This is a genomic window from Gelidibacter japonicus (genome assembly GCF_010725055.1).
Taxonomy (GTDB): Bacteria; Bacteroidota; Bacteroidia; order Flavobacteriales; family Flavobacteriaceae; genus Gelidibacter; species Gelidibacter japonicus.
Genome location: NZ_BJKB01000004.1, coordinates 1 through 57,671, shown reverse-complemented (window position 1 = coordinate 57,671; position 57,671 = coordinate 1). Strand labels below are relative to the sequence as shown.

At 38.8% G+C, this 57,671-nt stretch carries 41 protein-coding genes and 1 tRNA gene (1 of these 42 running past the window's edge); 13 read left to right on the top strand and 29 right to left on the bottom strand.

What is annotated here, in order from left to right; translation table 11 throughout:
- Positions 1-496: the final stretch of an outer membrane beta-barrel family protein gene (locus G6N06_RS05685; protein WP_163515106.1), read on the top strand. It extends 1,931 nt beyond the left edge of the window; only the last 496 of its 2,427 coding nucleotides appear in the window; its start codon lies off the left edge, out of view; it ends in the stop codon at positions 494-496.
- A gap of 82 nt (positions 497-578) precedes the next feature.
- Here the strand turns inward: G6N06_RS05685 and G6N06_RS05680 are convergent, their stop codons facing one another.
- The gene (locus G6N06_RS05680; protein WP_163515105.1) at positions 579-1,682 is read right to left on the bottom strand and encodes a TolB family protein; all 1,104 of its coding nucleotides are present in this window, start codon (positions 1,680-1,682) and stop codon (positions 579-581) included.
- Between the two features lie 168 nt (positions 1,683-1,850).
- On the opposite strand from G6N06_RS05680, the gene G6N06_RS05675 reads away from it, so the two are divergent.
- A complete protein-coding gene (locus tag G6N06_RS05675) occupies positions 1,851-3,077 on the top strand; it encodes a M20/M25/M40 family metallo-hydrolase (RefSeq protein WP_163515104.1) in 1,227 nt (408 codons plus the stop codon).
- A 339-nt stretch (positions 3,078-3,416) separates the two neighbouring features.
- Here G6N06_RS05675 and G6N06_RS05670 read toward each other — a convergent pair whose 3' ends face one another.
- The 3 genes from G6N06_RS05670 to G6N06_RS05660 all read right to left on the bottom strand — a co-directional run bounded on the left by G6N06_RS05670 (position 3,417) and on the right by G6N06_RS05660 (position 6,258).
- Entirely contained in the window at positions 3,417-4,811 is a 1,395-nt protein-coding gene (locus tag G6N06_RS05670) for a radical SAM protein (protein ID WP_163515103.1), read from the bottom strand.
- Positions 4,801-5,544: a prolipoprotein diacylglyceryl transferase gene (locus G6N06_RS05665; protein ID WP_163515102.1), complete on the bottom strand. Its 744-nt coding sequence runs from the start codon at positions 5,542-5,544 to the stop codon at positions 4,801-4,803. The genes G6N06_RS05670 and G6N06_RS05665 overlap by 11 nt, the downstream gene beginning before the upstream one ends.
- A gap of 471 nt (positions 5,545-6,015) precedes the next feature.
- Positions 6,016-6,258, bottom strand: coding sequence for a hypothetical protein (locus G6N06_RS05660; RefSeq protein WP_163515101.1), 243 nt, complete (start codon positions 6,256-6,258; stop codon positions 6,016-6,018).
- Between the two features lie 162 nt (positions 6,259-6,420).
- Here G6N06_RS05660 and dusB point away from each other — a divergent pair, with 162 nt between their 5' ends.
- Complete coding sequence (gene dusB, locus G6N06_RS05655; RefSeq protein ID WP_163515100.1) at positions 6,421-7,413, top strand: tRNA dihydrouridine synthase DusB; 993 nt, start codon at positions 6,421-6,423, stop codon at positions 7,411-7,413.
- A gap of 318 nt (positions 7,414-7,731) precedes the next feature.
- Here dusB and G6N06_RS05650 read toward each other — a convergent pair whose 3' ends face one another.
- Both G6N06_RS05650 and rbfA read right to left on the bottom strand, forming a co-directional pair.
- Positions 7,732-8,934, bottom strand: a complete 1,203-nt coding sequence (locus tag G6N06_RS05650; protein ID WP_163515099.1) for an ABC transporter permease — start codon at positions 8,932-8,934, stop codon at positions 7,732-7,734.
- Positions 8,935-9,330, bottom strand: coding sequence for a 30S ribosome-binding factor RbfA (gene rbfA / locus G6N06_RS05645; RefSeq protein WP_163515098.1), 396 nt, complete (start codon positions 9,328-9,330; stop codon positions 8,935-8,937). It lies immediately after the preceding gene.
- A gap of 303 nt (positions 9,331-9,633) precedes the next feature.
- On the opposite strand from rbfA, the gene mce reads away from it, so the two are divergent.
- The 6 genes from mce to G6N06_RS05615 all read left to right on the top strand — a co-directional run bounded on the left by mce (position 9,634) and on the right by G6N06_RS05615 (position 15,538).
- Positions 9,634-10,038 carry a methylmalonyl-CoA epimerase gene (gene mce / locus G6N06_RS05640; protein WP_163515097.1) on the top strand — a complete coding sequence of 135 codons (405 nt, stop codon included), beginning with the start codon at positions 9,634-9,636 and terminating at the stop codon, positions 10,036-10,038.
- A 49-nt stretch (positions 10,039-10,087) separates the two neighbouring features.
- Positions 10,088-10,161, top strand: a tRNA-Ile gene (locus tag G6N06_RS05635).
- A gap of 192 nt (positions 10,162-10,353) precedes the next feature.
- Positions 10,354-11,031: an SH3 domain-containing protein gene (locus tag G6N06_RS05630; protein WP_163515096.1), complete on the top strand. Its 678-nt coding sequence runs from the start codon at positions 10,354-10,356 to the stop codon at positions 11,029-11,031.
- 365 nt (positions 11,032-11,396) lie between these two features.
- Entirely contained in the window at positions 11,397-12,719 is a 1,323-nt protein-coding gene (locus G6N06_RS05625) for an exo-beta-N-acetylmuramidase NamZ family protein (RefSeq protein WP_163515095.1), read from the top strand.
- A gap of 75 nt (positions 12,720-12,794) precedes the next feature.
- Positions 12,795-14,081, top strand: coding sequence for an exo-beta-N-acetylmuramidase NamZ family protein (locus G6N06_RS05620; protein WP_163515094.1), 1,287 nt, complete (start codon positions 12,795-12,797; stop codon positions 14,079-14,081).
- Positions 14,082-14,269: 188 nt separating this feature from the next.
- Entirely contained in the window at positions 14,270-15,538 is a 1,269-nt protein-coding gene (locus G6N06_RS05615) for an exo-beta-N-acetylmuramidase NamZ family protein (RefSeq protein WP_163515093.1), read from the top strand.
- 47 nt (positions 15,539-15,585) lie between these two features.
- Here the strand turns inward: G6N06_RS05615 and G6N06_RS05610 are convergent, their stop codons facing one another.
- Positions 15,586-16,488: a phospholipase A gene (locus tag G6N06_RS05610; protein WP_163515092.1), complete on the bottom strand. Its 903-nt coding sequence runs from the start codon at positions 16,486-16,488 to the stop codon at positions 15,586-15,588.
- 32 nt (positions 16,489-16,520) lie between these two features.
- Positions 16,521-18,068: a hypothetical protein gene (locus G6N06_RS05605; RefSeq protein WP_163515091.1), complete on the bottom strand. Its 1,548-nt coding sequence runs from the start codon at positions 18,066-18,068 to the stop codon at positions 16,521-16,523.
- A gap of 147 nt (positions 18,069-18,215) precedes the next feature.
- On the opposite strand from G6N06_RS05605, the gene G6N06_RS05600 reads away from it, so the two are divergent.
- The 4 genes from G6N06_RS05600 to leuB all read left to right on the top strand — a co-directional run bounded on the left by G6N06_RS05600 (position 18,216) and on the right by leuB (position 22,765).
- On the top strand, positions 18,216-19,391 hold the full coding sequence (locus tag G6N06_RS05600; RefSeq protein ID WP_163515090.1) for a 2-isopropylmalate synthase: 1,176 nt from the start codon (positions 18,216-18,218) through the stop codon (positions 19,389-19,391).
- Between the two features lies 1 nt (position 19,392).
- Complete coding sequence (gene leuC / locus G6N06_RS05595; RefSeq protein WP_163515089.1) at positions 19,393-20,775, top strand: 3-isopropylmalate dehydratase large subunit; 1,383 nt, start codon at positions 19,393-19,395, stop codon at positions 20,773-20,775.
- A gap of 104 nt (positions 20,776-20,879) precedes the next feature.
- Positions 20,880-21,473, top strand: coding sequence for a 3-isopropylmalate dehydratase small subunit (leuD, locus tag G6N06_RS05590; protein WP_163515088.1), 594 nt, complete (start codon positions 20,880-20,882; stop codon positions 21,471-21,473).
- A 173-nt stretch (positions 21,474-21,646) separates the two neighbouring features.
- A complete protein-coding gene (gene leuB, locus G6N06_RS05585; RefSeq protein ID WP_163515087.1) occupies positions 21,647-22,765 on the top strand; it encodes a 3-isopropylmalate dehydrogenase in 1,119 nt (372 codons plus the stop codon).
- A gap of 53 nt (positions 22,766-22,818) precedes the next feature.
- On the opposite strand, the gene argH is transcribed toward leuB, so the two are convergent.
- The 21 genes from argH to G6N06_RS05480 all read right to left on the bottom strand — a co-directional run bounded on the left by argH (position 22,819) and on the right by G6N06_RS05480 (position 57,543).
- On the bottom strand, positions 22,819-24,108 hold the full coding sequence (argH, locus tag G6N06_RS05580) for an argininosuccinate lyase (RefSeq protein WP_163515274.1): 1,290 nt from the start codon (positions 24,106-24,108) through the stop codon (positions 22,819-22,821).
- A gap of 259 nt (positions 24,109-24,367) precedes the next feature.
- Entirely contained in the window at positions 24,368-25,429 is a 1,062-nt protein-coding gene (locus tag G6N06_RS05575; RefSeq protein WP_163515086.1) for a M20 family metallo-hydrolase, read from the bottom strand.
- Positions 25,426-26,202, bottom strand: a complete 777-nt coding sequence (argB, locus tag G6N06_RS05570) for an acetylglutamate kinase (protein ID WP_163515085.1) — start codon at positions 26,200-26,202, stop codon at positions 25,426-25,428. The genes G6N06_RS05575 and argB overlap by 4 nt, the downstream gene beginning before the upstream one ends.
- Positions 26,203-26,302: 100 nt before the next feature.
- On the bottom strand, positions 26,303-27,238 hold the full coding sequence (locus G6N06_RS05565; protein ID WP_163515084.1) for an N-acetylornithine carbamoyltransferase: 936 nt from the start codon (positions 27,236-27,238) through the stop codon (positions 26,303-26,305).
- Positions 27,239-27,575: 337 nt separating this feature from the next.
- Complete coding sequence (locus G6N06_RS05560) at positions 27,576-28,718, bottom strand: aspartate aminotransferase family protein (protein ID WP_163515083.1); 1,143 nt, start codon at positions 28,716-28,718, stop codon at positions 27,576-27,578.
- On the bottom strand, positions 28,715-29,515 hold the full coding sequence (gene proC, locus G6N06_RS05555; RefSeq protein ID WP_163515082.1) for a pyrroline-5-carboxylate reductase: 801 nt from the start codon (positions 29,513-29,515) through the stop codon (positions 28,715-28,717). Before proC ends, G6N06_RS05560 begins: the two co-directional genes overlap by 4 nt.
- A 109-nt stretch (positions 29,516-29,624) precedes the next feature.
- Complete coding sequence (gene argC, locus G6N06_RS05550; RefSeq protein ID WP_163515081.1) at positions 29,625-30,602, bottom strand: N-acetyl-gamma-glutamyl-phosphate reductase; 978 nt, start codon at positions 30,600-30,602, stop codon at positions 29,625-29,627.
- On the bottom strand, positions 30,599-31,789 hold the full coding sequence (locus G6N06_RS05545; protein ID WP_163515080.1) for an argininosuccinate synthase: 1,191 nt from the start codon (positions 31,787-31,789) through the stop codon (positions 30,599-30,601). The genes argC and G6N06_RS05545 overlap by 4 nt, the downstream gene beginning before the upstream one ends.
- A complete protein-coding gene (locus G6N06_RS05540) occupies positions 31,789-32,403 on the bottom strand; it encodes a GNAT family N-acetyltransferase (protein WP_163515079.1) in 615 nt (204 codons plus the stop codon). The genes G6N06_RS05545 and G6N06_RS05540 overlap by 1 nt, the downstream gene beginning before the upstream one ends.
- A gap of 346 nt (positions 32,404-32,749) precedes the next feature.
- Positions 32,750-34,330: an NADP-dependent glyceraldehyde-3-phosphate dehydrogenase gene (locus tag G6N06_RS05535; RefSeq protein WP_163515078.1), complete on the bottom strand. Its 1,581-nt coding sequence runs from the start codon at positions 34,328-34,330 to the stop codon at positions 32,750-32,752.
- An 8-nt stretch (positions 34,331-34,338) separates the two neighbouring features.
- On the bottom strand, positions 34,339-35,604 hold the full coding sequence (gene ilvA / locus G6N06_RS05530; protein ID WP_163515077.1) for a threonine ammonia-lyase: 1,266 nt from the start codon (positions 35,602-35,604) through the stop codon (positions 34,339-34,341).
- Positions 35,605-35,677: 73 nt separating this feature from the next.
- Positions 35,678-37,180, bottom strand: coding sequence for a ketol-acid reductoisomerase (ilvC, locus tag G6N06_RS05525; protein ID WP_163515076.1), 1,503 nt, complete (start codon positions 37,178-37,180; stop codon positions 35,678-35,680).
- Positions 37,181-37,193: 13 nt separating this feature from the next.
- A complete protein-coding gene (gene ilvN / locus G6N06_RS05520; protein ID WP_163515075.1) occupies positions 37,194-37,724 on the bottom strand; it encodes an acetolactate synthase small subunit in 531 nt (176 codons plus the stop codon).
- Between the two features lie 135 nt (positions 37,725-37,859).
- Positions 37,860-39,596: a biosynthetic-type acetolactate synthase large subunit gene (ilvB, locus tag G6N06_RS05515; protein WP_163515074.1), complete on the bottom strand. Its 1,737-nt coding sequence runs from the start codon at positions 39,594-39,596 to the stop codon at positions 37,860-37,862.
- Positions 39,597-39,658: 62 nt separating this feature from the next.
- Positions 39,659-41,344, bottom strand: a complete 1,686-nt coding sequence (gene ilvD, locus G6N06_RS05510; protein ID WP_163515073.1) for a dihydroxy-acid dehydratase — start codon at positions 41,342-41,344, stop codon at positions 39,659-39,661.
- Complete coding sequence (locus tag G6N06_RS05505; protein ID WP_163515072.1) at positions 41,341-42,240, bottom strand: branched-chain amino acid transaminase; 900 nt, start codon at positions 42,238-42,240, stop codon at positions 41,341-41,343. The genes ilvD and G6N06_RS05505 overlap by 4 nt, the downstream gene beginning before the upstream one ends.
- Positions 42,241-42,709: 469 nt before the next feature.
- A complete protein-coding gene (locus G6N06_RS05500) occupies positions 42,710-44,176 on the bottom strand; it encodes a glutamate synthase subunit beta (protein WP_163515071.1) in 1,467 nt (488 codons plus the stop codon).
- A gap of 34 nt (positions 44,177-44,210) precedes the next feature.
- Positions 44,211-48,716 carry a glutamate synthase large subunit gene (gene gltB / locus G6N06_RS05495; RefSeq protein ID WP_163515070.1) on the bottom strand — a complete coding sequence of 1,502 codons (4,506 nt, stop codon included), beginning with the start codon at positions 48,714-48,716 and terminating at the stop codon, positions 44,211-44,213.
- Positions 48,717-49,267: 551 nt separating this feature from the next.
- Positions 49,268-51,847 carry a phosphoenolpyruvate carboxylase gene (locus tag G6N06_RS05490; protein WP_163515069.1) on the bottom strand — a complete coding sequence of 860 codons (2,580 nt, stop codon included), beginning with the start codon at positions 51,845-51,847 and terminating at the stop codon, positions 49,268-49,270.
- A 139-nt stretch (positions 51,848-51,986) separates the two neighbouring features.
- Positions 51,987-53,810, bottom strand: a complete 1,824-nt coding sequence (locus G6N06_RS05485; RefSeq protein ID WP_163515068.1) for an SLC13 family permease — start codon at positions 53,808-53,810, stop codon at positions 51,987-51,989.
- A gap of 25 nt (positions 53,811-53,835) precedes the next feature.
- The gene (locus tag G6N06_RS05480; RefSeq protein ID WP_163515067.1) at positions 53,836-57,543 is read right to left on the bottom strand and encodes a ShlB/FhaC/HecB family hemolysin secretion/activation protein; all 3,708 of its coding nucleotides are present in this window, start codon (positions 57,541-57,543) and stop codon (positions 53,836-53,838) included.
- Between the last annotated feature and the right edge of the window lie 128 nt (positions 57,544-57,671).

Genomic DNA, 57,671 nt, shown 5'->3' with positions numbered 1-57,671 from the left:
TTTTATTACCTATTTCAATATTGTTGATCCCTGGTCGGTCTATTTTGTAACCTCATTCTATAACGCCGAAGATCAAGGTGTAATTGATGGTTCTGAGTTTAAAAAGAACCAATGGTCAAATTACAGTGTCTTGAGCAACGATGTTACGTTTTTAAAAGACCGCAGTTTGAATGCCAATTTCACTTTAGTTTATTTGAGCAAGAGTATTAGTGGCTTTAGGGAAGTCAAAGATGTGTTAATGTCAAATTTATCCATTTCGAAAAGGATTTTAAAGGATAAGGCCACTATATCATTAGTAGCTACAGATCTTTTCAATACACAGGATTTTAATATCAGTTCACGTTATCTGAACCAAAACAATTCGACCTTTTTTGATCAAGATACACGGACCATCAAGTTAGGGTTTCGATATAAATTTGGTAATACCAACTTAGAGACCAACCAACGTCGGGTAATTGAATCCGAAACGGAACGTTTGGAGAAAAAGGAGAATTGATCCTATCCATTTCTTTAATCCTGCCATTCTGCACCAAATAGATTTGTATCTCGAAGAGTGCTGTTTCAGAATGTCAATCCTTTCAGTCTTGCCATTCTGCAACAAACAGATTTGTATCCCTAGTTCCCCCATTGTGTCTATTGGAAGAGAACATGAGTTTTTTGCCATCGTTTGAAAACACTGGGAAGGCATCAAAGGTATCACTGTGGGTCACACGTTCCAATCCTTTGCCATCAATTCCGATGATGTATAAATTAAAAGGGAAACCACGTTCTGCCTCAAAATTCGAAGAGAAGATAACACGTTCACCATCAGGGAGAAAAAACGGACTCCAATTGGCATTTCCAAGGTTGGTCAACTGTCTTAAATCGCTGCCATCCGCATTACAGATATACAGTTCCATCTCGGTAGGCTGTACCAGACCTTCTTTGAGCAAGCTTTTGTATTCTGCAATTTCTTCATCAGTTTTTGGACGTGACGAACGGAAGATAAGTTTTGTGCCATCAGGCGAGAAGAACGCGCCACCGTCATAGCCCAACTCGAAAGTAATCTGTTTGACATCTGAGCCATCGATATTCATGGTATAGAGATCGAGATCGCCATTTCTAGTGGACGTGAACACAATTTTATCGCCTTGTGGAGAGACCGTAGCTTCGGCATCATAACCGGGTTCATTGGTCAATTGTGCTGTGATATTCCCTTCTAAATCGGCAACAAAAATATCATAGGAATCATAGATGGGCCAAATATATTTTCCGTCCTTTTTTAAAGGTGCATCCGGACATTCTTCATCACCTAAATGTGTAGAGGCGTAAACAATATGTTTATTGTCAGGTAGGAAATAAGCACAGGTTGTTCTGCCTTTTCCAGTACTGATCATAGGTGGCATTTTATCCTCAAAAGTATCGTCAGCGTTCATTAAAAACATCTGGTCACAATTGACGTTCCAGTTGGAGTTATTGGATTGGAATACCAATTGCTTATCGTCAAAACTCCAATACGCTTCAGCATTATCACCTCCAAAAGTGATTTGTTTTAAGGATTTGAAATGCTTTTCATCAGGAAAAATCAGCGAGTCTGTATCTGATCTTTCAATATTTTCAACAACTGGAGCACTGGATTTCTTTTCGTCTTTACAAGATGTAACGACGATGGATAGGAATAGAACAATAAATAAGCGATTCATAAAATGATTGTTTAAATCTGTGGTTTGAGTGTGATAAATTAAATATCCCGCCAAATATCGGGGCTGTCTGAACCATCAAAACCTAAAATGTTTCATTTTTACAATTTAGGTTTCGATAATAAAACGACAAATAATGTCTAATTTTGTATAAAATTAACATATATAATCATGAAATCCATAATAGCATTAATTTTTTTAGTTTTAATTACATCTTGCAAACAAGATACCGTCAAAGAAATAAGCATCAAGGATGATATCGCAGTTTTGGCTTCAGATGCCTATGAAGGCAGAGAAACCGGTACAAAAGGTGAGCAGGAAGCGGCCAAGTATATCTCAGAGCGTTTCAAAGCTTTGGGGTTGCAGCCCAAGGGAACTGATGGCTATTTCCAAGTCTTTAGTTTTAAACCTAAATCTGATCCGCATGCGGAAGTCATTTTTGAAAGCCAAGCCACCGACAGCATGATTACGGGTACCAATGTCTTGGGATATATTGATAATAATGCAAAAAATACAATTATTATTGGCGCCCATTATGATCATTTGGGATATGGTGGTGAAGGGTCATTATACCGCGAAAAGGATAAAGCCATCCACAATGGCGCTGACGATAATGCCAGTGGCGTTGCTGTTCTTCTAAATTTAGCCGCAAAACTAAAAAAAACGAACACGAATAATAATTACCTATTTATGGCCTTTTCGGGAGAAGAGATGGGACTGTTGGGGAGTAATTATTTTGTGAAACATCCCACTTTTGATATCAATACGGCAAACTATATGATCAACATGGATATGGTTGGACGGTTAAAAGCCGATAGTACTTTGGCAGTATATGGTACTGGTACGTCTCCACGCTTCAAACAAGTCTTGCATGCGGTCAACAAGAGCTTCAAATTGGTTGAAGATGAATCTGGCGTAGGCCCCTCTGACCATACCTCATTTTATTTAAACGATATCCCAGTGCTTCACTTCTTTACTGGACAACATGAAGATTACCACAAACCGAGTGATGATGCCGATAAATTGAATTATGAAGGCATGGAACTCATTTCAGATTATATTTTTGATGTGATTGCAGAGCTTGACAATAGCGGAAAATTAGCCTTTAGAAAAACAAAGGACGACAGCGGGGAAATGGCGCGATTTAAAGTAGGCTTAGGCGTGGTACCAGATTATTTGTTTGATGGAAAAGGCATGCGGATTGATGGGCTGAGGGAAGACACGCCTGCCTCCAGAGCGGGATTGTTAAAAGGTGACGTGGTCATTAAATTGGGCGATAGCACCATTACCGACATTTATGGCTATATGCGTGCACTTTCTGTTTTTGAGGAAGGTGATCGGACCAAAGTGGTAGTGGATAGAAATGGCGAAAAAATTGAAGCGGATTTGGAGTTTTAGAAAACTACCATATCTCCTGGAGAAAGATGCGAAGAGCCTACTGGTAATTTATATGCGATGTCCTTGGCCAGAACTCATTTGGTTCCCGTCGTCACATTAACGGCGAAAGTATATAGGTTTAGTTATCAAAAAATTAGATTGGTTAAGACGATATTAGAACCCCACATATCCCCAAACTGATGACGAGATAAATTACGGCCAAAATAAAAAAAACCTTTGCGGCTTTTCTCTTTTGATTGTAATAAAGAATGCTACCTATAATCGCCAATACAATTGAAGGCCCTACCATTATTATAATAAGAGCGGTCAACAAACCATCAAAATTTGGTTCTATAAATATCATAAGGCTTGAACTTTTAAAATTTCTAAATAGTCTTTTTTGTCATCTCTGTAAAACAAGTTCATGGTTTCAAAAGGAATGATCTTATAATCTTTGTTCACAATATGCACACACGACTTTTTTATGGCACGCACATCAAAATTATAGGCATCAATAAATTGCATGATGATCACCCTAAACAAGTTATCATAACCTAAATTGGGTGCTTCAATATTGGGGAGGCAGCACATAATCGATTTTAGATTTTCTTCGGCAACTTCAACGGAATTCCCCGTACTGAACAACTCGATCATCTTGCCGTGCAGCATTTCATCTTGTTCATAAACTATAGTATTCTTACTATTGTCCAATAAATCATTCGGATTGATATAGCGGGTCAAAGGAAAGACTTCGTCACCTAATTTTAAGGCATAACCCATAACCAAAGCATCAGGATTGCAAGGCACGGGTAATAAATCATCACCATTGAAAACCTCTGTTTGCTCTAAAATTTTACGTCGCACTTCCGTTAAAGTCATCCGATCAGTTTCTGGATTAAAATGTTCTAGTCGGCCAGCAATTTGCGTGGGTTGAAGCGTTACGCCCCTCACGCATTTTTGTTTTAGGGCAAAATCTATAATTTTTCCTATTTCATGATCATTTAAACCTTTCTGAAGGGTAACGACCAAGGTTGTCGAGAGATTCAGTTCATTCAAATTATCCAATGCCTGCTGACGAATGGCTGCCAAATCTGCGCCTCTCAGTTCGCGCAAGACGCTGTCCTCAAAAGAATCGAACTGTAAATAAATTTCGAAGTCTGGCGCATAGGTTTTTAATCGGGCCGCAAACGCCTTGTCTTTCGCAATTTTTATTCCATTGGTATTGAGCATCAAATGTCGGATGGGAAGTGTTTTGGCATAATCTAAAATCTCAAAGAATTGTGGATGGATGGTGGGTTCACCTCCTGAAATTTGAACCACATCAGGCTCTTTCTCGTTTTTTACAATGACATCAAGCATTTTCTTGATTTCTTCCAAGGTCCGATGACGGCCGTAAGTAGGGGAAGAACCGGCATAACAGGTAGGGCAGGTGAGGTTGCACCGATCCGTCACTTCTACAATACTCAAACAGGAATGTTGCTCATGATCGGGACACAAGCCGCAGTCGTAAGGACAGCCATAATGCGTTTTGGTGTTGAAAATATAAGGCGTTTCAGAGGGTTTGTTGTAGTTGCGAATATTCTTGTAATATTCAATGTCATCGGCTATTAACACTTTACTGTTACCATGTTCATTGCAGCGTTTTAGCATAAACACATTGCCGTTTTCAAAGACGATCTTGGCATCCACACGTTTCAAGCACACATGACAAAGACTCAAGGTGAAATCGTAATAAGTATATTTTCTAACGGGCATATTGGAACAGATTTATGATGGTTTTGTGGTAATAAAGCAAACAAATTAGACAAAGAATTTGAATACTGCTCAATCCAATTACAAAAAAGATATTAGGTTTTATAAATTCGATGAAAAATCGAAAGCTGAAATAGCTGATCATAAAATATTGGAAGAGCATGCCACTTTCTAAATTTTTATGTTTTTGGAGCTGTTTTAGGAAGAGGAACAACAGTATTAAAAACATCAGTTCATATAAGGCAATGGGATGTCGTTTTAAGCCATCACCTAAATCCATTCCCATAAAGAATGAAGTCACTTTACCATAAGTGAACTCATTGATTCCAGATAAAAAACAGCCAATCCGACCAATAAATAAGCCAGCAATAATTGGAAACGTAAACAAATCGCCAGAAGAGCTGGTTTCGCCAATGATTTTTTTTGCCAACTCAACACCCAATAAGCCGCCAAAGAGTCCACCCATAATGGTTTTGGTATTTAGAAGCTGAATGAGGTTGACCATAGTAAATTCAAATATCGGGTTTTCTAAAAACCCAACCAATCGAGATCCTATCAAGGCACCAATGACTGCACCCAAAATGATGGATAAGCGATTCATGGAAGAAATGGAGTCTTCAGTCCCTTTTCGCAAATACAAATAATATCGGAAGCCGATAAAAAACGCCAAATATTCTAAGATCAAATGGATATTGATTTGGTAACCAAATAGCAAAGGCTCAAAAGGGATGGTCAAAATAGCAATGTTTAGAACTTTGAAATTTAGGATAAATTTTGAAAACCACATTGAATTCATCTAGTTCATTCGAGATCAATCCATTCCTTCTTAATGGAGATTTCATGATAAAAAGTATCAAAAATTAATTGTGATTTTTAAGGGGAAATAGCTTTAATCCCTGAAAAGGAATTAAAGACGGAAAGGTTAGAACACATGGTCACGTTTATTAAAAATAAGCATTACAATTTCAATGGAATTTTCATTTTTTAAACGGTATATTAAGGAAATATGCTTATTGACAACGCACTTATGTAAATCTTTGAATATCGATTTTGGACATATATGATTATGGAAAGATAGGTTATGAAGCAAAAGATTGACCTGATTTTCAAATCTTTCAATAATGGTTAAATTCCATGTATCAAATAGTTGCTCAATAATATTTAAGTAAGAATTTTTGGCAGCAATAGACCAAGTTATTTGCATCAATTACTTTTTGAGTTGCTCAATTTTCTGTCTTGCCGCCAGCATGACTTCATCGTGTGTAATGGTTCTGCCATTATCTAAATCGTCCAGACCTTTTTGAATTTGCTTTTTTTGAACCTTGGAAAGTTGCTCATACCAATCAGAATTGCTATCATTTTTGATGGCATATAATTGGGCGATGATGGCATCATCTTGCAATGATGTCAGCCAACTTATTAAATCTAATTTTTTAGCTTCTAAAGTCATAATATCAAATTTACGAAATATTATTATAAGGAAAAGAATTAAACATGAAAGGGTTAAAAAGTAGAATCTATTACTATAGACCAAACAGGTTTCCAAAACCTGTTTGGTCTTAAATAACTGCATTTGCAGAAAAAAAGCTAATTTTGCACTAAAATTTATACAGTGATAAAAATAGGCGACATACAACTTCCAAATTTTCCATTGCTTTTGGCACCTATGGAAGACGTTAGTGACCCACCATTCAGAGCCTTGTGCAAAGAGAATGGTGCCGATGTGGTGTATACCGAGTTTATCTCCAGTGAGGGATTGATTCGTGATGCCGCAAAAAGCATTATGAAATTGGATATCTACGAAAAAGAGCGCCCAGTTGGCATTCAGATTTTTGGAGCCAACTTGGACAGCATGTTGAAAACTATTGATATTGTCCAAAAATCCAATCCTGATATTATTGACATCAATTTTGGTTGTCCCGTAAAAAAAGTTGTGAGCAAAGGCGCTGGTGCGGGCATTTTGAAAGATGTGTGCCTGATGGAGAAACTTACGGAAGAAATGGTTAAACGTACCAATTTGCCCATCACCGTAAAAACCCGTTTAGGTTGGGATCATGATTCGATTAGAATTGTTGAGGTTGCTGAGCGTTTGCAGGATGTGGGTTGCAAGGCTATTTCCATCCATGGACGCACGCGCGCGCAAATGTATAAAGGCAATGCCGATTGGGGACCAATCGCTGAGGTGAAAAATAACCCGCGCATGCATATCCCTGTCTTTGGCAATGGCGATGTAGACACTCCTGAAAAAGCCATGGAAATGCGTGATGTTTACGGATTGGATGGGTGTATGATTGGCCGAGCCAGTATCGGGAATCCTTGGTTCTTTAAACAAGTCAAACATTTCTTCAATACGGGTGAACATTTGGATCCAGTTTCGTTGGAAGAACGCGTGGATGCCGCAAGAAGACATCTTCAAATGGCTATCGATTGGAAAGGTGAAAAATTAGGAGTTTTTGAAACCCGACGACATTATACCAACTATTTCAAAGGCATTCCAAACTTTAAGGAATATCGTACTAAAATGGTGACGAGTGACGACGCGTCAGATGTATTTGCAGCGTTTGATGAGGTGCTGGGAGCTTTTGCTGGCTATGAGTTTGTGTAAATAGCTGGAAGCTGGGAGCACGAAGCACGAAGTTTGAAGAGGGTAGATGGTAGTGGGTAGTAGAGTACATTTGAACCTATAAATATTGATGACGATTGATGTTTTGGAAGATTTAATCGTAAAAAAAACAGTATCAAAAGGATTTCACCTTCCATACAGTTGAAAAGTAAATGGTAAGTTTTTCAGTGCCAAGTCACGCTCGAGTCGATAAAATTTATCTTGAATCTTGAATCTTGAATCTTGAATCCTGAATCCTGAATCCTGAATCTTGAATCTTGAACCCTGAATCTTGAAACTCGGAACCCCGAACCCCGAACCCTAATTCCTAATCAACTTTTCATTGATCCGTTCGGAAGCAATCTTGGAAGCGATCAATCCTAAAACCGCAATGGTTACCAAAACCAATAGAATATTCACGATTTGAATTTTAACGGGATATGGGAGCGAAGGTGTGATCATTACCCATGCGAATTGCTGTTGCAGCACCACAAGGATAAGACCGATCAAAACACCGGCAAATCCACCTAAAATAGTCATTAAACTCCCCTGAAGGAAGAACACACGTCGGATATCTTTGGTTGTTGCACCAATATTATAAAGGGTATGCAAGGAACCTTTTTTATCCAATATCATCATGATCAAAGCGCCAATCACATTAAATAAGGCGATGATGATCACCAAAGTAAAAATGAGATAGACCACCAAATTTTCAGTATTTAACATCTTGTAGAGTGAATCGTTCAGTTGTGCTCTATTCTTGATAATGACATCGGTATCGAAATGATGTAAAATAGCTTTTCTAACTGTTCTTTCATCAACATTTGGCTGAAGTTTTATTTCAATGCTGGTCACTTGATTGTTGGCGTAATCCATCAAGTAGCGTGCGTTTACGATATCGGTATAAACATAAGTACCGTTGAGATCTTCATTCACATCAAAAACGCCAATATTGACCATGTTCAAGGAATTAAAAGCCCCTTTTATTGAAGTGATCTGCCCAACTCCCGGCTTAGGAACGTAGATGTTGAGCGCTTTTCCATAATCCAACACCCCAAAAGATAGTTTGTGTGCAATGCCCCAGCCGGAAACCAATTGGCCACTGCCTTTTTCAAACCATTGGCCTTGGATGATCATGGAATCAATGCTGGTCACCTCCAAATAATGTTCATCCACCCCTTTTAAGGAAGCCAATAAATTCTTATTATCGAATTCTATAATGATCCGTTCCTCAATGATTCTCGAATAGGATGCAATTCCCTCGATTTTTGATAATGTAGTGGAGTCTTTTTCCGTAAGTAAAAATGATTTTCCTTGAGCAGGAAGAATTTTGAGGTCAGGATCTACAAAAGAAGAAAATTCAAGGCTAAAATCCTTTAAGCCTGCGAATCCTGAAAGAACAATAAACAAAGCCGCAGCGGCAACCACCACACCAGAAGCAGCAATAATGGTCATGATATTGATGGCATTATTACTGCTTTTGGTAAAGAGGTATCGCTTAGCGATGTAAAGCGAAAAATTCAATTACTTTTTTTTACGTTTGTCCAGTAAATCAGCGTCCCTGATTGGGTTCTCTTCGCCTCTTAAAGATTTATCAATACGCTCAATATATTCGAGGGAATCATCAATAAAAAACTCCAAGTTGGGCATTCTACGGAGTTGATGTCTCGTGCGTTGTGCCAATTCATGACGAATCAACGCCGTGTTGGAACGGATCCCGACCAGCAAATCTGCAGCTGCCTTATTAGGAAAAATACTTAAATATACTTTGGCCAATGATAAATCGGCCGTTACATTCACCTTACTTACTGAAATGATGATGCCGCGCATACCACCTTTAGTGGCTGCACCTTGAAGCACGTCTACCAAGTCTACCTGCAAAATGCCTCCTATTTTTTTCTGTCTATGACTTTCTTCCATGATTCGTTTTTATAAAAAAGAGCATCAACTCTTGAATTAAATTATTAAATTAAAGCCAATTAGGGCTTATCACCTGCAAAAATAGAGCATATTTAAGGAATATCGTATTTTTGAAAGCATAAAGTTGGATTGGAAGCGTCTTACCAAGGAGCTAATTCAGCTTTGGATTAATTAAAAAGAGATTCCCTCTGGAGTTTATCTTGAGCGGAATCGAAAAACAGGAAAATGGATAAGAAGAGATTCCTGCCTTCGCAGGAATAAATCCCGCCTTCGCGGGAATGACAAGCCTTCGGGGGCATAAGTATGAAAAAAATAGAACATATAGGCATAGCGGTAAAAGACTTAGATGTCTCAAACGACCTATTCGCCGCACTTCTTGGAAAACCACACTACAAAATTGAGGCCGTGGAAAGCGAAGGCGTTCGCACATCATTTTTTGAGGCAGGTCCGAATAAGATTGAATTGCTGGAAGCAACTTCAGCCGACAGCCCAATTGCTAAATTCATAGAAAAGAAAGGGGAGGGCATCCATCATATCGCCTTTTCTGTTGATGATATCGAGGCAGAAATTGAACGGCTTTCAAAAGAAGGATTTACTGTATTAAATAAAACGCCCAAGAAAGGCGCCGACAACAAGTTGGTGACTTTCTTACACCCAAAAAGCACCAATGGTGTTTTGATTGAATTGTGCCAAGAGATAAAACCTTAAATTTGTTGTAAGATTTTAAAATAAGTAGTAATATTGCATCCTCTTAACTGGTCCTATAGCTCAGCTGGTTAGAGCACTTGACTCATAATCAAGTGGTCCCTGGTTCGAGCCCAGGTGGGACCACAAAGAACCCTTCACGTCGAAGGGTTTTTTTGTTCATACTAAATCGCAATCTATCTTCCTATAATTGCCGAATCCTCAATTTCCCTTCAAATACTAATTCATTCCTGACGAATACTAAAACACCACCAACTCAAGCAAAACATCATACTACTTTAGAGGTAAATAAAATATAAATCTTTAAAATATAACAGTATGAAAACCTTAAAAAACAGTATGTTCATCGGGTTGCTGCTCTTGGCAACGTCCGTAATTTCACAAAACAAAGAAGTAGAATTTGACATTTACACCACGTCAGCCTCCAAGGCTTCCCGTTATCTTTTAGCAGATCACGTGGCACTTAGAGATTGCCCTGCAACTCAGTGCCAACAATTGACCACCATTGCCATAGGAACCAATGTGCGATTATTGGCAAAGAGCGAAAGCCCACAAACCATTGATGGCGTTACCAGCAGATGGTACAAAGTAAAAATGGGACCACAGATAGGGTGGATTTGGGGTGGTTTAATTTCCCAAAAAACAATGGTCAGTAACACGAATCCTGAAATTAGATTCGTTTTTGGTGAAGCAGGATTGGACAGTAATGCGCAACAACAATTCCAAATTAGAGCCATCAAGAATGGCGTTGAATTGGATAAAATTTTGCTCAAATCAAATACCTTAACGTATTCTGGAATAGAACTCCTTAAAAATCAAGATCAGGACATCATCAGTTTGAGCTCAAATGAAGAAGGCAATTTTAATGTGAATGACAGCCCAATGTTCGTGGTTTTTAAAGATAACAGATTACAAAAAATGACCTCTTTAACGAGTTCAACGGAAGTACAAAACGATGTTTTTCAATATGCTTACTCATCAGAATGTGAGAATTAAAATCAATTGGCCTATGGCAAAAAAGTGCTGTTTCAAAAATGAAACAGCACTTTTTTATTAGTTATAGATTGGAATTTTTATTTTAGGAAACAAAAAAGAACAAGTAATAAATGATTTATTGATTTGAAATGGAATGTTCAGAAAATCAAAATAATCAAGTCTATGTATTTCAGATTATGATTGTTAAGAGTATAAATCTTCTACTAAAAAGGCATATATTTAATTTATAATTAAAATGGATTTAGAACGAATGCTATTTTATAGGATTTTATGACCCTCTAATAATGTTATAAAACCCTTGCGATATCTCAGTGACTTAATTGAAAATTGTACTCAAAATTATAAAAACTAAAAACCGTGATTTTATGAATGATACCGGAAAAAACCAAAGGAAATCATATTTTTTCAAAACCGCCCTGTCTCTATTTCTTTCATGTATGGCGATAAGCGTTCTTCATCTTCAGGCCCATGAATCATTAAAAAACGGTTTCAATGATAAAACTATAACTCCGAAAGTTACTGTTGGTGCAGATCGACTTTTTTCGGAATACGACTATTTGATAAAAGGAAAAAATATAGCCTTGGTTTCAAATCATACCGGACTATTGTCGAACGGAACCCATTTGGCCGATGCCCTATTCGGTTATAAAGATGCCAATTTGAAGGTTTTGTTTGGTATGCATTTCAATATTCGAAGTAATGATTACTCCCTACCTAAAGACAAAGAAGATGATATAGACCCCCAAACAGGTCTTCCTAAATATTCGTTATACGGTGAACGGCATAAACCATCTGATAAGGCGCTGAAAGATGTTGATGTAATAATTATTGATATTCAGGAAGTCGGAGCTCGATTCTATGAGCACATCAACATTTTAGGTTTTGTAATGGAAGCGGCTTCTGAGAACAATATTGAAGTTGTTGTGTTAGATAGACCCAATCCAATCACAGGACTAAAAACAGATGGTTTTATAACTGATGATGAATTCTTATTTAGTTTTGGAGCCTTTGGAAAATTGCCTGTAATTCATGGCATGACCATGGGTGAAATTGCTCAAATGTACAATGGGGAAAAAATGCTGAGAGGAGGTAAGGAAGCAAAACTTCATGTTGTAGAAATGTTGGGCTGGCAACGCGATATGTGGTTTGATGAAACTGGTCTTAAATGGATTAAGCCATCTCCTAATTTGCCCGATTTAAATTCGATGATCACCTATACCGGGACTTGTCTTTTTGAAGGCATCAATGTTTCGGCAGGTAGAGGAACAGAAAAACCATTTCAGTATATAGGTGCACCGTGGATAGATAATTTGACCGTTGTCCATACCCTAAATACGCTTGAACTTCCGGGAGTACAATTTGAAAGTATTCAGTTTACACCTAAGAAGATGCCCTTCCATAGTCGTGATCCTTATTTAGCGGGTGAGGTTTGCAATGGTATTTATGTGAATATAACAGACCGTAATCTTTTTGATAGCTACAGGGTTGGTATTTCGATGCTTTGGGCAATTCATAAAACCCATCCAAAAATCATGAAATGGGATCAAGAAACCATGAATAGGCTGGTATCAACAACTCGACTTGAAAACATGATTTATGAGGATAAAACCCCATCAGAAATTTTTGCTTCATGGGAAAATGAACTCAAAGCATTCAATGAGACTAAAACGAAATATCTATTATATTGAAGCTCCTCAGTTAGCGTTTTTCTGATTTGGAAAACTTTAAATTTAAACAGCCATTAATTGATAAAACCATAAGCTATGATTTCGAAACTCTCTCAAAGTATATTCTTGGTCTTAATTCTTACCTTTTTTTCTTGTGGAAATCGAAGCGAAAAGCAGAAGGGCCTGGATACAGTTCATAATTCCATGACCATGTCAACAGATGATGCTCCTATTGTATTGGGTTCAAACCGCACTGCGATTTACCTTCCTTTGTTAATAAACAAGAAAGTGGGAATTGTAGGCAATAATACGACCGTGATATACAAACAGGAAGAGTCTTCAGGTTCAGAGACAAAAAATAATTATACACACCTTGTGGATTCTTTGATTTCATTGGGCGTGGAGGTTGTCAAAGTATTCGCTCCTGAACATGGATTTAGAGGCGAAGAGCCCAATGGTGCCATTATTCCGGATGGTATCGACCCAAAGACGGGGTTGCCTTCAATTTCTTTGTATAAGCCAAAGGCGTCACGAACTTCCGATGGCGATAATACCAAACCGACGCCTGAGCATTTAGAGGGTGTTGATGTGTTGATATTTGATATTCAGGATGTAGGAACTCGATTTTACACCTATATCTCCACCTTGCATTATGTCATGGAGGCTGCCGCCGAACAGGACATCCCGGTCATTGTACTGGACCGACCAAATCCAACAGGACATTATATTGATGGTCCTATTCTTGAACCAGAACATAAAAGCTTTGTGGGCATGGATCCAATCCCAGTCGTTCATGGGTTAACCATCGGCGAATATGCTAAAATGTTGAATGGAGAGAAGTTATTGGCAAATGGAATTCAGGCTGATCTGACCGTAATCGAAATGGAGAACTATGACCACAATAAGCGCTATGATCCGCCGTTGCCACCGTCACCAAATCTTCCCAATGCAACATCTATTAATTTATATCCCAGCCTATGCTTTTTTGAAGGCACAAATGTCAACGAAGGAAGAGGCACTTCAAACCAATTCCAAGTATTTGGATCCCCATTCCTCGACCCAGAGGTATTTCCCTATTCTTACGTGCCTGAACCAAATTCAGCTTCCAAAACACCTAAGCATAATGGTGAAACTTGTTATGGAAGGGATTTGTCAGAAAACCCGAGAATTGACGAGATCAACCTGGATTGGCTTATAGAAGCTTATGAAAACACATCAGATAAAACCAAATTTTTCAACGAAAGTAAATTCACTAGATTGGCAGGAACAACAAAACTTCAGGAACAGGTTGAATCAGGGATGTCATCTGATGAAATCAAGGAGACATGGAAAGACGGATTGGAAAAGTATGCGGCTATAAGAGAAAAATATTTGCTCTATTAAACATCGGGTGTAAATTATTCCCAATCCGTACTTTTTATCAATAGTTATTCAACAATGACTTAAAAAACTACTGATGTGATGGTCAATTTAAAATAAGTACTTTAAAAGTATTAGAATAAAGAGTGGCCATTCGATTTACTTACGTAAGAATAAAATTATCATTTATCTTAACTGTTATAAACACGTTTATGAAATCTTCAATACATCTTTATTTTCTTCTCATAATTCCCATATTCTTTTCAGGTCATCAGATCAAAAAAGATCAAAAGAGCAGCTTAGACAAACGGACTGAAATCTCACGTGTTATAGTTGGAGCGGAACAATTGCTCTCACCGGAATTCTTTTCCAAAATTCAGAATAAACGAATAGGCTTAATTACAAATCACACTGGCTTGTTGCCCGACGGTCAACATCTCATAGATGTCCTTTATAAGCATCCAGAAGTTGAACTGACTTTACTCTTTGGGCCTGAACATGGACTACGAGGGGAAGAAGACAATCACGTTGAGAATGGAATGGACTCTAAGACAGGTTTAAAGATTATTTCACTTTACGGCAAAACACGTAAACCTACCGCTGAGATGTTAGCCCAAGTAGATGTTCTGATTTTTGACATACAAGACATAGGTGCAAGATATTACACTTATATAAAAACCATGTTGTGGGCCCAAGAGGCAGCGGCAGAACAAAAAGTACCATTCATTGTGTTGGATCGTCCAAACCCTATTGGTGGAGATTATGTAGATGGCCCTGTTGAGCCAATTGCCGAAAACGGATCGATTCCAATTACCCATGGCATGACCATTGGGGAACTTGCCCTAATGTTCAATGGAAATCGGAAGAACAATGGACTTGCAGAAGCGGACTTAACAGTCATTCCCATGAAAAACTACGACAGACAGCAATGGTATGACGACACTGGGCTGCCTTGGATAAAACCTTCCCCAAATATGCTTACTCTTAAAACCGCAACGATGTATCCGGCCACCTGCTTAATTGAAGGCACCAATGTATCGGATGGTCGGGGAACGATGCGTCCATTTGAACAGATAGGTGCGCCTTGGATAAACGGTACTAAGTTGGCAGAACATTTAAATAGTTACCAATTGAGTGGTATAGAATTTAAACCAATCCGTTTTGTACCGGATAGTATTGTGGATGGCATTAAAATTTACCCTCCAAAATTTCTGGGTGAAGAAGTGGACGGGATTGAAATGATAGTAACGGATAGGAATACATTCAAATCGGCCCAAGCGGGCATCTATATCTTAGACGCGTTAAGAACATTATATCAAGAGCGACTTGAACTAAGGCAGCGAAGGTTAGATGGTTTGCTCGGTACTCCGGAAGTTCGTTTGAAATTAGAGGCTGGCGAATCCCCAAAAACAATAATAGAGGATTGGGCAATCGAAGTCGATAGTTTTAAACAAAAAAGAAAGCGTTACCTACTTTATTAGCTATTTGATATTTTATTATGGATGATGGCTTCATGCATCGAAGTATTTTACCATTCAACAAAAGAAATCCCCAGACCCACGGTAGTTTGATAGTGGTTATAATCGATCAGATTTTCGCCATAACCGCTAAATATCTGTAAATGGCCTCTCAGGTTATTTCTGATCGGGTACATATAATTAAATTGAATGCTCCCATGATTGTCCTTAAACGACAATGAGTTACGTAACAAAAGATTCAGGCTATGGCCGTTTTTTCGATAGATCACATTCGCTTCGGCGCGCCCAAGATAATCTTCAATCTCTGGGTTGTCATCATCTTCTGAGCCCTCTTTAACCCTAATCCATGGCTTTAAATAGATTTGGAAATTATCGTGTTCCATCGCAAAATGAAAGATTATTCTATTCCAGCTCCTTGAAATAGGATCAGGTCGGCCATTCGATTGATGGTTGAAAGCAAAGCCAGCCATTTTAGCTTCAAAGCCTAAAAAATTGAAATTGAGAGGATAGTTGAAAATCAGCTCAGGTTCGTAATTGAGTTCCCTAAAAGGTCGTGAAAGCTGTTTGTTGTAAACCTGCCAATGGGCTATTTGTGTATAGCCTACCCAAATATCTCCTTTACCAAATAAAAACGATTGGATCAACTTGGTTTTAAAACTGATCTGAAACTTAACTTCGGTGGAGTGAAGTCGGAGCGGTTCATTAAAAGCCGGTTCCTGTCCCACGCTTTGAGGCACTGTATTAATGCGATTGGTCCAATGTACGGGCAATACATAAAAAGGTTGGTAGGAATTCAACCTGAACGTGCCGTTTCTATCCTTGCGATCAAGTTCCCATGCTTGGGACAGCGTCTGGGTGACAATGGAGTCTTTTTTTCTGAATAAGCCTTGGGCGTGTAAATTACTTGTGAATATTAGTAACAGAATGAAAAAAGAAAATCTTATAAATGGCATAAAATAGTAGTGTTGTTTACGCTATTGAAGCGTTATTTTGCAATCTCTGCCAAATATTTATCTCTAATTATTTGTCCAACAGGTTTATTCTGAATTTTGCTTTCCAACCATGAAATGATGTCTAAATACAAAAATGCGCGGCGCTCATAAGGATGATCCTCATAAGTTTTTAAAGTTTTGTGAAGTTCAATAAAAGCGTTTTTCAAATCATGCGGATAAATATCCTGCAAGCCTTTGATAAACTTTATCATTTCCTTTTGAACTTCGTACAGATCGTTAATTTTTATAAGGAACTTATAGGTGCTTTTCAGAAGACTATCCATATGATAATCCACTCCAGCCTCATAATGTGCCACCAAATTCAAAACACGTGCAAAAGTCTGCAAATCTTCACGCATGGACAGTGACTTGTTTGAAATAATCTTATCTAAATAATAAATACAAGCTTTGTTATTCCCTGCCCCAAATTGCAAGCTCGCAAATTTATAGTAAAAAATCATCTTATGGTGTTCATCAAGACGATTGTTGTATTTTTTTAATTTATTTTCAATTCTTGGGATGAGATTCAAGCCTTCCTCAAAACTTCCGTCAATAAAATGCTGATTGATTCTGTGAAAATTCAAATATAAAAAGACCAATGCATCCACGTTTTCGTCCTTTGGGAAGGTTTGATCTTCCAATTGATTTTCTAAAACTTGTAGCTGTTTTAAAAATCTTGGCTTATTTCTGATAAAAAACAGGGCTTCCAAAAGATAATTATTTCCTTTTAAAAAGAAGACGGGATTCAAGCTAATCATGTGCGGATTGTCATAAAACAGATTTACCCATTTTGAAGCGTATTTATAACAGTTTAAAAAATCTTGCAGTAAAAAACTGTACCACAAATAGGAGTTATAAAGCCATAACTTTTCTCTAAAACCAACCTCTGAAATTTTAAATTTTGGTAAGCGATCATTAAAATAGGTCTTTATTTTTTGACCTTCCTCTGCATTTTTTACATAGCCCGTTTTTAAGATAATACTGTACAATTGCAGCGATAAATTGGAAAGTTTACTTGTGATCACATTCAATTCACTCAATTCTTTGGCCTGGAGGGTGAGCTCATCGGCACGTGTACTGATACTTCGTGTTATATACTGTGACTCGATAATTTTTTCGAGTTCTACAATCTCATAAGCGAGATTTTTCTCCTCATGTTGCATGGCAAGTTCCTTGGCCTTATCTAGAATTCTTAAGCTTTGTTTATAAAGGCCTTTGTGATATAAAATAGAGGCAAAATCAAGCTGTTCGCGAATTTGGGAACGGATATTTTGATGTGATGGATTAAGCTTTAGGCTGATTAATATTTGCTTGTACAAATGTGCCTTAACATTCGCCAATTGTTGTTTTTTGACAATTCCCGTTTTTATGATCGCGGGTTCATCGTAGCTCTTGGCTTTGTCCATATAATTAAAAAGATTCAAAAATTTAGAATCGGCATTGACATCAAGCCGCCCAACATACAGCTTAAACTGTCGCTTTTCTGACTTGGTCAACGATTTCACCAACTGAAATAAATTATCTTTATGCTCTTTAGTCATCACGTTAAAATAGCTCTTAAGTGTATAGAAATCAATTAATTATAATATTAAAAATCAACTGAACATCGTAAAACGCGTATCGTTGCTCAATTGAATTTAAATACAAAGTATAAATTAGCTTGTCAATTCAAAAATAATATGCAACAAATGTCTGATAATAATGTTCAAATTTTCGACACCACATTAAGAGATGGCGAGCAAGTTCCTGGCTGTAAGCTAAATACCAATCAAAAATTGATTATTGCGGAGCAGCTCGAGCATTTGGGCGTTGATGTCATCGAAGCTGGTTTTCCAGTTTCAAGCCCTGGCGATTTCAAATCTGTTGAAGAAATATCTAAATTAATAAAAAACACCATTGTTTGCGGATTGACGCGTGCAGTTGAAAACGATATCAAAGTTGCTGCAGAGGCGCTAAAATATGCAAAATATCCGAGAATCCATACAGGCATTGGTACTTCTGCCTCACACATTAAATATAAATTCAATTCCAATCAGGATGCCATTTTGGAACGTGCTTTTGAGGCGGTCAAATTTGCAAAGAGGTTTGTAGAAGATGTTGAGTTTTATGCGGAAGATGCAGGCCGGACGGACAACGAATTTTTAGCACGTGTTTGTGAAATGGCCATTAAAGCTGGAGCGACCGTACTGAATATTCCTGATACTACCGGTTATTGTTTGCCGAGTGAATACGGAGCCAAAATAAAATACCTAAAAGAAAATGTAAAAGGCATTGAAAATGCTATTTTATCCTGTCATTGCCATAACGATTTAGGACTTGCAACTGCCAACTCCATAGAAGGCGTGATCAACGGTGCTAGACAAATTGAATGTACCATCAACGGAATTGGTGAACGCGCTGGAAACACGGCCCTTGAAGAAGTGGTCATGGTATTAAAGCAACATCCTTATCTTAATTTGGATACCAATATAAATACCCAGCATCTATACGGCATCAGTCAGCTGGTTTCAGAAAGTATGGGAATTTATACCCAGCCAAACAAAGCCATTGTTGGCGCTAATGCCTTTGCCCACAGTTCGGGAATCCATCAGGATGGGGTGATTAAAAATCGGGAGACCTATGAAATCATTGATCCTAAAGATGTTGGGGTTACAGAATCTGCCATTGTATTGACCGCTCGAAGTGGCCGCGCAGCCTTAGCCTATAGAGCAAAAAACGTGGGCTATGAATTGACGAAATTACAATTGGATGAGGTTTATACAAACTTCTTGAATTTCGCGGATCAGAAAAAGGAAATCGACGACAATGACATTCATCAAATCATTGAAACGAGTAAAGTGTACCAACAAATAATTTCAGCTTAAGATGGGAAAAACTTTGTTTGATAAAGTTTGGGACGCACATGTAGTGGACACTATAGATAACGGTCCACAAATATTGTATATTGATAAACACCTGATTCATGAAGTAACGAGTCCGCAGGCTTTTAATGAGCTAGAACAACGCAATATTCCAATCTTCAGACCTGATCAAATTGTGGCAACTGCCGATCATAATACGCCTACAATCAATCAGCATTTGCCAATTAAAGATGAGCTTTCCAGAAAACAGCTGGAACAACTTTCTGCCAATTGCAAAAAAAATAATATTACCCTTTATGAACTAGGGCATAAATACAACGGCATTGTGCACGTCATGGCACCAGAATTGGGCATCACCCAGCCCGGAATGACCATCGTATGTGGTGACAGTCATACTTCAACCCATGGGGCGTTTGGAACCATCGCGTTCGGAATTGGGACCAGTCAAGTGGCGCAGGTTTTTGCAAGTCAGTGTTTGCTGCTTACAAAACCGAAAAGCCTAAGAGTAACGGTTAACGGGAAATTAAAAAATGGTGTGCTTCCCAAAGATGTCATTTTATATATCATTTCAAAAATCGGTACCAATGCCGGTACAGGATATTTTTGCGAATATGCAGGTGATGTGTTTGAAAACATGTCGATGGAGGGGCGTATGACCGTTTGTAATATGAGTATTGAAATGGGCGCCCGTGGCGGCATGATTGCTCCGGATGAAACGACATTTGAATATGTAAAAGGTCGAAAATTTGCTCCAAAAGGAGAAGAGTTCGATCAAAAGGTTGCCTATTGGAAAACACTTCCAACCGATGATGATGCGGTTTTCGATAAAGAATATCACTTTGATGCCGAAGATATTGAGCCAATGCTTACCTATGGTACCAACCCAGGGATGGGAATCAAAATTTCAGAATTTATTCCCGAAACCAGCGATGCTTCTTTTGAAAAAGCCTTGGATTATATGAACTTTAAGAAAGGAGAAACCTTGATTGGCAAACCTATCAATTTTGTTTTTATAGGGAGTTGTACCAATTCGAGAATTGAAGATTTTAGAATCGCAGCAAATTATATCAAAGGCAAACGAAAAGCAGATAATGTGACGGCATGGTTGGTTCCTGGCAGCAAACAAGTGGAAGCCCAAATTATTGAAGAAGGCCTTAAAGCTATTTTTGATGATGCCGGATTTGAATTGCGACAACCAGGATGTTCAGCATGCTTGGCTATGAACGATGATAAAATTCCGCAAGGCGAATATTGTGTCTCTACCTCCAATAGAAATTTTGAAGGTAGACAAGGTCAAGGCGCGCGAACTATTTTAGCAAGCCCATTGATGGCTGCTGCAACTGCAGTGGAAGGGAAGATAATTGATATTACGAAACAGTTGAATTAAATATCAACCTGTCAGGTTTTTAAAACCTGACAGGTTTGAAAAAGACACTGGAAAAATTTTAGTGATAATAATTTAATAAGATACCCGCATTCGCGGGCATTTAGATGGAAAAATTTATAACCTTAAAAGCAACAGCAATCCCATTGGATATCGAAAACGTCGATACGGATCAGATTATCCCTGCACGTTTTTTAAAAGCCACCAATCGCGACGGTTTTGGCAAAAATGTATTCAGAGATTGGCGATTTCAAAAAGATGGTTCGGTCAACACAAATTTCGTGTTGAACCAGCCTCAATTTGATGGACCTATCTTGGTGGCTGGAGATAATTTTGGATGTGGCAGTAGTAGAGAACATGCGGCATGGGCATTAACCGATTATGGATTTAAAGTGATTGTATCAAGTTTCTTTGCGGATATTTTTAAAGGGAATGCGCTTAACAACGGATTACTACCGGTTCAGGTATCTCCCGAATTTTTAAAGGAATTGATGACAACCATTGCAGCAGATCCAAAGACCAAGATCACCGTAGATTTAGAAGCGCAAACCATTGGTATTGATGGCTCAAACCATTCAGAATCCTTTGAAATTGATGCCTACAAAAAAACATGTATGATCAATGGCTATGATGATATTGATTATTTATTGAGTAAAAAAGAAACAATTGAAGCATTTGAGAAGACATTGCAGGCGTATTAGTTACCTGCAAGGCGTTTAATCCATATAGGTTTGAAAGCAAATTCAATGATGAGATGTTGAAAAATTGATAGATTCCCTCCCGATAGTTATCGGGATCGCGGGAACAAGAGAAGAAAAAATAACACTAAAACAATTGAAGACAGGAAGAGATTCCTGCCTTCGCAGGAATTAAGATGAAATTAAAAATAGCTGTATTGCCAGGAGATGGCATAGGACCTGAAGTAACCGCACAAGCTGTCAAAGTGTTGAAAGCGATTGCGCAAGAATTTGATCATTCGTTTCAATTCAAATATGCACCGGTAGGTGCTGTAGCCATTGATGAAACTGGCGATCCATTACCTAAAGAAACACTCGATTTGTGCAAAGCCACTGATGCCATACTATTTGGTGCCATCGGCGATCCAAAATATGACAATAATCCGGATGCTCAAGTGCGTCCTGAACAAGGTTTGTTGAAACTGCGCAAGGAATTGGGTTTATATGCCAACATCAGACCAGTTAAAGCGTATGATACGCTTTTGGACAAATCGCCATTAAAGAAACAGTTTATTAAAGGTACTGATATTTGTATCTATAGAGAGTTGACTGGAGGTATATACTTCGGTGAAAAAACGCTTAGTGAGGATGGAAATACGGCCACTGATTTATGTGTCTATTCACGTTCTGAGATTGAACGCATCACCCATTTGGCATTCAAATCGGCGCAATCGAGAAAGCGTAAAGTCACTTTGGTAGATAAAGCCAATGTTTTGGAGTCATCTCGTTTATGGCGAAAAGTAGTCACCGAAATTTCACAGGAATACAAAGATGTGAAACTCGACTACTTATTTGTTGATAATGCTGCGATGCAAATCATTTTAAATCCAAAACAGTTTGACGTCATCTTGACAGAAAATATGTTTGGCGATATTATCAGCGACGAAGCGAGTGTTATAGGTGGTTCTATTGGTCTGCTGGCTTCGGCATCGGTTGGAGACTATTTTGCCATGTTTGAGCCTATCCACGGCTCTTATCCGCAGGCAAAAAATTTGGGTATTGCCAATCCGATAGCCTCAATATTATCCGCAGCTATGTTGTTGGATCATTTTGAATTATATGAAGAAGCCGAATTAATTAGAGAGGGCGTAGAGCGATCGTTAAAATTAAATATTACAACACCAGATTTAAACACCAAATTCAATCACATATCAACCACTAAAGTGGGCGATTTCATTGAGGATTTTATCAATAATCCAAAAGACACTAATATGAATTTTACCAACATTCATTTAGGACAATCTACTATTATTTAAAGTTAATTTAGTTAGTCAGATTTTCAAATAGTAGCTCTTCAGAAAAGCATCCTTTACGGATGCTTTTCACGTTTTGGAAACTTTGCTTTTATTTCTTCTAAACATAAATTCCCCATGCTCCCTATATGTGTATGCTCTTTAGACGTATCTGGTTTATAAGTTCCTTCCTGAACTTGCTTTCCAATGATTTGATAGGCTTCCCGGAAACTCATCCCACCTTCAACCAAAGTATTCATATTATCAACCGTAAATAGATACTGGTATTTGGCATCATTTAAATCGATATCCTTGACTTCTATTTGCTGAATGGCATAGTTGAAGATATCCAAGATATCCATAACGTCATTAATGGCAAGAATCATATGCTCTTTCAACAATTGGTAATCGCGATGATATCCACTCGGAAGGTTATTGGTGATCAAGATCATTTCCGTCTGCAACGCTTGAATTTTATTGCACTTCCCACGAATCAGTTCAAAGACGTCAGGATTCTTTTTATGGGGCATAATACTGCTTCCTGTGGTCAATTCATCCGGAAACGTGATAAAGCTGAAATTCTGGCTCATATACAGGCAAATATCCATTGCAAAGCGCGCCATGGTGTTGCACAGACTTCCCAAAGTCAATGCAATGGTACGTTCACTTTTACCACGGGCCATTTGTGCGGCAACGACATTGTATTTTAAAGTCGAAAACTGCAATTCCTTAGTCGTCAATTCCCGATCAATTCCAAAAGAACTCCCATAACCAGCCGCTGAGCCTAATGGATTCTGATCGACGGTTTTTAAAGCGGCGTTAAGCAGATATACATCGTCAATCAACAATTCGGCATAAGCAGAGAACCATAAACCAAAAGATGAAGGCATGGCCACCTGTAAATGCGTGTATCCAGGAAGTAAGGCTTTTTTGTGGGTTTCGGACAAGTCTAACAAGGTGTTGAAAAACACTTCAGTTTTATCGTAGATTATTCCGATATTTTCCTTGTAATAAAGCTGTAGCGCCACTAAAACCTGATCATTTCTTGAACGTGCCGTATGGATTTTTTTTCCAACTTCGCCCAAGGTTTTGGTGAGTTCAAATTCGATTTTGGAATGCACATCTTCAAATTGTGCGTCGATGGTGAACGTGCCTTCTTCAATTTGTCGTGCTAAGATTTCTAAACCACCTTCTAATTGCACTAATTCGTCCCTCGATAAAATACCGATGGATTGAAGCATTTTGGCATGAGCCAAAGACGCCTGAACATCATATTTAGCAATGTGTAAGTCAATTTCTCGGTCGTTTCCAACGGTAAATTGCTCTATTTTTTTATCAATACTAATACCTTTATCCCAGAGTTTCATAAATTCCTGCGAAGGCAGGAATCCCACCTACACTTCTTTTTAATTATTATTACTTATCAATTTCAAAAGTAAAAAATCCATCGCACTGTCACATTGAACGCAGTCGAAATGCATTCATGGTTTTCAATGCTCTTGGAAATAATGCCGCTACTTAACTTTTAGACAGTCATCTACTTTACGATTGTAATTTTTTTAGAACCAAATTTAAACCCATTCCAAATCAAGTCTTTGTTCTTTTATCTTGATTCTTTAGTCTATACTAGAATATTTTCTCCAACAACTTCACATACAATTCAATCCCTTCCTCAATCTCACTAATATAAATAAATTCATCTGCCGAATGTGATCGCGTACTATCCCCAGGGCCTAATTTTAATGACGGACAAGTTAATACTGCTTGATCTGATAGCGTAGGCGACCCATAAGTTCCACGACCCAAAGCAATTCCTGCCTGAACCAAAGCGTGCTCTTTAGGAATAGACGATGAGTTCAATCGTAAGCTTCGTGGGATGATGCTATCACATGGTGCTTCCTTTTGGAGGATTTCCACAATTTCAGCATTGCTATAACAATCATTTACACGCACATCCACCACCAAATCCACTTCTGCAGGAACGGCATTATGTTGCTTGCCTGCCTTTATTTGGGACACCGTCAATTTAACCTCACCCAAAACATCCGATACTTTCTCAAATTTATAATCTTTAAACCATTGCAGCACGCTTATGCAATTGTATATAGCATTATCATCATTAGGATGGGCTGAATGGCTTGGTGTTCCTTTTACCTTGGCATCAAAAACAACCAGGCCTTTTTCAGCAATGGCCAGTTGCATCAAGGTTGGTTCGCCCACAATGGCCACATCAATTTTTGGGATGACTTTTAACATACTGTTCAGCCCATTCGGACCGCTGCTTTCTTCTTCTGCGGAGGCGACAATGACCAAATTGTAATTTAGGTCTGGTTGCTCATAAAAATACGTAAACGTCGCGATTAAAGAGACCAAACAGCCTCCAGCGTCATTACTGCCCAAACCAAATAATTTGCTGTCTTCAACAATAGCTTTAAAAGGATCTTTGGTGTAAGCGGTATTCGGTTTGACGGTATCGTGATGGGAATTGAGCAACAAGGTTGGTTTTGAGTCGTCAAAATGTTTATTTAGTGCCCAAACATTGTTGACGGTACGTTTGTAGTCAATATTATATTTCTGAAACCATTGCACTATCAACTCAGCGGTTTTGTCTTCTTCGGACGAAAAGGATGGGGTTTCAATCAAATCTTTTAGTAATGCAATGGCATCTGTGGTCAGTTTTTGTATCATTTGGTAATGGTTGTAAAATTAGCCTGGGTGTCAAATAGCATTTCTGGTTTTCCGATGCAGACTTTATGAACATTTTTTTCAATGGCATGAATGCAATTGTTCAGTTTTGGGAGCATGCCGTCCACAATGACTTTATCATTAATTAAATTTTGATAGGATTGGGTCGTGATGTTTTTGATCACTGAGTTTTCATCAGTTACATCTCTTAAAACCCCGTTTTTTTCAAAGCAATAATATAACTCCGTTTGATAGTGTTTGGCAAATCCAATGGCCAGTTCTGAGGCGATGGTGTCGGCATTAGTGTTTAAAAGTTGTCCTTTTTTATCGTGGGTCAATGCACAAAATACCGGTGTCACCTTGTGTTCCAATAAGACCTGAAGTGTTTCGATATTTACTTTTTTGACATCGCCAACAAATCCGAAATCGATGGGTTTTACGGGGCGCTTTTTGGAAATAATGGTGTTGCCGTCTGCACCGGAAAATCCGATGGCATTACAATTTTTGGATTGCAGTTGTGCCACGATATTTTTGTTGATCTTTCCGGCATAAACCATGGTGATGAGGTCTAAAGTGGCCTTGTCTGTAATGCGTCTTCCATCAATCATTTTCACTTCCAGGCCCAATTGATTGGCCAATTGAGTAGCTAATTTACCACCGCCATGAATCAGAATCTTAGGCGAATCGATAGCTGCAAATACATCCAAAAATGAGGATAATGCCGCTTCATTATCGATAATATTACCGCCTATTTTAATGATTTTTAATGTTTTCATAATATGTCCGTGAAAACGGGTATCTCTAAATTTTCCATCTTATATTTAAGACCTGACAGGTTTCAAAAACCTGTCAGGTCTGCCAACGAGACTTAATCTCTTATAAATTTTCTAAAATATTTTTCAACACCACCTGAGCCGCAAAGGTCCTATTGTTAGCCTGCTTAATCACGATCGAATTTTCACCATCTAAAACGGCATCTTCTACCACCACATTCCGTCTTACGGGTAAACAGTGCATAAATTTTGCCTTGCCCAATTTCTCTGTCGTCATCATCCAATTAGGGTCCTGATTTAAAACTTTTCCGTAATCTTTATAATTACTCCAGTTTTTCACATAAACAAAATCGGCGTTTTTTAAAGCTTCTTCCTGATTGTAATTAATGGGCGTGTTTTTGGTGATGTTGTTATCGAGTTCATAACCTTCCGGATGGGTGATGGTCAAATCGACGTCCATCTTTTGCATCATTTCTACAAACGAATTGGCAACCGCTTGTGGCAAGGCCTTTGGATGTGGCGCCCATGATAAAACGACTTTTGGTTTGTGTTTCTCAGAAAGTTCGGTGATGGTAATGGCGTCTGCCAAAGCTTGCAAGGGATGTGCCGTAGCGCTTTCCATATTTATAATTGGTACTGTGGCATATTTTATAAAACTATTTAAAATATACTCGGATGCGTCCTTAGCTTTATCGGTAAGTGTTGGAAACGCACGGACCGCGATAATATCGGCATATTGTGAGATGACTTGTGCAGCTTCCTTGATATGTTCTGAACTGCCAGTATTCATGATGCTGCCATCTTCAAATTCAATATTCCAAGCGTCATTGATATTGAGAATACTCACGTGCATCCCTAAATTTCGCGCTGCTTTTTCTGTACTCAAGCGGGTTCTCAAACTCGAGTTGAAAAACAACATGACTAAAGTTTTGTGTTTTCCCAATTCCGAAAATTCAAATGGCTCCATTTTGAGTAAAATAGCTTCCTTTATCATCTCAGAGAGATTGGAAATGTCTTTTATTTCGGTATATTTTTTCATCTTTATTTCCCGCGAAGGCGGGAATTTCTTTTAGTTAATTTTCTGTTTAATCCTACTTGCAGGTTGATATTCCGTCCCTACAGGACTTTAGTTGTTTGTTAATTCTTTTTCTATTGATATTTCGCCCCTTCGGGGCTGTTCTCTATCCTCGCGATTTCAATAGCTATCGGGAGGAAATCTCTTTAATTAATCTTTTCTTTTAGCCACTAATACACGAATGTTTTTCGGTAGCTTTTTTTATGAGTTTCTGTCCTTTTCAAACCTGTCAGGTTTTCCTCCTTCGGCGGACAGGTTAAAACCTTACAGGTTGGTGCGTTGCTTAAAACTTCTTTTCATTTTAAGCACCATTCATCATCACCAACTCCTGCTTTAAAGCCTCGAAAAACACATCGATATGTTCCTTTTGAATGGTTAATGGAGGAAGAATCCGTATTAAATTCGGGTTTTTGGCGCTTCCAGTAAATATCTTGTGAGTGTGGATGAGTTTTTTTCGCAATTCCGCTACTGCAAAATCAAATTCCAATCCCAACATCAGTCCGCGTCCCTTAATGCTTTTTAAATGGGGCAAATTATGTGCTTTCTGGATAAAATAAGCTGACATCTCCTCCGCATTTTCCATCAAGTTTTCGGATTCTAAAACTTTTAGTACAGCTAAAGAAGCTGCACAGGCCAAATGATTGCCACCAAATGTAGTTCCTAACAATCCAAAGGATGCCTTAATATCTGGATGGATCAAGATGCCACCAATTGGAAAACCGTTGCCCATGCCTTTGGCCATGGAAATAATATCTGGCGTCCATCCGTATTTTTGGAATGCGAAGAAATCGCCGGTTCTTCCAAAACCTGATTGGACTTCATCTGCAATCAACATCACATTGTACGTTCTGCATAACTTTTCCAGACCTTGATGAAACGCCTCTGAACTTTCATCCAATCCACCCACACCTTGAATACATTCAATAATGACGGCACATGTTTCCTCTTTTTTCAATATGTTTTCTACGGCTTGCAAATCGTCCAAAGCCACAAAATCTAAGTGGTGTTGTGCGTTTAAAGGCGCAACAATTTTTGGATCATCAGTGGCTGCAACGGCTGCTGAGGTACGTCCGTGAAACGAGTTCTTAAACGCAAGGACATTCTTTTTGCCAGTGTGAAAGGATGCCAATTTAAGCGCGTTTTCATTGGCCTCGGCACCAGAATTACATAAAAACAATTGGTAGTCCTGGCATTTTGAAATGCGCCCAAGTTCTTTGGCTAAGGATTCTTGCAACGGATTTTGAATGGCATTGCTATAAAACCCCAAGTTATTTACTTGATTGGAAATAGCCGACACATATTCTGGGTGTGAATGGCCTATGGAAATTACGGCATGGCCCCCGTATAAATCTAAATATTCGATGCCTTTATCATCAAAGACGGAAAGGTCTTTGGCTCGCACTGGCGTGATATCAAAAAGCGGATAGACATTAAATAAACTCATAGTTGTTCTTTTCTAATATTACTGATTTTATTGTATGAGGCAATCATTCCCTGTATCAACGACGAACTTAATCCTTTGTGTTCCATTTCATTCAGGCCTTCAATAGTACAGCCTTTTGGCGTGGTTACCCGGTCAATTTCCTCTTCTGGATGATGACCATTGGCAATCAATAAACTTGCGGCACCTTCACTGGTATGCATGGCCAATTCTTGAGCTTCCTTGGCGTCAAAGCCTAATTGGATGGCGGCTTGGCTTGTTGCGCGGATCAATCGCATCCAAAATGCAATCCCACTAGCACACACTACTGTTGCAGCTTGCATTTGCGATTCCGGAATGACCAATGAATGGCCTAAACGGTTAAAAATGGCCTCGGCGACTTTAATGCGTTTGGTGCCTTTAACATTGCTACAAATACAGGTCATTGATTTTCCAACGGCAATAGCCGTATTTGGCATGGCTCTGATGATAAACTGATCAGCCCCAACAATAGTCTCAATTTTTTCAATACTAAATCCGGTGACTGTTGAAATCAGTACGTGATTTTCAGTAAGTAAAGCATTGATCCCCTTTAACACACCTTCTAAATGTGAAGGCTGAACGGCTAAAATTATGATATCGGAGTTTTTAACCGCCAAAGTATTGTCCGTAGTGAGGTTTACGTTTTTGTATCCGTCAAATTCAGCGATGCTGTCCGTATTTCTTTTCGTGAGATAGAGCGTGGTGATCGCATTGGTAGTGATCAAACCCTTTGCGATTGATTTCCCTAAATTTCCTGTACCGATGATGGCTATTTTCATATTTATGCTTGTATTTCGACTCCGCTCAATATAAACTTTGACGGGTATCTTTTTAATTTAACTTTAGTATCCATAACGCTTTCAGGGTTTCAAACCCTGAAAGCGATTATTAAAAATAATTTGCTTTAAGCAATAATCCTTCGGATTCTTCAAAGCCGAACATCAAATTCATGTTTTGAATGGCTTGCCCCGAGGCACCTTTCAATAGATTGTCTACAATACTCGTGATTAATAATTTATTATTATGTTTATACAAATGAAGGAGGCATTTATTGGTATTGACCACTTGTTTTAAATGGATGTCCTCGTCTGAAACAATCGTAAATACTGCATTTCTATAATAGGTTTTATATAAATTTTTGGCATCTTCCAAACTTCCGTCAAAATGAGTGTAAGCCGTCGTAAAAATTCCTCTTGAGAAATTCCCTCGATTAGGCACAAGAATGATTTCTGAATCGGCATCTTTTTGCAGTGTAAAGATGCTTTCATTGATTTCTCCCAAATGTTGATGTGAAAAGGCCTTGTAATGTGAAAAATTATTGTCGCGCCATGAAAAATGGGTTGTATCTGACAATGACGTTCCTGCACCCGTTGCACCTGTAACGGCGTTGACATGGACATCGTTATTTAAAAGATGATGTGCAGCCAAGGGTAAAAGTGCCAATTGAATTCCCGTAGCAAAACATCCAGGGTTTGCAATATAGTCAGCTTTTTTAATGGCCTCTTTGTTCAACTCTGGTAAGCCGTAAACAAAATGCATGCCTTGAAAATCGCGATCTTTTTCCAATCTGAAATCATTACTTAAATCGATGATCTTCGTTTTGGACGAAAATTTTTGACTTTCCAAAAATGCTTTTGAATTGCCATGGCCCAAGCACAGAAACAGAACATCTACCTCTGGATTGATAGTACTTGAAAACTCCAGATCGGTGCTGCCCACCAAATCCTGATGTACTTTGTGTACTTTATTTCCGGCATTAGAGGTGCTATAGATGAAATCGAGTTTTGTGTTTGGATGGTTCAATAGTAATCGGATCAGCTCGCCTGCCGTATATCCTGCTCCTCCAATAATCCCTACGTCAATCATGATCCTGAATTTACTTGGTGATAGATTTTATTCTGATTGCCAATGATTTTAATAAAGCCTTTGGCTTCGTCTGAGGACCAACCTTTGTTCATTTCGCCATAACTGCCAAACTTCGCATTCATCAAATCATGTACAGAGCTGATGCCATCTAAAGTGAAATGGTAAGGTTTTAAGGTCACTGTGACATCTCCCGATACATTTTGTTGGCTACTTTCTAAAAACGCTTCTATGTTACGCATCACTGGATCTAAATATTGTCCTTCGTGCAAATGCATACCATAAAAACTGGAGAGGTATTCCTTATGTTGCAATTGCCATTTCGTAAGCGTATGTTTTTCCAATAAGTGATGTGCTTTGACCGTAATAAGTGCCGCGGCGGCTTCAAAACCAACACGTCCTTTAATGCCTACAATAGTGTCGCCAACATGGATGTCTCGACCAATGGCATAAGCAGATGCAATAGTATTTAAAAGTTCAATGTTTTTTTCAGGTGTATTGGATTGGCCATTGAGTGCTACAAATTGTCCTTTTTGGAATGTCAAGGTTACTTTTTCCTCACCCTGTTTCTCTAATTGAGACGGATAAGCATGTTCAGGCAAAGGCTTTTCAGAAGTTAAGGTTTCTTCACCGCCAACGCTTGTTCCCCAAAGTCCTTTATTGACAGAATATTTGGCTTTATCCCAAGACATATCCACGCCATTGTTTTTGAGATAATCAATTTCTTCCTGTCGGGACAATTTCAGATCCCTAATTGGCGTGATGATTTCAATATGAGGCGCCAAGGTTTGGAAGATCATATCAAATCGTACTTGGTCGTTACCAGCACCCGTACTTCCATGTGCAATATATCCGGCGTTGATACTTTTGGCGTATTCAACAATTTCAATGGCTTGAATGATACGTTCGGCACTTACAGATAATGGATAGGTGTTGTTTTTTAACACATTTCCATAAATCAAATATTTGATGACCTTCTCGTAATACGAGGCTACGGCATCAATATTCTTGTAGGTAGAAACGCCCATTTTATAGGCATTAGACTCTATGTTTTTGATTTCTTCAGAAGTAAATCCGCCAGTATTGACACTTACGGCATGTACTTCATAGCCTAAATCTTTACTCAAATGGACGGCACAGTAGGAAGTATCCAAACCGCCGCTATAGGCTAAAACTAATTTTTTGCTCATTATTTATCTTTTTTTAGAAACAAGGCTTGTTTGATTTGTTTTAATCTTTGGAACACCTTTGTTTTTACCTCCTTTGGTTCATCCCTATCTTTGGCCTTTGGGTCGTACAGCATACCAGTACACAAACACATTCTCTGTTCCATGCGCTGAAGGATGTCATAGTTTTTACAGGTTTGACAGCCTTTCCAGAAACTTTGGTCATCTGTTAATTCTGAAAAAGTGACTGGTTTATAGCCCAATTCGCTGTTCATTTTCATAACGGCTAATCCTGTCGTGATACTAAAAATTTTGGCATCTGGAAATTTCTCTCTGGAATGCTGAAAAACACGTGCTTTGATTTTCTTGGCTAAACCTTGTTCTCTGTAGTCTGGGTGTACTATCAATCCGGAATTGGCAACAAATTTACCATGGCCCCAAGCTTCAATATAACAAAAGCCAGCAAAGATGTCGCCATCTAGGGCGATCACTGCATTTCCATTTTCCAATTTGGTGATGATGTATTCAGGTGTTCGTTTGGCAATACCTGTGCCTCTTACTTTTGCAGATTCTGCGATGGTGTCACAAATAATCTGAGCGTAAATAGCATGAGATTTATTAGCAATAACAATGTCCATTGTTTTTGATATTTAGATTAAAAAAAATTAAGATTAAGTTGTCGAGAAAAGAACCGGACTCACCTAAGTTCCAAATATAATGCACACCCTTAAGGGCGACGGAACAATACGGGACATATCCTAATACGGTTGCTATTTAAAACAACTGGATTTGAAAAGTAAATTATGTGTGGTGATGTGATCAAGGTAAAAAAATAAATATACGTTAGCGACTTCTTTTTAGGTTAGAATGCACAGCGTCTGCGCAATAACATTGCGGGACTTGATGGACGTATTTTATTTTTCATTAGAATCATAGATCAAAAGTAACATTTAATTTAATATTTCAAATAATTTTTAACCTTTTTTAAAGAATATAGTCTGTACTCATGAAATTTGAGGCTTTGCTGTCCAATAAATTCTTTAAAATGGCATTGTTATATGTATTGTCTTTTGAGGCTACAAAGGTTCGTATGGAAAATGAGCGCAAGGCATCATGGACACTCAACGTTGCAACAGCAGAATCTTTTCTACCTGTAAATGGATACACATCTGGTCCGCGTTGACAGGAACTGTTTAAATTGACACGGCATACCAGGTTCACCAAAGTATCGATCAACGGTGCCAAGGTTATGATATCACTTCCGAACAAGCTGACTTGCTGTCCGTAGTTGGACTCCGCCATATCATCTAAAGGTTCGTTGATATCTTTAAACGACAGCACTGGAATAACTGGTCCAAATTGCTCTTCCTGGAATACGCGCATCTCTTTATTCACGGGATATAAAACTGCTGGGAAAATATAGTTATCAGTGGTTTCGCCGCCTTTCTTGTTTAATATTTTCGCACCCTTTTCAAGGGCATCATCAATTAATTCTTGAATATATTGTGGTTTATCCGATTCGGGTAAGGGGGTTAATTTAACACCATTTTCCCATGGATTGCCAAATTTTAAAGCATCGACTCTTGCAGAAAAGCGTTTGTTGAACTCGTCCACAATGTCTTCATGTACATAAACTATTTTGAGTGCTGTACAACGTTGTCCGTTGAATGACGTTGTACCTGCAATACATTCGTCGATGGCCAAGTCCAAATCAGCATCTGGCAACACAATGGCTGGGTTTTTTGCTTCCAGGCCTAAAACCAATCTCAATCTATTGCTTTTTGGATGTTGGTTCTGTAGGGCATTGGCCGATTTGCTATTACCAATAAGCGCTAGAACATCAACTTTTCCAGACTGCATAATTGGTGTTGCTACTGTCCTACCACGACCATAAAGAATATTAACGGCGCCTTTTGGAAAGCTGCTTTGGAATGCTTCCAATAATGGAGAGATCAACAGGACCCCATATTTTGCGGGTTTGAAGATGACCGTGTTCCCCATGATCAATGCAGGAATCAACAGCGCAAAAGTTTCATTCAAAGGATAATTGTATGGTCCTAAGCATAAAACGACGCCAAGTGGCCCTCTCCGGATATGAGCATAAACGCCATCATTTTTTTCAAATTTGGCATTATCTCGATCCAATTGTTTGTACTCTTCAATGGTATCATATATATAATCGACCGTTCGGTCAAATTCTTTTTCAGAATCGGGTAAGGTTTTACCAATTTCCCACATGAGTAATTTCACAATTTCCTCACGCTTGGTTTTCATTTGGGTGACAAATTTTTCCATACAGTCAATTCGGTCTTTGACTTTCATGGTGGGCCATAAACCCTGACCTTTGTCATAGGCATTTACCGCAGCATCCAAAGCTTCCAAGGCTTCTTTTTCGCCTAAGGTAGGAATGGTACCCAATAATGTAGATTTATAAGTCTCTGTTGAAGAGATGGTGGAATAGACTTCTGAACTTTCTCCAGACCATGATTTTAATTCGCCGTCTACTAAATAACTGTTTTGATGGATTAGTGATTTGATTTGAAACTGTTCTGGGATATTATTCATAATTTGTTTTATACTAAAAATTGAAATAAATCTGGTTTATCGTTAAGGTAGTCGCCGTAGAAATTTCGAAGTTTCATTTTGGTAATCAGGGGCTGTAAATCATCGGCTGATTTGAGCTCCAATCCTACTACGGCAGCACCGTTGTCACGATTTGTTTTTTTGGTGTATTCAAAGTAAGTGATATCGTCCGTTGGACCTAAAATATCGACCACAAACTCACGTAAGGCACCTGCACGTTGGGGAAACTTGATGATAAAATAATGTTTGAGATTGGCATATAAAAGCGCCCGTTCTTTTATTTCGGCGGTTCTTGTGATGTCATTATTACTTCCACTGACAATGCAGACGACGTTTTTCCCCTTGATTTCCTCGGCATATTGCTCTAAAGCGGCAATACTTAAAGCGCCGGCAGGTTCCACGATGACGGCGTCCTTGTTGTACAAGTCGAGCATTATTTCGCACACTTTACCTTCATCCACAGTAATCATGGCATCTAAATTTTTCAGGCAGATGGCAAAATTTAAGTCGCCAACGCGTTTTACCGAAGCCCCGTCGACAAAATTTTCGATTTTTTTTAACTTGGTATTGCGTTTATTCTGAATTGAAGTAGACATAGATGGAGCTCCCTTAGGTTCCACACCTATAATTTTTGTGTTGGGGGATAGTTCCTTAAACACAGAAGATAATCCGGCCGACAATCCCCCACCACCAACTGGAACAAATACATAATGGATAGGATGTTGGGCTTGGTCAATTATTTCGAGAGCCATGGTGGCTTGACCTTCAATTACTTTTTCATCATTAAAGGGATGGATAAAAGTTTTGTTTAAGCGTTCGCATTCCTCCATTGCAGCAGCGTTGGCATCGTCAAATGTGTCACCAACCAAAACCACCTCGGTATATTCCTCACCAAACATATTGACTTGCTCAATTTTTTGTTTGGGCGTGGGTGCAGGCATAAAAATAGTGCCTTTTATTTTTAATAATTTACAAGATAAAGCCACACCTTGGGCATGGTTTCCTGCACTGGCGCACACAATTCCATTTTCAATTTGCGTGGGACTCAAGGATGCCATTTTATTGTAAGCACCTCTGATTTTGTAAGAGCGCACCTGCTGCAAATCCTCACGTTTAAATAGGATATTGGATTTGAATTCTTTTGAATACCGATGGCTCGCCATAAGCGGTGTTACCTCAGCAACATCTTGTAGTTTTCTGGCGGCTTCTTCAACAGCGGCCATACTTGGATAATATGTTTTGGTTTCAACCTTCATCACAGTTTTTTATAGGCAGGAGTTTCCTCCTGCCTTTTATATTAAATGCATCCATAAGATGCATAACTTAATTTTAAGCTAACACTGAATCTTCAACTTCAGCATCTGTTTTTATGACTTTCATGGCAGTCATCGCAGCTCTCAATCGTTTCCCAACGGTTTCAATAGGGTGATTTCTGATGGCATCATTGACCGCAATCAATTCTTGATTGTCAACCGCATTTGAGGTTGAAAACGACGTTCCGATAGTTTTTGGATCGACATTCTTCATGAAATCAACCAATAGAGGTTTGGCGGCATGGTCAAATAAATAACAACCGTATTCTGCTGTATCGGAAATAACACGGTTCATCTCGAACAATTTCTTTCTGGCGATGGTATTGGCAATCAATGGCAATTCGTGCAATGATTCGTAATATGCTGAATCTTCGATAATACCAGCACTCACCATAGTATCAAAAGCTAATTCTACTCCTGATTTAACGAAAGCCACCATGAGCACGCCGTGATCAAAATAGGTTTGTTCGGAAATATGGTCTGCGGTCAATTCTGTTTTTTCAAAAGCAGTTTCGCCAGTTGCGGCACGCCATTTTAAAAGATTGACATCATCATTGGCCCAATCTTCCATCATGGTTTGTGAGAAATGTCCAGAAATAATATCGTCCATATGCTTTTCAAACAATGGTTTTAAAATGGTCTTTAATTCCTCAGCCATTTTAAAGGCTTTGATTTTTGCTGGATTTGACAGACGGTCCATCATATTGGTAATCCCACCATGTTTCAAAGCTTCGGTAATGGTCTCCCAACCTAACTGAATCAATTTTGCAGCATAATTTGGATTGACGCCTTCTTCTACCATTTTATCGAACGCAAGGATTGAGCCTGTTTGAAGCACACCACAAAGAATGGTCTGTTCTCCCATTAAATCACTTTTCACCTCGGCAATAAATGATGATTCCAGGACGCCCGCTCTATCGCCTCCAGTTGCAACGGCATAGGCTTTAGCCTGTTCCAAACCTTTTTGCTCTGGATCATTTTCTGGATGCACGGCTATCAACGTTGGCACCCCAAAGCCACGCTTATATTCTTCACGAACCTCTGTCCCAGGACATTTTGGTGCAACCATAATGACCGTAAGATCTTCACGAATTTTTGTGCCTTCTTCTACGATATTAAAGCCGTGGGAATAGCTTAAGGTTGCGCCTTTCTTCATCAATGGCATCACGGTTTTTACAACATCAGTATGTTGTTTGTCTGGTGTTAGGTTCAGCACCAAATCCGCGGTTGGGATCAATTCCTCATAAGTACCCGCGGTAAATCCGTTGGACGTTGCGTTTTTATAAGAAGCACGTTTCTCTTTAATGGCAGCGTCGCGCAAAGCATAAGAAATGTTCAGACCGGAATCGCGCATGTTCAAACCTTGATTTAAACCTTGGGCACCACAGCCTACAATAACTATTTTCTTTCCTTTGAGTGCATTGACGCCATCTTCAAATTCTGAAGCCTCCATAAATCGGCATTTTCCTAATTGCTCCAATTGTAATCTTAATGGTAGTGTGTTGAAATAATTTGACATTTTAGTTTGATTTTTAATGTTGAAATGCTTCGAGCATTTTTGATATTTTCATTTCGTCCTTGGTCACTGCAATTCGTCCTGAACGGGTAAACTGCATGATGCCAAAAACACTTAACTCACGATGTAATAATTCTAATTCTTCTTTACGCCCAGACTTCTCAATGACGAAAAACTCTCTGTTCACCGTCACAATTCGGGCATTGCTTTCTTTGATGATATTTTGAATTTGACGTTCATCAAAAAGTAAATGCGATTTGATTTTAAACAAACAAGATTCTTGGTAAATGGTCTCCTCCTCTGTATGGTAATACGCTTTTATGACCTCGATTTGTTTCTCGATTTGACCGATGATTTTTTTCATTCGTTCTTCAGAAAGCTGTAAGACGATGGTCCATTTGGATACGTTTTCAATCTCAGAAGTTGAAATATTAATGCTGTCCAGATTGAGATGGCGTCTTTGAAAGATTGCTGAGATCCGATTTAATAAACCGACGTTATTTTCGGTATAAATGGATACGGTATATAATTTTTTTTGTTCACTCATTATTATTGGATATTAGAGGATTGAGCATAGAAAATAGACTTGATGGTGCATTCTTTTTTCATGTCATTAGTCTGTATTCTTGTTTTCTTTTCTCTGTTAAAATATGTTTCAAATTCCGTGCTTCAAGCTTCCACCTTACTCCAATCGTACATCGGATACACTGGCACCACTTGGAATCATAGGGAATACATTATCTTCTTTTTCAACCGCTACCTCTAAAAAGTAGGGACCTTCAGAAGCCATCATTTCGGCAACAGCTTTTTTCAAATCGGTTCTTTTGGTCACTTTTTGGGCATCAATATAATAGCCTTTTGCAATGGCAATAAAATCGGGATTGATCATTTCGGTTGACGCATAGCGTTTGTCAAAAAACAATTGCTGCCACTGGCGTACCATCCCCAAAAATTCGTTGTTGAGGACAACAATCTTTACGGGTACTTTTTGTTGAAAAATAGTGCCCAATTCCTGAATGTTCATTTGGAAACCTCCATCACCAATAATAGCGACAACATCACGCTCTGGAGCGGACATTTTTGCGCCAATGGCCGCAGGAAGTGCAAAGCCCATGGTTCCCAATCCACCAGAAGTGATATTACTTTTGGTAGTAGTAAATTCAGCATATCGGCAGGCAATCATTTGATGTTGACCAACGTCAGTTACAATGGCAGCATTCCCTTTGGTTTGAATGTTGATTTCCTTAATGACTTCGCCCATGGTCAAACCTTCTTTTGTAGGATACAGATCATCTTTGATGACTTTTTTGTATTCTATATCATACAAGTCCTTAAATTGTTGTCGCCATTCAGGATGGGAATTTGATTTTAGTAATGGCAATAGTTTTGAGAGACTGTCTTTGGCATCTCCCAAAACAGCGACGTCCGTTTTTACATTTTTATCAACTTCGGCAGGATCAATTTCAAAGTGAATAATTTTAGCCTGTTTCGCATAGGTCTCCAATTTTCCCGTAACGCGGTCATCAAAACGCATGCCTATGGCAATTAAAACGTCGCATTCATTGGTAAGTATATTGGGCGCATAATTTCCATGCATTCCAACCATTCCTACATTTAACGGATGCGCTGTGGGAACAGCCGAAGCACCGAGAATAGTCCACGCCGATGGGATTCCTGCTTTTTCGATAACAGAAATCAGTTCTTTTTCGGCTCCACTTAAAATAACACCTTGCCCCCAAATAATTAAGGGCTTTTTAGCTGAATTTATTAAAAGGGCAGCAGCTTTTACATCGTCAATATCAGTTTTTGGAACGGGATTGTAGCTTCTGACGCCTTTGCATTTCTCATAGGAAAAATCGAATTCCTCAAACTGGGCGTCTTTCGTAATATCAATCAGCACTGGTCCTGGACGTCCACTTCTAGCAATATAAAATGCCTTTGCAATGACTTCAGGAATTTGCGAGGCTTTTGTGATTTGATGATTCCATTTGGTAACAGGAGTGGAGATACCAATGATGTCCGTTTCCTGAAACGCATCGCTGCCCAATAAATTTGAGGCTACCTGACCTGTAATGCAAACCAATGGTGTGGAATCTATTTGTGCATCAGCTATTCCAGTGATGAGGTTTGTAGCGCCTGGTCCGGATGTCGCTATGGCAACACCGACTTTTCCTGAAATACGTGCATAACCTTGTGCGGCATGTGTGGCACCTTGTTCATGACGTGCTAAGACGTGATGGATTTGATCCCTAAACTTATAAAGTTCATCATAAACCGGCATGATAGCGCCACCTGGGTAACCGTAAAGTAGGTCAACACCTTCAGCGATCAGACATCTGATGATGGCTTCGCTTCCTGAGATACGCAGTGTGGTAGCACTGGATTTTTCTTCCTTATTTAATGTTTGTGTGTCTTTCATATTGAAAATGTTATTAATTCCTTTTAATCCCGATAGTTATCGGGAGGAATCTCAAATAGTCTTTAAAATTCGTCAGTTACACATCCTTTGGATGCTGACGATACTGTTTTTGCATATTTATATAGCACGCCTCGTTTAAATTTTAATGGTGGTGCAATCCATTTGGCTCTTCTTTCGGCTAATTCTTCATCTGAAATTTCGATGTTAATGGTATTGTTGACCGCATCTATTGAGATGATATCTCCATTTTTAACAAGGGCGATATTGCCACCTTCTTGTGCTTCTGGAGATACGTGACCCACCACAAAACCATGCGATCCGCCAGAAAAACGGCCATCGGTGATGAGTGCCACATCTTTTCCTAAACCGGCACCCATAATGGAAGAGGTAGGTTTTAACATTTCTGGCATTCCAGGAGCGCCTTTAGGACCTTCATAGCGGATGATGACCACATCGCCTTTTTTAACTTTTCCTGTTTTTATGCCTTCGTTTACGGCAATTTCACTATCAAATACATTGGCTGTTCCTTTAAAGGATAAACCTTCTTTTCCTGTGATTTTTGCAACCGCTCCTTCAGTGGCCAAGTTCCCAAAAAGGATTCGGATGTGCCCTGTTTCTTTTATAGGATTTTCAAGTGGACTGATGATGGTTTGGCCTTCAACTAAATTTGAAACGTCTTTTAAGTTTTCAGCCAAAGTATTCCCAGTTACGGTTAAACAATCGCCATGAAGCATGCCTTTGTCCAATAGGTATTTCATCACGCCTGGAATACCACCAACGTTGTGTAAATCTTCCATCGAAAATTCGCCACTTGGTTTAAGATTGGCCAATAAAGGGGTGCTATCACTTATGTTCCTGAAATCTTCTAAAGTGAATTCTACCTGAGCTGCTTTCGCAATCGCTAAAAAGTGAAGTACCGCGTTGGTCGATCCGCCAAGAACCGTTACCAATCTGAAGGCATTTTCAATGGATTTTCTGGTAACGATATCAGATGGTTTAATGTCTCTTTCTAACAATAAACGCAAAGCTTCACCAGCTTTTACCGCTTCTTTTTCTTTTAAATTATCTGAACTAAGCGCAGGATTTGAAGAGTTAAAAGGGAGTGACATTCCTAAAGCTTCAATGGCCGATGCCATTGTATTTGCTGTGTACATGCCACCACAAGCACCAGCGCCCGGACAGGCTTTATGCACTACGGCTTGAAATTCTTCTTCATCAATTGTACCAGCAACTTTTTGTCCATAGGCTTCAAATGCCGAAATGATGTCCAGTTTTTTACCGTTATGGCATCCTGACGCAATAGTTCCGCCATAGACCAATACCGAAGGTCGGTTTAAACGCAGCATTGCCATCAAGGCACCTGGCATATTTTTATCACAACCTACAACAGTAAGCAAACCATCATATGCCATAGCTTCGACAACAGTTTCCATAGAGTCTGCAATGATATCTCTTGAAGGCAATGAAAAACGCATGCCCGGAGTTCCGTTTGAAATGCCATCGCTCACACCAATCGTGTTAAAAATTAACCCGACCAATCCGGCGTTTTCAGTTCCCTTTTTAGCATGGACCGCTAAATCATTCAAATGCATATTACAAGGATTGCCTTCATAACCTGTACTTGCAATGCCTATAAAAGGTTTTTTTAAATCCTCATCGGTCAAACCAATAGCATGCAACATAGCTTGTGCTGCCGGTAGTGTGGGATCTTGAGTAACGGTTTTACTAAATTTATTTAATTCACTCATAGTACTTTTGATAATTTATTTTTACGTTGTCCTAAAACTTCTTTTTGGTACAACTTCATTAATTTATAACCTAAAGATTCACTCCATTTTAGCGGGAATTCATAATCGTCCAATGATTTGAGACCAACCACTTCGGCTGCCGTTCCTGTGAAAAATGCGCTGTCTGCTTGTTTAAGTTCCTCTAATTTGAAATGTTTTTCTTCAACTGGAATGCCTTCTTCTTGGCAAATTTCCAATATGGTAGAACGCGTAATTCCGGCCATGATGCTGCCTTTTTTAGGCGTGAACAATTGGCCATCTTTCTCCATAAAAATGTTTGCACCCGAACATTCGGCAACATTACCATACATATCGAGTAATAAAGCTTCATCATAACCTGCGTCTTTAGCTTCATTGGTGGATAAGATGGAATTGATATAATGCCCGGTAACTTTAGCCTCTACAAAACAGGATTTTGGATTGGGGCGTTCAAACGATGAGGTTTTTACGCGTAATAAGTTATCGCCCATTAATTTTGGCCAAGCCCAACACTGAATGGTCAAGATCGATTCCTTTGAAGTGTATAATCCCATGGAGTCGCCCGTCGTAATTAAAGGACGGATATAAGCGTCTTCCAATTGGTTTCTTCTTAAAAGATCGTAGGTAATTGCTACAAGCTCTTCAACGGTATAATTAAAAGGAATGCCCATAACTTTTGCGCCATATTTAAGACGTTCATAATGTGCTTCGGCTTTAAAGATCTTGGTGCCTTCTGTGGTTTTATAAGTTCTGATGCCTTCAAATACGCCGTTGCCATAGTGTAAGGTTTGGCTGTATAAACTGCTAGTAGCGGCTTTAGGTTTTAAAAATTCACCATTGTGGTAAATAACCGTTTGGTTGTTGGAATACGCGTTCATAATCTTTTAAAGTTTTAAAATTACAATATAGGTTTGTATCAATGTTTTGAGTTTGGCATTTAAGACTAAAGTCAGTGTTTGAATTTGATATTTATAGCCATGACAATCAGACGCTTAGGTTGTTTTATTTATGATGTTCAAAATGAGAAACTTTTAAATAAAAAAAGCCTGAATCTTAATTGATACAGGCTTTTTATGGGAATAGCATACTGTATCAACTAACTGGAGTTAATAATAATCACGCTAATAATGATAATATTTTGATTCATACGTAAAAAAAAAGCCTTCCAAATTAGAGGAAGGCTTTAGTTATATATTTAAACTTAGTGTACCATTCCTCACCGTTGTGAAATAATCACAGCGCTAATAATAGAAATAATATTTAAGTTTTGTTTTTTCATTTGTTCGTCAAAAGTCAAAAAAGAATTTTATATAACCTAATTAAAATCATGTAAATTTTTAAAATTTCTCAGATTCTCGGTAAATCGTTATCGTCTTTTAACGGTAAATTAGAAGCACCCATCAAGTATTTATCCACATGGTGAGCGGCTTGACGGCCTTCTGAAATGGCCCAAACTATCAAGGATTGTCCGCGGCGCATATCACCTGCGCTAAAAATTCCCGGAACATTGGTGGCATAATCCTTTGCTGAGGCCTTAATGTTAGTTCTAAAGTCCATTTCCAATCCAAACTGGTCCGCCAATGTTTTTTCTGATCCAGTAAATCCTAAAGCCAATAATACCATATCACAGTTCCAAGTTTTCTCAGAATTTGGAAGTTCTTTTAATTCAGGACGTTGACCTTCTTTAAAAATCCATTCAACTTCAGCCGTTTTTAGGCCGATGAGGTTGCCGTTTTTATCGCCTAAGAATTCTTTGGTAGAAATGCTGAAAAACCGTTCTACACCTTCTTGATGTGAGCTTGTTGTTTTTAACTTCATCGGCCAATAAGGCCAGGGTTGGTGCGCAGGTCTGCCCACGGAAGGCTTGCTTAAAATTTCAAAATTAGTCACACTCTTTGCTCCATGACGATTACTAGTGCCAATACAATCGGACCCTGTATCTCCGCCACCAATTACAATGACGTTCTTATCTTTTGCTGATAATACCGATTTAAAATCGATTAATCCATCCACATATTGATTGTTCAATTTCAAGAAATCCATGGCTTGATGAACACCTTTCAGGTGATTGCCTTTGATGGGAATTCCTCTGCGCTCGGTTGCACCACCGCACAATACAACGGCATCAAAATCGGCTTTAATGGTTTCTATACTGATGTTTTTGCCTACATGGGCATTGGTGGTAAACGTGATGCCTTCTTCTTCAAGAATGGCGATCCGTCTATCAATGATATGTTTTTCAAGTTTAAAATCCGGGATGCCATAACGCAATAGGCCGCCTACTTTGGCGTCACGTTCAAAAACCGTTACCAAATGGCCTGCTCTGTTCAATTGCTGTGCAGCGGCCAAGCCTGCAGGGCCAGATCCAATGATCGCGACTTTTTTATCGGTTCTTGTCTTTGGCGGATGTGCTGTAATCCACCTCTCTTCGAATGCTTTTTCAACAATATTTTTTTCGATATTTTCAATAGAAACAGGGTCTTCATTAATTCCCAAGACACAGGCTTCCTCACAAGGTGCAGGACATAATCTGCCTGTAAACTCGGGGAAATTGTTGGTGGAGTGTAAGATTTGTGCAGCCTCTTTCCAACGGCCTTTATAGACTTTATCATTGAAATCGGGAATCAAATTTCCTAAGGGACATCCACTATGGCAAAAAGGAATGCCACAGTCCATACAGCGTGCACCTTGATCTTTTAACTTTTTCTCTTCCAGTGGAATTGTGAATTCCTTGTAATTTTCCAATCGTTTTTCAACCGCTATATAAGGCTCATCTACTCTTTCGTATTCTAAAAATCCTGTTATCTTTCCCATAGTTATTTTCCGTAAAAACGGAAATCTTTTTCAATTAAACACTTACTTTATTTTCTTCGGCCATTCGGATCAAGGCTTGCTTATATTCTTCCGGTAACACTTTTATGAATTTAGGCAGTTCTTTCTGCCAGTTTTCTAAAAGGCGTTGTGCCAGAGGACTCAATGTGGCGTTGTAATGATTTTCGACCAGGTTTTTTAATTCTGTGATGTCCTCTATCGATGCTACAGGTTCCAAATTCAAACCTTCTTTATTGCATTTTTTATCGAATGTGCCATTAGAATCATAAACATAAGCAATGCCGCCGCTCATTCCCGCACCAAAATTACGTCCTACCTCGCCCAAGATAACTGCGCGTCCTCCGGTCATGTACTCGCAGCCATGGTCGCCAATACCTTCAACTACAGCGTGTGCACCCGAATTGCGGACACAAAAGCGTTCGCCTGCTTTTCCATTGATATAGACCTCGCCACTGGTGGCACCGTAGAGAGCAACGTTTCCGATGATGATATTGTCTTCAGGAATAATGGTGGATTCTTCAGGAACCTTGACGCTTATTTTGGCACCCGAAAGTCCTTTGCCCAAGTAATCATTAGTGTTTCCATTAACCACAAGCGTTAACCCTTTGGTGGCAAAAGCGCCAAAACTCTGCCCTGCAGATCCTGTAAAGTTTATTTTTAAGGTGTTTTCCGGGAGGCCTTGCGCGCCGTAAATTTTGGAAATTTCGTTGCTCAATATGGCTCCAAAGGCACGATCCCGATTATTGATTTTTGAATCAATGACTGTCTTTTCCTTTCGGAACAAAGCAGGATGCGCTTGACTTATGATCTTGAAATCCAAGGCTTTTTCGAGTTGGTGGTCCTGCTTTTCACTATTGAATAGTTTGGTACCTTCCGGGACTAACACTTGATGTAAAATTGGCGACAAATCCAAGCCCAAAGATTTATAATGATTGATGGTTTTGTTTCGGTCCAGCTTTTGAACCTGACCTACCATCTCATTAATGGTTCTGAAACCGAGATCTGCCATGATTTCGCGTAATTCTTGAGCTACGAAATACATAAAGTTAACCACATGTTCGGGTTTGCCTTGGAATTTTTTTCGAAGCTCTGGGTTTTGGGTGGCAATACCTACGGGACAAGTGTTCAAGTGGCAGGCCCGCATCATCACACATCCTGAAGCAACTAATGGTGCCGTAGCAAAACCAAATTCTTCAGCGCCTAAAAGACAAGCGATGGCGACGTCACGTCCCGTTTTCATTTGCCCGTCGCATTCTAAAACTACACGATTTCTCAAATTGTTCATGACTAAGGTTTGTTGGGCTTCGGCAAGACCTAATTCCCAAGGTAACCCGGCATGTTTTAATGAGGTCAAAGGCGAAGCACCTGTTCCGCCATCATGGCCGGAAATTAAAATTACATCGCCTTTGGCTTTGGCAACCCCGGCAGCCACGGTGCCTATGCCCACTTCAGAAACCAATTTAACGTTGATTCTCGCTTCGCGATTGGCCGACTTTAAATCATAAATCAATTGTGACAAATCTTCAATAGAATAGATGTCATGATGTGGTGGCGGAGAAATGAGTCCGACATATGGCGTAGAATTTCTGGTTTTTGCAATATCAGGATTTACTTTCGGACCTGGTAATTGACCCCCTTCCCCAGGTTTTGCACCTTGAGCCATTTTAATCTGAATTTCTGCTGCGTTGGTCAGATAGTTCGAGGTCACTCCAAAACGTCCAGACGCCACTTGCTTGATGGCGGAGTTTTTCCAATCGCCATTTGCATCTTTATAAAAACGTTCTTCATCTTCACCACCTTCGCCAGAATTACTTTTTCCACCAATTCTGTTCATTGCAATGGCTAAATTCTCGTGGGCTTCCTTGCTGATGGATCCGTATGACATCGCGCCCGTTTTAAAACGTTTGACGATTTCCGTCCAGGGTTCCACTTCTGATAAAGGAATGGGATCATAATTTTTGAACTCAAACAAGCCACGAATGGTCATCAATTGTTTGGTCTGTTCATTGATTAAATCTGAATATTCCTTAAAGGTTTCCGGTTTATTGTTTCTTACAGATTCTTGAAGCTTTGCAACGGTCAGTGGATTAAAGGCATGCTTTTCGGCATTGCGTCGCCATTTATAAATCCCTCCAAATTCCAATCCGAGGTCGCCATCAATAGTTTTTTTGTGATAGGCTTGATGGTGACGTTTGTAAATTTCTTTTTCAATCTCTCTTAGGCCGATGCCTTGAATACGGGTTACGGTATGTGGAAAATAGTTATTGACTACTGTTGTATTGAGTCCCACACATTCAAAAAGTTGAGATCCGCGATAGGAATTTAATGTGGAAATCCCAATTTTGTTCATCACTTTAAGAATGCCCATGCCAATAGCCTTGTTGTAATTCTTAATGGCCGTCATATAATCCATGCCTTCAATATTCTGTTTGTCAACCTGATCTCGAACAATTTCGTTAACGATATAAGGATTAATGGCACTTGCACCATAGCCAAATAACAATGCAAAATGATGGACTTCACGCGGTTCGGCTGATTCTATAATGATGCTGACCTTGGCACGTTTTCCTATTTTGTACAATTCATGATTAACATAGGAACAGGCCATTAACGCAGGAATTGGCGCCATTTTTTTGTTGACGCCTCGATCAGATAGAATAATAATATTGCCTCCTTCATCAATCGCTTTTGATGCTTTTTTAACGAGATTGACTAAAGCGCGCTCTAACTCATTCAAGCCTTTCTCCACTTCGTATAAAATGGGAATTGTTGTGACTACAAAATCTGGATTTTGGGTGTAGTTCTTTATTTTGTCGAGATCGTGCTTGGAAATCACCGGATTCTGGATTTTCAGCTTTCGGCATTGATCTTCATTAATTTTGAAAATATTGGTATCCTTTCCCAAGGTCAAACTGATATCTGTGATCAGTTGTTCACGAATGCCATCCAACGGTGGATTGGTGACTTGGGCAAATAATTGTTTGAAGTAATTGTAAAGGAGCTGTGGTTTATCAGAAAGAATGGCGATGGGGGCGTCATTCCCCATTGAGCCTATGGGTTCCTTACCCAGTCGTGCCATCGGTTTGATGATGACACTTATATCTTCTTCGGTATAGCCAAAAACTATCTGACGTTTCAATAAAGGTTCTTCTTCATGTTGAATAGGACCTTCTCGCGCAGGGATATCGGCCAAATGCACTAAATTTTTCTGTAGCCATTCTTTATAAGGATGTTTAGAAACAACAGCCTCCTTGACTTCTTCATCTTTTATGATGCGACCTTGGTTCATATCGACCAAAAACATTTTTCCAGGCTCCAGTCGGCCATGATGTTCCACATTTTTTGGATCGATTTCAATAACGCCAGTTTCAGAAGACATAACTACAAAACCGTCTTTGGTGACGGTATAACGCGATGGACGCAATCCGTTTCTGTCCAAAACGGCACCTATATAGTTGCCATCTGTAAATGGAATGGAAGCGGGACCGTCCCAAGGTTCCATGATGCAGGAATTATATTCGTAAAAAGCCCGTTTTGCTTCAGACATCTCAGGGTTTTTTTCCCAAGCTTCGGGTACCAGCATCATCATCACTTCGGGTAGGGACCGGCCAGTCATCAACAACAATTCCACCATCATATCCATTTGTGCAGAATCTGATTTTCCTGGGAGAATAATTGGGAAAATGCTTTTGATTTCGTCACCAAACCAATCGCTTTCCATCAACTCCTGACGGGATAACGTTCGGGATGCATTACCTCTCAAAGTATTGATCTCACCATTATGACACATATATCTGAACGGTTGGGCCAAATCCCATGTAGGGAAGGTGTTCGTTGAAAAACGTTGGTGTACCAATGCCAAACGGGTCACTAATGATGGATCTTGCAAATCCTTATAGTAGAGTTTGATGTCTTCAGGTACCAAAAGTCCCTTAAAAATGATGATTTTAGTTGAGAGACTTGGAAGGTAAAAGCGTGCGCTTTCAGAAAGTTTGGACGCATTGATATGATGTTCTGCCTGTTTTCTTGCGGTGAACAGTTTTAGATTGAAGCTAAAATCGTCCTGATTTTCTTCGGACTTTCCAATAAAAATCTGTTTTACAAATGGCTCGGTCAAGGTGGCAACTGTTCCCAATACTGCAGAGTCAACGGGCACATCTCGCCATCCTAAAATAGGTAAGCCTTGTGCTTTTATATACTGCTCTAATTTATCAATACAATAGTTGCGCTGGTTTTCCTTTTTTGGAAGAAAGACATTGCTCACCGCATAGTCTCCAAATTTTGGTAATTGGAAATCGCACTTATTCACGAAAAATTCATGAGGGATATCAATTAAAATTCCGGCACCATCTCCAGTTTTACCATCAGAACTTACGGCACCACGATGTTCCAATTTTTCCAATATTTCAAGCGCTTTATGAATGATGTCATTGGACGTATTTCCCTTGAGACTACATATAAATCCGGCGCCACAATTATCATGCTCAAATTCTGGTAAATAAAGTCCTTGTTGCTTTAACATAAAATAAAAAATTTAGTGGTTTTTATACCTTTATTGGTTTCTAAGTTATGTGGAAAATCCGGAAATTTAAAATTGCAGATTCACTTTTTCGAGATTGATAATGAGAGGTCTTATAATTATCAGATTGGCATTTTGAAAACTTCATATTAAGAAATTATCAATAAATTAAATTCATTAAAATTTCAATTATGTTAAATTTTATTCACTAAAACACAGTTTTATGTGAGCTTTTTGTTTAAATAAGAAGGTTTTTAGATGATTCCTTTTTCTGATGATTTTTCGGAACCTACTTTTTGACTTTAGATAATGATTTAATGGAATGCTGAGAAAACTGATTGAGTGGATTTCCACTGATTTTTTTTGACTCAAAACTCATGCATTTGTGTTTCATTTTAAAACGTCATGTTCAACAAAAGTTTTGGTGTGTTTTTTAGATCTGCATGCCTGTTTATTGAGACCCATTTGATGAAGAAATTGTAGAGAAATTAGACTAAAAAGCCCTCAACGTTTCAAAGGTTAAGGGCTTTAATTTATAGAATAAAAACTGTTTCTTAAGCCGAATTTCTACTCGCATTAATATTTCCGAATAAAGAACGCATGACGATCTTTTCGTAAACTTTTATTTGTGCTTCGTCCCGTGGTGATTCTTTTTCCAGCTCCTGAATTTTCTTTAGAGCGTACTGTTGAATGGTTAGAAGTGGCAATACGATAGATTCCCGTATTCTAATTGAGGCTTTTCCTGAAGGTTCTTCCTGCATCAATTCAGTATAACCTGTTAATTTTAGAATCAATCGTTTTGTGGTCAAATATTCATCGTAAATAATATTCCAGAATTCGCCGTATTCAGGATCGTCAGACATGTATTTAGTCAAATCAAAGAAAGATTTTGAGAGTGACATCATACTATTTTCTATCAAGGTCTTGAAGAAACTAGAGGTTTTGAAGAGGTGCTGTACTTTTTCAAATTCGTTATTGTCTTCATAGTGTTTTAATGCAGTACCAACGCCAAAGAATCCTGGTACGTTTTGCTTGAGTTGGCTCCAAGATCCTACAAACGGGATGGCTCTTAAATCCTCAAAAACGAGTCCCTCTGATTTGCCGCGTTTGGTTGGCCTGCTTCCAATATTGGTTTTGGAATAATATTTTAAGGTACTCATATTCTCTAAGTAAGAAATGAACTTAGGATGCGCTTTAAAATTGGCGTAAGCCTTATAACTCAAGGTTGCCAAATTGCCCATGACCTCTCTGTTTTCTGGTACCATACGTAAGTCCGTATCACTTAGTCGGTTGTGGATACCTGAACTGATCAACTGCTCCAAGTTGTATTGAGAAGAATCTAAAGTGCCAAAGTTAGAACTAATGGTCTGCCCTTGTATGGTCAGTTGGACTTCTTTGTCTTCAATAGTTGGCCCTAAAGACGCATAAAAATTATGTGTTTTTCCGCCACCACGAGCAGGTGGTCCACCACGGCCATCGAAAAAAATTACGGTTACATCATACTTGCGTGAAATTTCGGTAAGACGTTCTTTGGCTTTATAAATGGCCCAGTTTGCCATTAAGTAACCGCCGTCCTTAGTGCCATCACTAAACCCGAGCATAATGGTTTGTTTGTTTTTTCTCGATTTTAAATGTGCACTGTAGGCAGGATTGGTATACAGTTCTTCCATGACCAAATGCGCGTTTTCCAAGTCGGTAATGGTTTCAAAAAGAGGACCGATATCCACGGACATGTCCTCTTGGAATGCAACGAGTTTTAACATCGCAAACAATTGCATGACATGTAGCGTGCTTTGGTTATTGCTGATGATATACCTATTGCAAGCTTGTTCGCCATTAGTTTCTTGAATGGTTTTAATCGCTTCAATGATTTGTAAAGTTTTGAGCGTTTCAGGATCTTTAACTAATGAGAAGTCAATTTTTCCTTCAACATGAGATAATACTTCAACTTGTTCTGTAGGAGAAAGATCGAAATAATTTTTTGGAAAAATAGCGTTACCACTATCTAATAATGTTTGCACTAAATCGGTAAATACTTTATCGTGCGCACGACTGTCCTGTCGGATATCCAAAGTCGAAAAATGGAATCCGAAGAGATGGATTTTATTCAAGAGGCTGTTGATTTCAGAAATATATAAAGACTGATGTTTATTGATGATAATGTCTTTTACTGAAATCAATTCTGCTTTTAAATCCTCTAAGGTCAATTCAGAAGGATTGCCTATCATAAGTTCATAGAGCTCTTTTTCAAGGAACGACATACTATCTTCAATACCCCTAAAAGTGAGTTTTCTTTTTAGACGTCTAACATCACGATAATAATTCTTAATGATGGTTTCTTTTAGACGTGCTGCAACTTTGAGTGTAATTTCAGGCGTTACAAAAGGGTTTCCATCGCGATCGCCACCAGGCCAAAATCCGATATTGATAATGTTGTTGTCAATTTGTTTGCCGTCAAAAATGTTCTGTTGGATATAATCAAAAATGTCTCCAAAGGATTTATAAAAAACGTTTTCTAAATACCAGATTAAGCTGACTGCTTCATCGTAAGGCGTTGGTTTTTCATGTTTAAAGAAGGGGGTTTTTCCTAATTGAGCGAGTAAATCGTTGATGCGAAGTAAATCGTTTTCCTTGATGGCTTCCGTCAAATCGGTAATAATCCCCAAGACAGATCCTGGGTAAAATTGTGTAGGATGTGCGGTTAGGACGATTCGAACCTTAAACTCTTCCAAATATTTTTTGAGGAGTTCCAATTTATTTTCTGCAGAGACGCTTTCTTTCAAACTTCTTAAAGTTCCTATCCCATCCATATTATTGACTATGGGGAATGCGGCATCTTCTATGGCATCAAACAACACCACTTGTCGTTCAATGTATTGAATAAAACGAAACAGTAAATTAATTTGACTTTCAGGACTACGTCGGGCTTGATATTTTTTAAAAAATGAATTGACGATAGTGGTAGGGTCTTCGCCAGCACTAAAGCCTTTCTGACATGTTTCATGAAACAATGGCAATAAGACACCGGTTTTTGTGACGGCATCAAAAGGCAAGGTCATGAAAATACCATTATAGATCTGATACTTTGATAAAACACTCTGATTAAATCGTGTTAATTTTGGCTGTTTTGACATTCTTAAAAATTTAATTGAACCTCTAAAATTACTAAAGCAAAGTGGAACACTGTGCCTTATTTGAAATTTTTACCGAATAACGAAATTTAGACGGTCTACTTTTAGGATATCGCAAAATAAAGGAACTTAAGTGTTGAAATTATAGGCCATTGAGCATAGTAGACAAGAGAAGCGTACCAACAACTAACAGGATTATGGACAACAATCCTCCTATAATTAGGAAATGCCTGAATTTATAGGCGCCAGTTCCGTAAATTAAGGTGTTGGTCTGATAGCCCATTGGTGTGAAAAAACTGAAATTGGCGGCAAACATGACCGCAAGGATAAACGGTTTTGCAGGTAAATTTAATCCAGCAGCAAGTGTAATGGCTATGGGCGTTATGATGACCGCAGTGGCATTGTTGGATATAAAACCACTTATGATCATGGTAATGGCAAAGAGAACGCCTAAAATAATAATGTTGTTCTGTCCAGTGAGGAAATTTAATAGCATCTCAGAGATCCAAATGTCCGTTTTGGAATTGTTCATGGCAATTCCCAAAGGGATCATGCCAGCCAATAAAAAAATGATTTGCCAGTTCACTTTTTTGTAAATTTTTGATAGGCTGATACAATTTGTTATAAGTAGTAATCCAACCCCACATAATGTACTTGATAAGATGGTCAACACACCACTTGCCGCCAACCCAACCACCATAACTAGAGCTACTAAACTTATGGTCCTTTTGTAAGGATTGATTTTATAATCTTCCTCATGATGCATTAGCACAATGGTATTGTTTATGGAATAGAGATGTTCAATGTCTTCTTTTTTTGCTTTTAGAAGCAATTTGTCTCCTGCTTGTAAATTGGTGTTTTTAATGATTTTAGGCAGATTCAGGCGCATCCCTTTTTGAAATTGTCTCCTGTTCTGAATTCCCAATGGCCTTGCAATATTAAAGAGCAAGTTTTTAATTTCAGAAAAGGATTTGTCAATAAACTCCGATCCTGGAAGAATCAATAATTCCACATAGCTATAGGCGCTTTTTTTAGTGTCACTTTCATTATCGGGATCAATATCCTCAAGAAAAGACAATTCATTCTCAGCGGTAAGTCTAAAATCTTCTTTAGAAATGGATGCATAGGCCTTGACATCACTTAACACGACTAATTTGTCATTAGGCCTTAGGGTGGTGTTAGGGCCTGGATTGTCGTTGACAATGTCATTGCGAATCAGTCTTAATACACGGATATCTGGATTTTTATAAAATTTAGCATCCGAAATTGGGGTACCGATTAACTTTGATTCTGGTTTTACGGTCAAGGAGAATAAGAAGGTGTTGTCAACCGAAGTATCAGTAAGATCGTTCTTGTTGGTTTTTGGTAGCCATCGGCTTGCGAAGGTCATAAACACAATACCAACCACCAATAAAATGACGCCATAGAGGGTAAATTCAAAGAACGAAAATTGTTCTGCGCCTAATTTTTGGGCAACCGAATTCACCAAGAGATTTGTGGAAGTTCCCATCAAAGTACAGCTGCCGCCTAAAATCCCTGCAAAGGAAATGGGCATCAATAATTTTGGGGCAGAGAAATTATACTTCTCTGAAAGTTGGGCAATAATTTTTATAAAAATAACCACCACTGCAGTAGTACTAATAAATGATGAAATGGATGCCGATATCAACATAAAAACGGGAACCATCAAAACCATGGGTAAAATTTTCAATTTCTTGATGGATTGGGTCAAAAGATCAATCACGCCATTGTCTTCGAGACCAATGGCCAAAATCATGAGCATGAGGATGGTAATGGTGGCCGAACTTGAAAAACCACTAATGGCCTCCTCTGGAGAGGTCAAGCCAGATAAAACGAGTGCTACGATGATCAAGAATGCAATCTTATCTATCGGCAAAGCTTCTGTTGCAAAGAGTAGGATAGTTACTCCAAGAATGATGAATACAAGGATGATTTCAAAACTCATAGCAACATATATTTCAACAAATTAATTAAAAACCAAAACCTAAGCCTACCTGTATGATGGCATCTTCATCTGATACAAAATAACCTGCATTCACTGAAAACGCATTTAAACTGCCTATCCAAAATCCGCCACCAAAGGAATTGTGCCATGTGTTTGACGCATCATCTGACAACCACACACGACCATAATCAAATCCACCAAACACGCCAATGGTTATTGGGGTAACTGCAGTGACGTAACGTTTTAAGCGCCATTTAAGATCTGTACTCTGATAAAAGGATGTTTTACCTGCAAATCTATTATTTCTATATCCTCTTAAACCAGTGTCACCTCCTATAGACTGAGCATGATAGAATAAATAATCATCTCCAAAATTGGTTCTAATCTCGGCTTTTGAGCCCAAAACCAAATCTCCGGAATGAATTAATTTCTTGTCAAAGCCTAATTTGAAGGCAGCATATCCGAATTGGTTATTATCCAATTTTAAGTTTTTCTTGTACCCAAGCACTGCTTTAAAATAAAGCCCACGGGTAGGAAAATCCATGGCATCAACGTTTTCATACAATATGTCTGCCTCCGCGCCCACATAATTTTGAGTTTCGAAAACGTCTTCTCCAAAATTATTGGAATTAAAGTATCGATCTGAATCTTCCTCCACACTATAGTTTTCAAAAAGAGCGTGAAAATGGATGCTTCGATAAGCAATTCCACTTCTTAACTTAATTTGTTTGATTCGTGCTCTGTTAAAATCTTTGCCTACAGCATCTTCGTCGTATTTAGTATCATTGCCATAACCAAAAAAGTTACTGGCAAATTGAGAGCTGGCATAATAACCAATAGCTTCAAAATTCCAATTTGGGATGATATTGGCAAAAATGCCTGCATATTCAACTTCTACAGCACCAAAATTGAAAAAATAATTGGCTGAAAGCGTGTGCTTGTATCTAAAATCCTCACCATTAAAACCATGGTTGGTATAAGTATCTTTCGCTCCGAAAAATACGCCTTCGTCTGTTTTAAATCCTAAATTAGGAAAAAAGACATTACTATTCTCTTTAAATTCACGATAAATGAAGGTGTTGGTTTCATAAAGAGGTGTAAAATGTTTTGCCGGTGTTTTATCTGTAAACTCGGCCTCTTCATGTTTCCAATCGTACACTTTCAATTTTTTACGATTGTTGATCTCAAACACGTCATCGCCATGACCACCGACTAATCGTAACATAATTTCACGATCGCCGTCTCCAGAAACTTCAAATATGTCGTCATCATTTAAACCGTAAATCCAGAGTTCTTTTGTGGCTTCTCTATCAAACGTACGTTCAAAGAATATAGGGTTTGGAGCATCGGTCTTTAGTCGTTTCAAAACGACTTTGGTTTTGCCTTGTGGTAATCGGGTAATTTCTATTTTATCATCTTTGTTGGTGCCATGGATCACTACAATTTGCTGCATTCTGTCGCCATAGCGTTTGGCAATGGCATCAAGGTTTTTCAATCGGCCTTTGAGTTTGTTTTTGATGTCTTCAGATGCTTCATCTTGGACTTCAGTAGGCAACCGTTGGAAAGCTTGGTCAATCACCTCGTCAGTCATGCCCGATTGGATTATTTTGGCTTCTTCCACCCAAACCGATGCATCGTGCTTGTTCAAAAATGCAACGTCCAAATTGTTACCCTCACCGTTAAACCATTTCACATTTTTTATATCCGTATCATAAGATTGCCAAAACCTGACATCAGGCATTAGCATTTTAATAATTGGAATGGCCACGCCATCAAATTTGGAAAAGGCCGCATCTCTGTCTCTTGGAATTGGAATAAATCGTATATCGTCATCGCTGATTTCATATTCTATCCATCGCCATTGATCTTCATGACGATCCCAATCGCCAATGAGCATATCAAATAATCGCGCGCGAATGTAGGCGCGCTGATCAATGGTATATTTTTCATCTTCATTCAATTTTTCAAGAACATCTGTGGTGCTTTCAAAATTGACAGCTTCTCCCTTTTCTTTCGGATTTGCTCGGTTGTAACCCTCAAAGTCTTTTTGCTTGTCCATTGGGCGTTCTTCAATAAAATACAACTGGTCGCCATAGTCATCTCCCAACATTTTAAAACCAGGTTGCTTTGGCAAATAGTACAATTGGGTGTTGGCATGGTTGATACCTGCTGACTTTGCCAACGGATCAATGACCAATTGCATATAAGGATGAGTAGTGCTGAAAAAGTCATAAATCATTGTTTCGACAAAAGTGCCTTCAAAATCTTCTTCCACATAGGCAATTCCGGGAACTTTAAAACGCAAGAACTTAAGCGCATCTTTCTGTAGGCCTCTCATGGCATATTCTCTGCCTACTTCATCTTCAAGTCGTGCCGAAAAGGATTGATGTCCACCGCCTTGCTTGGTGATTTTCATTCCAGAGTATAAAGTGTCCAATATTCCAATATCTGCAGTAACGGGTTTCCCAAAATAACTGCGATAGCGTTCTCCCCATATAAATTTATAAAATCCTGACTTATCGAGCTTATCTTTATCGGTCGTAATAGCCAGTGTTTTTGTAGGCTCAGAAAATGTTGGAATTGGATATTCTTCTTCAATTTCAGGGAATTTGTCGTTTAGCTCAAAGGAGAACGTATCTTCCTCAGTAACAAACTTAACGTCTGAAGTGCCATCTTCATAGAAATTGATAATAGCAAATCCTTTTTCGCCATAGGTAAATTTGCCGTCAAAATCCAACGAACCCCCAATATTGGCAATGGTGCCTTTAGACATTCTGGTTCCTGTGCGACTGCCCAGAGATCCACTTATAATTTGGCGAATATTCTCACTGGCAAGGTATTGTAGGCTTTCTTCATGTCCTGATACAATAGTCACACGCTCATTGTCCTGCACCAAGGAACTGATGACGGTACGCAAGTAATTATAACGATGTGATTTGAGTCTTTGTCTTGAAAAACCTCCTAAATCAATAACTTCATGGACAATATTCCCTACAATTGGCAATGGCGTTATGCTCTCTAAAAACGTAGCATTTCCTGCATACTTTCCATTGCTAAAAATGGGATGATGCATCACAATCAATAGATTCTTACCTCTTGAATCTTTTATATATCCTTCAAATTCTTCATTGAATCTGCGCTTGGTATTAATATCGGTACATTTTAAATTCATGCCTTCAACGTGATCCCAATTGATGGAGAACCAGTTGGAATCTACGTAAAGAATATCGAGTGTCTCATTGACTTCAACATATTCTAAAGGACACACATTTGTTGGCTGTACTTCAAAGTTTTTGATGTTATTGTCTTTTAGGTAGTCCTCCACCCATTCGATCTCTGAGGTATTTTTACTGCTCCATTCGTGATGTCCAGGAATAAAAACGGTCTTGCCTTTAAAGTCTTTGGCGATTTCGATTTGGGCATTTATATACGACTTCCTTGTGCTTTTGTCAGCCTTTTTTGGAAGGTTGTCGCCAGTGTAAAGCAAGGTGCTTTCGTTGCTGGCTTTGTCTAAATATGACTTAAGAAGTTTTTGTAATTCAAGATTGGAGTTTGGTTCTGCAGTTCCTAAACCACCAGCAACGAAAAATGTATGAATCGGTTTTTTTGTGGAACTGTTATCCTTTGCTGGAATTTTAGATTGTGGATTATAACTGGCACAAGCTGCAAGTGTAAGAACTGACAAAAGCATCAAAATCTTGTTGGTTGGGAGCTTCAAAATATTTGTTATCATATCATTACTGTCCCATTAAAACTTAAAATTGTTCTTTGAAATATTTGAAATTTAGTTGGTTATAGAGGTTTGTCAGCCGAACGGACTTGAAAACATAGCTTTGTTGCCAGATGAATCTGCCAACCTAT

What these genes read in the sequence shown, in the direction of transcription:
- G6N06_RS05680 (WP_163515105.1), bottom strand. Translation starts at nt 1,682, where the DNA reads ATGAATCGCTTATTTATTGTTCTATTCCTATCCATCGTCGTTACATCT.
- G6N06_RS05675 (WP_163515104.1), top strand. Translation starts at nt 1,851, where the DNA reads ATGAAATCCATAATAGCATTAATTTTTTTAGTTTTAATTACATCTTGC.
- G6N06_RS05670 (WP_163515103.1), bottom strand. Translation starts at nt 4,811, where the DNA reads ATGCCCGTTAGAAAATATACTTATTACGATTTCACCTTGAGTCTTTGT.
- G6N06_RS05660 (WP_163515101.1), bottom strand. Translation starts at nt 6,258, where the DNA reads ATGACTTTAGAAGCTAAAAAATTAGATTTAATAAGTTGGCTGACATCA.
- rbfA (WP_163515098.1), bottom strand. Translation starts at nt 9,330, where the DNA reads ATGGAAGAAAGTCATAGACAGAAAAAAATAGGAGGCATTTTGCAGGTA.
- mce (WP_163515097.1), top strand. Translation starts at nt 9,634, where the DNA reads ATGAAAAAAATAGAACATATAGGCATAGCGGTAAAAGACTTAGATGTC.
- G6N06_RS05630 (WP_163515096.1), top strand. Translation starts at nt 10,354, where the DNA reads ATGAAAACCTTAAAAAACAGTATGTTCATCGGGTTGCTGCTCTTGGCA.
- G6N06_RS05625 (WP_163515095.1), top strand. Translation starts at nt 11,397, where the DNA reads ATGAATGATACCGGAAAAAACCAAAGGAAATCATATTTTTTCAAAACC.
- G6N06_RS05620 (WP_163515094.1), top strand. Translation starts at nt 12,795, where the DNA reads ATGATTTCGAAACTCTCTCAAAGTATATTCTTGGTCTTAATTCTTACC.
- G6N06_RS05615 (WP_163515093.1), top strand. Translation starts at nt 14,270, where the DNA reads ATGAAATCTTCAATACATCTTTATTTTCTTCTCATAATTCCCATATTC.
- G6N06_RS05610 (WP_163515092.1), bottom strand. Translation starts at nt 16,488, where the DNA reads ATGCCATTTATAAGATTTTCTTTTTTCATTCTGTTACTAATATTCACA.
- G6N06_RS05605 (WP_163515091.1), bottom strand. Translation starts at nt 18,068, where the DNA reads ATGACTAAAGAGCATAAAGATAATTTATTTCAGTTGGTGAAATCGTTG.
- G6N06_RS05600 (WP_163515090.1), top strand. Translation starts at nt 18,216, where the DNA reads ATGTCTGATAATAATGTTCAAATTTTCGACACCACATTAAGAGATGGC.
- leuC (WP_163515089.1), top strand. Translation starts at nt 19,393, where the DNA reads ATGGGAAAAACTTTGTTTGATAAAGTTTGGGACGCACATGTAGTGGAC.
- leuD (WP_163515088.1), top strand. Translation starts at nt 20,880, where the DNA reads ATGGAAAAATTTATAACCTTAAAAGCAACAGCAATCCCATTGGATATC.
- leuB (WP_163515087.1), top strand. Translation starts at nt 21,647, where the DNA reads ATGAAATTAAAAATAGCTGTATTGCCAGGAGATGGCATAGGACCTGAA.
- argH (WP_163515274.1), bottom strand. Translation starts at nt 24,108, where the DNA reads ATGAAACTCTGGGATAAAGGTATTAGTATTGATAAAAAAATAGAGCAA.
- G6N06_RS05575 (WP_163515086.1), bottom strand. Translation starts at nt 25,429, where the DNA reads ATGATACAAAAACTGACCACAGATGCCATTGCATTACTAAAAGATTTG.
- argB (WP_163515085.1), bottom strand. Translation starts at nt 26,202, where the DNA reads ATGAAAACATTAAAAATCATTAAAATAGGCGGTAATATTATCGATAAT.
- G6N06_RS05565 (WP_163515084.1), bottom strand. Translation starts at nt 27,238, where the DNA reads ATGAAAAAATATACCGAAATAAAAGACATTTCCAATCTCTCTGAGATG.
- G6N06_RS05560 (WP_163515083.1), bottom strand. Translation starts at nt 28,718, where the DNA reads ATGAGTTTATTTAATGTCTATCCGCTTTTTGATATCACGCCAGTGCGA.
- proC (WP_163515082.1), bottom strand. Translation starts at nt 29,515, where the DNA reads ATGAAAATAGCCATCATCGGTACAGGAAATTTAGGGAAATCAATCGCA.
- argC (WP_163515081.1), bottom strand. Translation starts at nt 30,602, where the DNA reads ATGATTGACGTAGGGATTATTGGAGGAGCAGGATATACGGCAGGCGAG.
- G6N06_RS05545 (WP_163515080.1), bottom strand. Translation starts at nt 31,789, where the DNA reads ATGAGCAAAAAATTAGTTTTAGCCTATAGCGGCGGTTTGGATACTTCC.
- G6N06_RS05540 (WP_163515079.1), bottom strand. Translation starts at nt 32,403, where the DNA reads ATGGACATTGTTATTGCTAATAAATCTCATGCTATTTACGCTCAGATT.
- G6N06_RS05535 (WP_163515078.1), bottom strand. Translation starts at nt 34,330, where the DNA reads ATGAATAATATCCCAGAACAGTTTCAAATCAAATCACTAATCCATCAA.
- ilvA (WP_163515077.1), bottom strand. Translation starts at nt 35,604, where the DNA reads ATGAAGGTTGAAACCAAAACATATTATCCAAGTATGGCCGCTGTTGAA.
- ilvC (WP_163515076.1), bottom strand. Translation starts at nt 37,180, where the DNA reads ATGTCAAATTATTTCAACACACTACCATTAAGATTACAATTGGAGCAA.
- ilvN (WP_163515075.1), bottom strand. Translation starts at nt 37,724, where the DNA reads ATGAGTGAACAAAAAAAATTATATACCGTATCCATTTATACCGAAAAT.
- ilvB (WP_163515074.1), bottom strand. Translation starts at nt 39,596, where the DNA reads ATGAAAGACACACAAACATTAAATAAGGAAGAAAAATCCAGTGCTACC.
- ilvD (WP_163515073.1), bottom strand. Translation starts at nt 41,344, where the DNA reads ATGAGTGAATTAAATAAATTTAGTAAAACCGTTACTCAAGATCCCACA.
- G6N06_RS05505 (WP_163515072.1), bottom strand. Translation starts at nt 42,240, where the DNA reads ATGAACGCGTATTCCAACAACCAAACGGTTATTTACCACAATGGTGAA.
- G6N06_RS05500 (WP_163515071.1), bottom strand. Translation starts at nt 44,176, where the DNA reads ATGGGAAAGATAACAGGATTTTTAGAATACGAAAGAGTAGATGAGCCT.
- gltB (WP_163515070.1), bottom strand. Translation starts at nt 48,716, where the DNA reads ATGTTAAAGCAACAAGGACTTTATTTACCAGAATTTGAGCATGATAAT.
- G6N06_RS05490 (WP_163515069.1), bottom strand. Translation starts at nt 51,847, where the DNA reads ATGTCAAAACAGCCAAAATTAACACGATTTAATCAGAGTGTTTTATCA.
- G6N06_RS05485 (WP_163515068.1), bottom strand. Translation starts at nt 53,810, where the DNA reads ATGAGTTTTGAAATCATCCTTGTATTCATCATTCTTGGAGTAACTATC.
- G6N06_RS05480 (WP_163515067.1), bottom strand. Translation starts at nt 57,543, where the DNA reads ATGATAACAAATATTTTGAAGCTCCCAACCAACAAGATTTTGATGCTT.